63 protein-coding genes and 1 tRNA gene (2 of these 64 only partly in view) are annotated in these 56,899 nt (G+C 41.3%); 51 read left to right on the top strand and 13 right to left on the bottom strand.

The window, feature by feature from the left end:
- The 5 genes from STYK_RS01305 to pepC form a co-directional block, all read left to right on the top strand.
- On the top strand, window positions 1–176 hold the 3' portion of the coding sequence (locus STYK_RS01305) for an aminopeptidase (RefSeq protein ID WP_261805095.1). 1,066 nt of this gene lie to the left of the window's left edge; only the last 176 of its 1,242 coding nucleotides appear in the window; its start codon lies off the left edge, out of view; its stop codon occupies window positions 174–176.
- A gap of 9 nt (window positions 177–185) precedes the next feature.
- Window positions 186–416, top strand: coding sequence for a GlsB/YeaQ/YmgE family stress response membrane protein (locus STYK_RS01310; RefSeq protein ID WP_049521020.1), 231 nt, complete (start codon window positions 186–188; stop codon window positions 414–416).
- A gap of 20 nt (window positions 417–436) precedes the next feature.
- On the top strand, window positions 437–646 hold the full coding sequence (locus STYK_RS01315) for a hypothetical protein (RefSeq protein WP_261805096.1): 210 nt from the start codon (window positions 437–439) through the stop codon (window positions 644–646).
- A gap of 88 nt (window positions 647–734) precedes the next feature.
- Window positions 735–1,457 carry a pseudouridine synthase gene (locus tag STYK_RS01320; RefSeq protein WP_261805097.1) on the top strand — a complete coding sequence of 241 codons (723 nt, stop codon included), beginning with the start codon at window positions 735–737 and terminating at the stop codon, window positions 1,455–1,457.
- 111 nt (window positions 1,458–1,568) lie between these two features.
- Complete coding sequence (pepC, locus tag STYK_RS01325) at window positions 1,569–2,903, top strand: aminopeptidase C (protein ID WP_261805098.1); 1,335 nt, start codon at window positions 1,569–1,571, stop codon at window positions 2,901–2,903.
- A 54-nt stretch (window positions 2,904–2,957) separates the two neighbouring features.
- Here the strand turns inward: pepC and STYK_RS01330 are convergent, their stop codons facing one another.
- From STYK_RS01330 to STYK_RS01350, 5 genes are all read right to left on the bottom strand, one after another.
- Entirely contained in the window at window positions 2,958–3,869 is a 912-nt protein-coding gene (locus tag STYK_RS01330) for a PTS system mannose/fructose/sorbose family transporter subunit IID (protein ID WP_000136865.1), read from the bottom strand.
- A gap of 23 nt (window positions 3,870–3,892) precedes the next feature.
- Entirely contained in the window at window positions 3,893–4,696 is an 804-nt protein-coding gene (locus STYK_RS01335) for a PTS mannose/fructose/sorbose transporter subunit IIC (protein ID WP_000022716.1), read from the bottom strand.
- A 25-nt stretch (window positions 4,697–4,721) separates the two neighbouring features.
- Window positions 4,722–5,711, bottom strand: a complete 990-nt coding sequence (locus STYK_RS01340; protein ID WP_247953465.1) for a PTS sugar transporter subunit IIB — start codon at window positions 5,709–5,711, stop codon at window positions 4,722–4,724.
- A 234-nt stretch (window positions 5,712–5,945) separates the two neighbouring features.
- Window positions 5,946–6,965: an alcohol dehydrogenase AdhP gene (gene adhP, locus STYK_RS01345; RefSeq protein ID WP_000649186.1), complete on the bottom strand. Its 1,020-nt coding sequence runs from the start codon at window positions 6,963–6,965 to the stop codon at window positions 5,946–5,948.
- A 330-nt stretch (window positions 6,966–7,295) separates the two neighbouring features.
- Window positions 7,296–8,108: a Cof-type HAD-IIB family hydrolase gene (locus STYK_RS01350; RefSeq protein ID WP_261805099.1), complete on the bottom strand. Its 813-nt coding sequence runs from the start codon at window positions 8,106–8,108 to the stop codon at window positions 7,296–7,298.
- Window positions 8,109–8,297: 189 nt separating this feature from the next.
- Between STYK_RS01350 and STYK_RS01355 the strand changes: the two genes are divergently transcribed.
- The 6 genes from STYK_RS01355 to folK all read left to right on the top strand — a co-directional run bounded on the left by STYK_RS01355 (window position 8,298) and on the right by folK (window position 14,380).
- Window positions 8,298–9,716 (top strand): NCS2 family permease, encoded by a 1,419-nt coding sequence (locus STYK_RS01355; RefSeq protein ID WP_000359256.1) that lies wholly within the window; start codon window positions 8,298–8,300, stop codon window positions 9,714–9,716.
- Window positions 9,717–9,768: 52 nt separating this feature from the next.
- Window positions 9,769–10,476 carry a CPBP family intramembrane glutamic endopeptidase gene (locus STYK_RS01360; RefSeq protein WP_049499884.1) on the top strand — a complete coding sequence of 236 codons (708 nt, stop codon included), beginning with the start codon at window positions 9,769–9,771 and terminating at the stop codon, window positions 10,474–10,476.
- A 93-nt stretch (window positions 10,477–10,569) separates the two neighbouring features.
- Window positions 10,570–11,550 (top strand): dihydropteroate synthase, encoded by a 981-nt coding sequence (folP, locus tag STYK_RS01365; RefSeq protein WP_261805100.1) that lies wholly within the window; start codon window positions 10,570–10,572, stop codon window positions 11,548–11,550.
- A gap of 1 nt (window position 11,551) precedes the next feature.
- Entirely contained in the window at window positions 11,552–12,874 is a 1,323-nt protein-coding gene (locus tag STYK_RS01370) for a bifunctional folylpolyglutamate synthase/dihydrofolate synthase (RefSeq protein ID WP_084923163.1), read from the top strand.
- Entirely contained in the window at window positions 12,855–13,409 is a 555-nt protein-coding gene (gene folE, locus STYK_RS01375; protein ID WP_084923161.1) for a GTP cyclohydrolase I FolE, read from the top strand. The genes STYK_RS01370 and folE overlap by 20 nt, the downstream gene beginning before the upstream one ends.
- A 158-nt stretch (window positions 13,410–13,567) precedes the next feature.
- Complete coding sequence (gene folK / locus STYK_RS01380; RefSeq protein WP_261805101.1) at window positions 13,568–14,380, top strand: 2-amino-4-hydroxy-6-hydroxymethyldihydropteridine diphosphokinase; 813 nt, start codon at window positions 13,568–13,570, stop codon at window positions 14,378–14,380.
- A 44-nt stretch (window positions 14,381–14,424) separates the two neighbouring features.
- Here folK and STYK_RS01385 read toward each other — a convergent pair whose 3' ends face one another.
- Window positions 14,425–14,742, bottom strand: coding sequence for a DUF960 domain-containing protein (locus tag STYK_RS01385; protein WP_000886035.1), 318 nt, complete (start codon window positions 14,740–14,742; stop codon window positions 14,425–14,427).
- A gap of 235 nt (window positions 14,743–14,977) precedes the next feature.
- Between STYK_RS01385 and ccpA the strand changes: the two genes are divergently transcribed.
- Window positions 14,978–15,988, top strand: a complete 1,011-nt coding sequence (gene ccpA / locus STYK_RS01390; protein WP_261805102.1) for a catabolite control protein A — start codon at window positions 14,978–14,980, stop codon at window positions 15,986–15,988.
- 53 nt (window positions 15,989–16,041) lie between these two features.
- On the opposite strand, the gene STYK_RS01395 is transcribed toward ccpA, so the two are convergent.
- On the bottom strand, window positions 16,042–17,004 hold the full coding sequence (locus STYK_RS01395) for an asparaginase (protein WP_261805103.1): 963 nt from the start codon (window positions 17,002–17,004) through the stop codon (window positions 16,042–16,044).
- 65 nt (window positions 17,005–17,069) lie between these two features.
- Between STYK_RS01395 and STYK_RS01400 the strand changes: the two genes are divergently transcribed.
- Window positions 17,070–18,461 carry a Cof-type HAD-IIB family hydrolase gene (locus STYK_RS01400; protein WP_173226005.1) on the top strand — a complete coding sequence of 464 codons (1,392 nt, stop codon included), beginning with the start codon at window positions 17,070–17,072 and terminating at the stop codon, window positions 18,459–18,461.
- Entirely contained in the window at window positions 18,458–18,580 is a 123-nt protein-coding gene (locus tag STYK_RS01405) for a hypothetical protein (protein WP_031222600.1), read from the top strand. Before STYK_RS01400 ends, STYK_RS01405 begins: the two co-directional genes overlap by 4 nt.
- A gap of 72 nt (window positions 18,581–18,652) precedes the next feature.
- On the opposite strand, the gene STYK_RS01410 is transcribed toward STYK_RS01405, so the two are convergent.
- Window positions 18,653–19,105, bottom strand: a complete 453-nt coding sequence (locus STYK_RS01410) for a universal stress protein (RefSeq protein ID WP_173226007.1) — start codon at window positions 19,103–19,105, stop codon at window positions 18,653–18,655.
- Between the two features lie 160 nt (window positions 19,106–19,265).
- Here STYK_RS01410 and STYK_RS01415 point away from each other — a divergent pair, with 160 nt between their 5' ends.
- The 4 genes from STYK_RS01415 (at window position 19,266) to STYK_RS01430 (ending at window position 23,310) form a co-directional block, all read left to right on the top strand.
- A complete protein-coding gene (locus STYK_RS01415) occupies window positions 19,266–19,559 on the top strand; it encodes a hypothetical protein (protein WP_173226009.1) in 294 nt (97 codons plus the stop codon).
- 156 nt (window positions 19,560–19,715) lie between these two features.
- Window positions 19,716–20,930: a pyridoxal phosphate-dependent aminotransferase gene (locus STYK_RS01420; RefSeq protein WP_261805104.1), complete on the top strand. Its 1,215-nt coding sequence runs from the start codon at window positions 19,716–19,718 to the stop codon at window positions 20,928–20,930.
- A gap of 144 nt (window positions 20,931–21,074) precedes the next feature.
- Window positions 21,075–21,209, top strand: a complete 135-nt coding sequence (gene rpmH, locus STYK_RS01425; protein ID WP_000831905.1) for a 50S ribosomal protein L34 — start codon at window positions 21,075–21,077, stop codon at window positions 21,207–21,209.
- 136 nt (window positions 21,210–21,345) lie between these two features.
- The gene (locus STYK_RS01430; protein ID WP_261805105.1) at window positions 21,346–23,310 is read left to right on the top strand and encodes a peptide ABC transporter substrate-binding protein; all 1,965 of its coding nucleotides are present in this window, start codon (window positions 21,346–21,348) and stop codon (window positions 23,308–23,310) included.
- Between the two features lie 22 nt (window positions 23,311–23,332).
- Here the strand turns inward: STYK_RS01430 and STYK_RS01435 are convergent, their stop codons facing one another.
- Both STYK_RS01435 and STYK_RS01440 read right to left on the bottom strand, forming a co-directional pair.
- Entirely contained in the window at window positions 23,333–23,524 is a 192-nt protein-coding gene (locus tag STYK_RS01435) for a hypothetical protein (protein ID WP_020903077.1), read from the bottom strand.
- 74 nt (window positions 23,525–23,598) lie between these two features.
- Window positions 23,599–25,443, bottom strand: a complete 1,845-nt coding sequence (locus tag STYK_RS01440) for an APC family permease (RefSeq protein ID WP_261187521.1) — start codon at window positions 25,441–25,443, stop codon at window positions 23,599–23,601.
- 157 nt (window positions 25,444–25,600) lie between these two features.
- Here STYK_RS01440 and STYK_RS01445 point away from each other — a divergent pair, with 157 nt between their 5' ends.
- The 21 genes from STYK_RS01445 (at window position 25,601) to STYK_RS01545 (ending at window position 44,543) form a co-directional block, all read left to right on the top strand.
- Window positions 25,601–26,374 carry a TatD family hydrolase gene (locus STYK_RS01445; protein ID WP_049543701.1) on the top strand — a complete coding sequence of 258 codons (774 nt, stop codon included), beginning with the start codon at window positions 25,601–25,603 and terminating at the stop codon, window positions 26,372–26,374.
- Window positions 26,374–26,934, top strand: coding sequence for a ribonuclease M5 (rnmV, locus tag STYK_RS01450; protein WP_049543702.1), 561 nt, complete (start codon window positions 26,374–26,376; stop codon window positions 26,932–26,934). The genes STYK_RS01445 and rnmV overlap by 1 nt, the downstream gene beginning before the upstream one ends.
- Window positions 26,935–27,005: 71 nt before the next feature.
- Window positions 27,006–27,917, top strand: a complete 912-nt coding sequence (locus tag STYK_RS01455) for a helix-turn-helix domain-containing protein (protein WP_000904842.1) — start codon at window positions 27,006–27,008, stop codon at window positions 27,915–27,917.
- A gap of 446 nt (window positions 27,918–28,363) precedes the next feature.
- The gene (locus tag STYK_RS01460; RefSeq protein WP_000815396.1) at window positions 28,364–28,660 is read left to right on the top strand and encodes a lactococcin 972 family bacteriocin; all 297 of its coding nucleotides are present in this window, start codon (window positions 28,364–28,366) and stop codon (window positions 28,658–28,660) included.
- Between the two features lie 76 nt (window positions 28,661–28,736).
- Window positions 28,737–30,767, top strand: a complete 2,031-nt coding sequence (locus STYK_RS01465) for a bacteriocin-associated integral membrane family protein (RefSeq protein ID WP_000825283.1) — start codon at window positions 28,737–28,739, stop codon at window positions 30,765–30,767.
- Between the two features lies 1 nt (window position 30,768).
- Window positions 30,769–31,410 carry an ABC transporter ATP-binding protein gene (locus STYK_RS01470; RefSeq protein ID WP_084887451.1) on the top strand — a complete coding sequence of 214 codons (642 nt, stop codon included), beginning with the start codon at window positions 30,769–30,771 and terminating at the stop codon, window positions 31,408–31,410.
- On the top strand, window positions 31,403–31,711 hold the full coding sequence (locus STYK_RS01475) for a hypothetical protein (RefSeq protein ID WP_000333263.1): 309 nt from the start codon (window positions 31,403–31,405) through the stop codon (window positions 31,709–31,711). The genes STYK_RS01470 and STYK_RS01475 overlap by 8 nt, the downstream gene beginning before the upstream one ends.
- A gap of 130 nt (window positions 31,712–31,841) precedes the next feature.
- Window positions 31,842–32,714: a 16S rRNA (adenine(1518)-N(6)/adenine(1519)-N(6))-dimethyltransferase RsmA gene (gene rsmA / locus STYK_RS01480; protein ID WP_004255823.1), complete on the top strand. Its 873-nt coding sequence runs from the start codon at window positions 31,842–31,844 to the stop codon at window positions 32,712–32,714.
- Between the two features lies 1 nt (window position 32,715).
- The gene (gene rsgA, locus STYK_RS01485; protein ID WP_261082070.1) at window positions 32,716–33,594 is read left to right on the top strand and encodes a ribosome small subunit-dependent GTPase A; all 879 of its coding nucleotides are present in this window, start codon (window positions 32,716–32,718) and stop codon (window positions 33,592–33,594) included.
- Window positions 33,595–33,604: 10 nt separating this feature from the next.
- Window positions 33,605–34,261: a ribulose-phosphate 3-epimerase gene (gene rpe, locus STYK_RS01490; RefSeq protein WP_261082067.1), complete on the top strand. Its 657-nt coding sequence runs from the start codon at window positions 33,605–33,607 to the stop codon at window positions 34,259–34,261.
- On the top strand, window positions 34,224–34,886 hold the full coding sequence (locus tag STYK_RS01495) for a thiamine diphosphokinase (protein ID WP_261805106.1): 663 nt from the start codon (window positions 34,224–34,226) through the stop codon (window positions 34,884–34,886). The genes rpe and STYK_RS01495 overlap by 38 nt, the downstream gene beginning before the upstream one ends.
- Before the next feature lies 1 nt (window position 34,887).
- The gene (locus STYK_RS01500) at window positions 34,888–36,144 is read left to right on the top strand and encodes a DNA recombination protein RmuC (RefSeq protein ID WP_049516011.1); all 1,257 of its coding nucleotides are present in this window, start codon (window positions 34,888–34,890) and stop codon (window positions 36,142–36,144) included.
- On the top strand, window positions 36,134–37,075 hold the full coding sequence (locus STYK_RS01505; RefSeq protein WP_084928177.1) for a 3'-5' exoribonuclease YhaM family protein: 942 nt from the start codon (window positions 36,134–36,136) through the stop codon (window positions 37,073–37,075). Before STYK_RS01500 ends, STYK_RS01505 begins: the two co-directional genes overlap by 11 nt.
- 105 nt (window positions 37,076–37,180) lie before the next feature.
- Complete coding sequence (gene purR, locus STYK_RS01510; protein ID WP_025169881.1) at window positions 37,181–38,008, top strand: pur operon repressor; 828 nt, start codon at window positions 37,181–37,183, stop codon at window positions 38,006–38,008.
- A gap of 66 nt (window positions 38,009–38,074) precedes the next feature.
- Window positions 38,075–39,325 carry a diaminopimelate decarboxylase gene (locus STYK_RS01515; protein WP_261805107.1) on the top strand — a complete coding sequence of 417 codons (1,251 nt, stop codon included), beginning with the start codon at window positions 38,075–38,077 and terminating at the stop codon, window positions 39,323–39,325.
- 125 nt (window positions 39,326–39,450) lie between these two features.
- Entirely contained in the window at window positions 39,451–40,245 is a 795-nt protein-coding gene (gene pflA, locus STYK_RS01520) for a pyruvate formate-lyase-activating protein (protein ID WP_261805108.1), read from the top strand.
- A gap of 273 nt (window positions 40,246–40,518) precedes the next feature.
- Window positions 40,519–41,229, top strand: coding sequence for an ABC transporter ATP-binding protein (locus tag STYK_RS01525; protein ID WP_261805109.1), 711 nt, complete (start codon window positions 40,519–40,521; stop codon window positions 41,227–41,229).
- Window position 41,230: 1 nt separating this feature from the next.
- Window positions 41,231–42,016: an ABC transporter permease gene (locus STYK_RS01530; RefSeq protein WP_261805110.1), complete on the top strand. Its 786-nt coding sequence runs from the start codon at window positions 41,231–41,233 to the stop codon at window positions 42,014–42,016.
- A gap of 1 nt (window position 42,017) precedes the next feature.
- Entirely contained in the window at window positions 42,018–42,737 is a 720-nt protein-coding gene (locus STYK_RS01535; protein WP_049551414.1) for an ABC transporter permease, read from the top strand.
- Between the two features lie 61 nt (window positions 42,738–42,798).
- Window positions 42,799–43,485: a response regulator transcription factor gene (locus STYK_RS01540; RefSeq protein WP_049551415.1), complete on the top strand. Its 687-nt coding sequence runs from the start codon at window positions 42,799–42,801 to the stop codon at window positions 43,483–43,485.
- Window positions 43,455–44,543, top strand: a complete 1,089-nt coding sequence (locus tag STYK_RS01545; RefSeq protein WP_261805111.1) for a sensor histidine kinase — start codon at window positions 43,455–43,457, stop codon at window positions 44,541–44,543. The genes STYK_RS01540 and STYK_RS01545 overlap by 31 nt, the downstream gene beginning before the upstream one ends.
- A 176-nt stretch (window positions 44,544–44,719) precedes the next feature.
- Here STYK_RS01545 and yidC read toward each other — a convergent pair whose 3' ends face one another.
- Both yidC and STYK_RS01555 read right to left on the bottom strand, forming a co-directional pair.
- Entirely contained in the window at window positions 44,720–45,646 is a 927-nt protein-coding gene (gene yidC, locus STYK_RS01550; RefSeq protein WP_020903084.1) for a membrane protein insertase YidC, read from the bottom strand.
- Window positions 45,647–45,723: 77 nt separating this feature from the next.
- On the bottom strand, window positions 45,724–46,002 hold the full coding sequence (locus tag STYK_RS01555) for an acylphosphatase (RefSeq protein WP_020903085.1): 279 nt from the start codon (window positions 46,000–46,002) through the stop codon (window positions 45,724–45,726).
- A 33-nt stretch (window positions 46,003–46,035) separates the two neighbouring features.
- Here STYK_RS01555 and STYK_RS01560 point away from each other — a divergent pair, with 33 nt between their 5' ends.
- From STYK_RS01560 to STYK_RS01610, 11 genes are all read left to right on the top strand, one after another.
- On the top strand, window positions 46,036–46,776 hold the full coding sequence (locus tag STYK_RS01560) for a TrmH family RNA methyltransferase (protein WP_261805112.1): 741 nt from the start codon (window positions 46,036–46,038) through the stop codon (window positions 46,774–46,776).
- A gap of 54 nt (window positions 46,777–46,830) precedes the next feature.
- A complete protein-coding gene (locus STYK_RS01565) occupies window positions 46,831–47,514 on the top strand; it encodes a Bax inhibitor-1/YccA family protein (protein WP_261805113.1) in 684 nt (227 codons plus the stop codon).
- A gap of 111 nt (window positions 47,515–47,625) precedes the next feature.
- Window positions 47,626–48,618 (top strand): aspartate--ammonia ligase, encoded by a 993-nt coding sequence (gene asnA, locus STYK_RS01570; protein ID WP_173274827.1) that lies wholly within the window; start codon window positions 47,626–47,628, stop codon window positions 48,616–48,618.
- Between the two features lie 64 nt (window positions 48,619–48,682).
- Window positions 48,683–49,222, top strand: coding sequence for a 16S rRNA (guanine(966)-N(2))-methyltransferase RsmD (gene rsmD / locus STYK_RS01575; protein ID WP_000706959.1), 540 nt, complete (start codon window positions 48,683–48,685; stop codon window positions 49,220–49,222).
- Entirely contained in the window at window positions 49,212–49,700 is a 489-nt protein-coding gene (coaD, locus tag STYK_RS01580; protein ID WP_261805114.1) for a pantetheine-phosphate adenylyltransferase, read from the top strand. Before rsmD ends, coaD begins: the two co-directional genes overlap by 11 nt.
- Window positions 49,684–50,721, top strand: coding sequence for a SepM family pheromone-processing serine protease (locus STYK_RS01585; RefSeq protein ID WP_000727281.1), 1,038 nt, complete (start codon window positions 49,684–49,686; stop codon window positions 50,719–50,721). Before coaD ends, STYK_RS01585 begins: the two co-directional genes overlap by 17 nt.
- A 57-nt stretch (window positions 50,722–50,778) precedes the next feature.
- Window positions 50,779–51,009: a DUF1146 family protein gene (locus STYK_RS01590; protein ID WP_063612229.1), complete on the top strand. Its 231-nt coding sequence runs from the start codon at window positions 50,779–50,781 to the stop codon at window positions 51,007–51,009.
- 23 nt (window positions 51,010–51,032) lie between these two features.
- Window positions 51,033–52,316, top strand: a complete 1,284-nt coding sequence (gene murA, locus STYK_RS01595; RefSeq protein ID WP_261805115.1) for a UDP-N-acetylglucosamine 1-carboxyvinyltransferase — start codon at window positions 51,033–51,035, stop codon at window positions 52,314–52,316.
- A complete protein-coding gene (locus tag STYK_RS01600) occupies window positions 52,309–52,497 on the top strand; it encodes a DNA-directed RNA polymerase subunit beta (protein ID WP_033684807.1) in 189 nt (62 codons plus the stop codon). Before murA ends, STYK_RS01600 begins: the two co-directional genes overlap by 8 nt.
- A 38-nt stretch (window positions 52,498–52,535) precedes the next feature.
- Window positions 52,536–53,360, top strand: a complete 825-nt coding sequence (gene endA / locus STYK_RS01605) for a DNA-entry nuclease EndA (protein ID WP_261038737.1) — start codon at window positions 52,536–52,538, stop codon at window positions 53,358–53,360.
- Between the two features lie 154 nt (window positions 53,361–53,514).
- Window positions 53,515–54,846: a hemolysin family protein gene (locus STYK_RS01610; protein WP_261805116.1), complete on the top strand. Its 1,332-nt coding sequence runs from the start codon at window positions 53,515–53,517 to the stop codon at window positions 54,844–54,846.
- Window positions 54,847–55,044: 198 nt separating this feature from the next.
- On the opposite strand, the gene STYK_RS01615 is transcribed toward STYK_RS01610, so the two are convergent.
- Window positions 55,045–55,115, bottom strand: a tRNA-Cys gene (locus STYK_RS01615).
- A gap of 303 nt (window positions 55,116–55,418) precedes the next feature.
- On the opposite strand from STYK_RS01615, the gene STYK_RS01620 reads away from it, so the two are divergent.
- A protein-coding gene (locus STYK_RS01620) for a peptide ABC transporter substrate-binding protein (RefSeq protein ID WP_261805117.1) crosses the window boundary here: on the top strand, window positions 55,419–56,899 show its 5' portion. It continues 499 nt past the right edge of the window; the window shows 1,481 of its 1,980 coding nt (coding positions 1–1,481); its start codon is at window positions 55,419–55,421; its stop codon lies beyond the right edge, outside the window.

A 56,899-nucleotide genomic window follows, 5' to 3' on the forward strand; every position in this document is an offset into this window, starting at 1 on the left:
CGACTAGCGTAGTTGGTGGAGCGGAGATGAGCGAAGAGGAGCTTGAAGCTGCAGGGCTTAACCGTTCAGATGTTCACGTAGACTTTATGATTGGTTCTAACCAAATGAATATCGATGGTATCCGTGAGGATGGGACACGTGTACCACTCTTCCGTAACGGAGATTGGGCAAATTAAGGAGATAATATGTTAGGAAGTATGTTCGTTGGCCTCCTAGTGGGATTTTTAGCAGGCACTCTGACCAATCGTGGAGAGCGAATGGGATGTTTTGGAAAAATGTTTCTAGGCTGGATTGGTGCCTTTATAGGCCATTTGCTTTTTGGGACTTGGGGACCGATAATGGCAGGAACCGCCATTATTCCGGCAGTACTAGGTTCCATGATTGTTTTAGCGATTTTCTGGAGACGAGGAAGTTAATTTCTTAAATCTGATACTCAATGAAAATCAAAGAGCAAACTAGGAAACTAGCCGCAGGTTTCTCAAAGCACTGCTTTGAGGTTGTAGATGAAACTGACGAAGTCAGCTCAAAACACTGTTTTGAGGTTGTGGATAGAACTGACGAAGTCAGCTCAAAACACCGTTTTGAGGTAGTAGATAAGACTGACGAAGTCAGTTACATATATATATATACGGCAAGGCGACGTTGACGCGGTTTGAAGAGATTTTTGAAGAGTATGAAATGAAAAGGAGGTTGGTCATTGAGACAGCCTCCTTTTGATATGATATAATAGTTCTATGAGATTGGATAAATTTTTAGTTGCCTGCGCTGTGGGGAGCCGGACTGAGGTCAAAAACATGCTCAAGGCTGGGCGAGTGACGGTAAATGGTAAAAAAGAGAAATCAGCTAAATTGCAGATTGATGAAGAAAGAGATGAGATTATCTTTGATGGGCAAGTGTTGGAGTATGAAGAGTTTGTCTACTACATGATGAACAAGCCCAAAGGAGTCATCTCAGCGACTGAGGATCCTAAGCACAGAACCGTTCTGGACTTGTTGGATGACTTGGCTCGGAGCAAGGAAGTTTTCCCAGTAGGACGCTTGGATATTGACACGCATGGTCTTTTGCTCTTGACCAATGATGGTCAGCTGGCCCATGCTCTTCTTTCACCTAAGCGTCATGTTGACAAGACGTATCAGGCACAAGTCAAGGGAATCATGACCCAAGAAGATGTGGAGATATTTGCTAAGGGAATTCCTCTTAAAGACTTTACTTGTCGGCCTGCTAAACTGGAGATTGTGTCCATAGATACAGAAAAAATTCAAAGCCAAATCCGTGTGACCATTGCAGAAGGGAAGTTTCATCAGGTCAAACGAATGGTTGCCTATTGCGGCAAGGAAGTAGTAGACTTGCAACGTTTGACTATGGGAACTTTAGTTTTAGATGAGAACTTGCAGCGAGGAGAATGGCGTCGCTTGACCAAGGAAGAATTAGAGGTTCTCCTTGCAAGTATTGCTTAATTGGATTTATATTCGAAAAAGGCGAGGGAGAATGTCCTTGCCTTTTATGTTTTTCAGTTGCTTCCTTTGTGAAAAGAGTTATAATAGACTGTAGAATAAAAGGAGGAATCTATGAACGCGATTCAAGAATCATTTACTGATAAACTATTTGCCAATTATGAAGCAAATGTAAAATACCAAGCGATTGAAAATGCTGCCAGCCACAACGGAATTTTTGCAGCTCTAGAACGTCGCCAAAGCCATGTAGATAATACACCTGTTTTCTCATTGGATTTGACCAAGGACAAGGTAACCAACCAGAAAGCGTCTGGTCGTTGCTGGATGTTTGCAGCTCTCAACACCTTCCGCCACAAGCTCATCTCACAATACAAACTGGAAAATTTTGAGTTATCACAGGCCCACACCTTCTTCTGGGACAAGTATGAGAAATCCAACTGGTTCTTGGAGCAAGTCATTGCGACTGCAGACCAAGACTTGACGAGTCGTAAGGTTAAATTCCTACTTCAAACACCACAACAAGACGGTGGTCAGTGGGATATGGTCGTTTCTCTCTTTGAGAAATACGGTGTCGTGCCTAAGTCAGTTTACCCTGAGTCTGTTTCATCTAGCAGCAGCCGTGAACTAAATGCAATCCTTAATAAATTACTTCGTCAAGATGCTCAAATCTTGCGTGACTTGCTTGTTTCTGGTGCAGATCAAGCGACTGTTCAAGCTAAGAAAGAAGACCTCTTGCAAGAAATCTTTAACTTTCTTGCTATGTCATTGGGTCTTCCGCCACGTAAATTTGACTTTGCTTATCGCGATAAGGATAACAACTACCAAAGTGAAAAGGGCATTACACCACAAGAATTTTACAAGAAATATGTCAATCTTCCTCTAGAAGATTACGTTTCTGTTATCAATGCTCCAACTGCTGACAAGCCTTACGGCAAATCTTACACAGTTGAGATGTTGGGAAATGTGGTTGGTAGCCGTGCGGTTCGTTACATCAACGTTCCAATGGAGCGCTTGAAAGAATTGGCGATTGCTCAAATGCAAGCAGGTGAGACTGTTTGGTTTGGTTCTGATGTTGGTCAGCTCAGCAACCGTAAAGCTGGAATCCTTGCGACAGATGTTTATGACTTTGAATCAAGCATGGATATTCAACTCACTCAAGACAAGGCTGGACGTTTGGACTACAGTGAGAGCTTGATGACCCACGCTATGGTCTTGACAGGTGTTGATTTGGACGAAAATGGCAAATCAATCAAGTGGAAGGTTGAAAACTCATGGGGAGACAAGGTCGGTACAGATGGTTACTTTGTTGCCTCAGACGCTTGGATGGACGAATACACTTACCAAATCGTTGTCCGTAAAGAATTGTTAACAACCGAAGAACAAGCTGCTTACGAAGCAGAACCAATAGTTCTTGCACCGTGGGATCCAATGGGAGCCTTGGCTGAATAAAAGCATAGAAAAAAGGAATCAGGTTTAGAACCTGGTTCCTTTTAAGTTGCTTGATTACATGATGTGAAGAACATGTGCCACAATACCCACTGCGAAGAGTGCAAGGATAATAGTGATTGGAGATACTTTTTTCTTAAGCAAGTACATGCAAAGGAAAGTAAGGAGTAGTCCTGATAGTCCAGGAATCAACATATCCAAGTTTTGTTGGAAAGTAGTAACTTTTTCAGATGTTTGAGATAATCCTTGTCCTACTTGTGCGAATGCTTCTTGGATACCTTTAGATCCTTCTGGCAATTTATCCCAATGGATATAAGCCTTTTCATCTAGTTGAACTTTGGCAACATCGAAAGCAAATTTAATATTTACCCAACGTTGAACAAGGACAGCAAGAATGAACATACCAAGGATAGAAGCACCTTTAGTGATGTCTTGGAGGATACCGCCAGACATGTCTTTAGTGATTTCTGATCCAGCCTTGTATCCAATCTCTTGTGTATACCACAAGAATGACATACGAATCAAGTTCCAAAGAACGAAGAAGAGGATTGGACCTAAGATATTACCAGTAAGGGCAAGTGAAGCACCGAGTGATCCAAGGATTGGGCGTACTGTAAACCAGAATACTGGGTCACCGATACCAGCAAGAGGCCCCATCATACCGATTTTAACCCCTTGGATAGCAGCGTCATCGATTTCAACACCGTTAGCACGTTCTTCTTCAAGTGCAAGAGTAACCCCCATGATTGGAGCGGCTACGTATGGGTGAGTGTTGAAGAACTCAAGATGGCGTTCAAGAGCAGCGATTTGATCTTCTTTCTTAGTGTAGAGTTTTTTAAGAGCTGGAATTAATGAGTAAGCCCAACCCAAGTTTTGCATACGTTCATAGTTCCAAGAACCTTGTAAGAAAGTTGAACGCCACCAAACTTTTTTACGATCTGATTTAGTTAATTGAAGTTTTTCAGTCATGATGTTTTCAGTCCTTTCTTATCTTAGTAGTCTTCTAGGATATCGCCGATTGGGTCGTTAGAAGTTGCGGCTCCTCCGCCACCATTTCCACCAGTTTTAGAAAGGTGAAGGTAGATAAGAGCGATAGCAACACCGATAGCACCAAATCCGATTAGAGTAATATCTGACACGGCAGCAAGCACGAAACCGATAGCGAAGAATGGCCATACTTCACGAGTTGCCATCATGTTGATAACCATAGCGTAACCAACGGCAACGACCATACCACCACCGATAGCCATACCATCTTTGAGCCAATCAGGCATAGCATTTAGAATGCTTTGTACTGTTTCAGTTGGTACCATTAGAAGGAGTGCTGCTGGGACTGCAATACGAAGACCTTGAAGAAGAAGTGCGACAAAGTGAGCACGTTCAACTGCTTTGAAGTCACCTTTTTTAGCAGAAGCATCAGCAGTGTGAACCAATCCGACAGAGAGTGTACGGACAATCATAGTCAAGAATAGACCAGCAACTGCAAGAGGGATAGCAACCGCTTGGGCAACACCGATACCTGTCTTAGTAAAGTCGCCACCAAGAACCATGATAATGGCAGCAGCAACAGAAGCAAGAGCAGCGTCAGGAGCTACGGCAGCTCCGATGTTAGCCCAACCAAGGGCGATCATTTGAAGAGAACCACCAAGGATAATCCCTGCTTCAAGGTTACCAGTAACAAGACCGATAAGGGTACAAGCTACGATTGGTTGATGGAATTGGAACTGGTCGAGGATACCTTCAAGACCTGCTAGGAAGGCTACAACGACTACTAAAACCATAGAAATAATAGACATCTTTAAAATCCTTTCATAAAATCGATTATTGCACGTTTGCTTTGTTGATCAAGTCAAACAAATCTTTTTTCGTGTCGTTTGGTACTTTACGTACATCAAATTCAACACCAAGGTCACGCATTTTTTCAAATGTAGCAACGTCTTCTTTATCCATAGACAAAACGTTGTTAACCATTGTTTTACCAGTTGAGTGAGCCATTGATCCAACATTAAGAGTTTTGATTGGCACGCCACCTTCGATAGCACGAAGGGCATCTTGAGGTGTTTCAAACAAGATAAGGGCATGTGTTTCTCCGAAGCGAGGGTCTTTTGCAACGTCGATTAGTTTTTGGATAGGAACAACGTTTGCTTTCACTTTACCTGGAGCTGCTTGTTTAATCAATTCTTTACGTAATTCGTCTTTAGCTACGTTATCTGAAGCAACGATGATACGGTCTGCTTTTGAATCTGGAGTCCAAGCAGTTGCAACCTGACCGTGAAGTAAACGAGTGTCTAGACGGGCAAGGTTGATTTTGAGTTTACCGTCTCCGATGACAGTTCCTTCTGGAATAGCAGCTTGGGCAACTGGAGCAGCTGCAGCGCTTGCTACTTCCTCAACTGGGTTGAGCTCTTCTGGAAGAGCCTTGATGCCATCTCTGGCTTCTTTAATGATATTAGCAGCGACTTTTTCTACACCTGCAGTAGCGTCCATCAGGCGCTCTGTGTAGGCTTGGATTAACATCGGTAAGTTAAGTCCTGTGATGATGGCAAACTTACGCTCAGGATTTTCTCCCATCACGCGGCTAGCTTGGTTAAATGGAGATCCACTCCAAAGGTCAGCCAAAACTAGAACCTCATCTTCTGCGTCAAATGCAGCAACAGCGTTATTAAACTTAGCGTATAGATCATCAGGACCTTCATTTGGCATAAAGGTTACAACTTGAACCTTTTCTTGTTCACCAAAGATCATAGATCCTGACTGATGAATACCCGCAGCAAATTCGCCGTGGCTCGCAATAATGATTCCGATACTCATTATTGTCATTCCTCCTTTTTTGTTTTAGTTTTCGTTTAAGAAAACTTTAAGACTTTTTAAGTATAAACCGTTTTCATCTAAAAATCAACTATTTATCATAAAATAATTAAAAAGATTACATCTGAAAATATTGATATATTGAGTTTTAGAGAAGTTTTTTTGAATCCTTATTAAAAAATTTAATATAAAAAAGTTGGAAGCGCATTCCAACTTTTAAAATAGGTTTTTATTAGATTAGTGGGTGAAGTCGAGTACCATACGTCCTTGGATTTGACCTTTTTCCATTTCGTCGAAAATGGCTACGGCATCTTCGACTGGGCGTTTTTGAACAACTGGAACTACCAAACCTTCTGCACCGAATTGGAAGGCTTCTTCCAAGTCTTTACGAGTTCCAACAAGAGAACCGATGACTTGGATTCCATCTAGAACGGTTTTTACGATGCTGAGTTCCATCATTTCAGAAGGAAGACCAACAGCGACTACGCGACCACCGGCACGAACTGAGTCAACAGCCTGATTGAAGGCAACTTTAGATACAGCAGTTACGACAGCTGAATGAGCTCCACCATCAGTTTTTTCCTTGATGAGTCCAGGTACATCTTCAACTTCGAGGCCGTTAATCACAATGTCAGCACCTACTTCTTTTGCAAGGGCAAGTTTGTCGTTATTGATATCAACTGCGATGACATGAGCATTGAATACTTTTTTAGCATATTGAACAGCTAGGTTACCAAGTCCACCAGCACCGTAAAGAACAACCCATTGGCCTGGTTCAACTTTTGCTTCTTTAATAGCTTTATAGGTTGTTACACCAGCACATGTGATAGAAGAGGCTTGGGCTGGATCAAGTCCGTCAGGAACTTTGACAGCATAGTCTGCAGTTACGATACATTGTTCAGCCATACCACCATCTACTGAGTAGCCAGCATTTTTCACTGTACGGCAAAGGGTCTCGCGACCAGTTGTACAGTATTCGCAAGTGCCACATCCTTCAAAGAACCAAGCAACGCTGACGCGGTCGCCGACTTTAAGGCTTTTTACATCTGGGGCAATTTCCTTAACGATACCAACACCTTCATGTCCTAGAACACGGCCTGGTACTTGGCCAAAGTCACCATGGGCAACGTGGAGGTCAGTGTGGCAAACACCACAGTATTCAATTTCTACAAGTGCTTCCCCAGTTTCAAGTGGACGGAGTACTTTTTCTTCAACAGCAACACCAGTGCTTTCTGGATTTACAACAACAGCTTTCATAGCTATCCTCCTTGATATTAACTGAGAGCAGGAGAAACAGGACTGGATTGATTTTGTGTCAACAGAGTCGAGTGTGACGAGCTCTCTTGTATTTATATGTGAAGTATATCACAAAAGAAAGCCTTTTCCAAGGTTTTGGATGCAAAAAGTAGAACAATCGATTAACTGGTTAATGAGATTGTGAAAAGAACACAAAGACCAGCCCGCAAGCTGGTCATACTCTTCGAAAATCAAATTCAAACCACGTCAGCTTCGCCTTGCCGTACTCAAGTACTGCCTACGGCTAGCTTCCTAGTTTGCTCTTTGATTTTCATTGAGTATCAGTATGGACTATAAGAATAAGTCTTGCAGGGTTTTGGCAACCCCGTCTTGGTCATTTGTCAAGAAAATTTGCTCATCTGCATAGGGGAGTAGCTCTGGGTTGGCATTTTTCATTGCATAACCTTTCCCAGCAAAAGCGAGCATTTCGGTATCATTGTGTTCGTCTCCAAAGGCAATCAAATCCTTTTTATCGCGGTTCATTACCTTGAGCAAGTAGTCCAAAGCAAAGGCCTTATTGACACCTTTTGGGGTACATTCAAGGATATTGAGCGGACCTCCCCAGGTATTGATAGACAGTTGATGCTGGTAGAAGGCGTTCATTTCTTTTGCCAAGGCATATTTGTCACTGGCTCTGGTCTGTAAAAGAATACAGTTAGGATCCTTGGTTACTAACTCAGGCTGGAATTGATCTTCAGGCTGGAAAGCTTCTACACCAAATAGTTTAGGATTGGCAATTTTTTCATTAGGATTTGTAATGTAGAATTTTTTACGATATTCTCCAGCGATAAAATCGGCTTGAATGTCCTCTGAACGTTGAACCATGTCTAGCAGATATTTTTTGTCTACGGTTAAACACTTTTCAAAGTTCCAAACTTGGTCTGGTAAATGAGTGAGGGAGCCGTTGAAGTTAATCATAGGAGTGTCTAAGCCTAGTTCACGGTAAAAATCTTTTGACATGCGGTAAGGGCGACCTGTCGTGATAATAACCTGATGGCCTTTTTCAGCAACTTTTTTAATGGTTTTTTTGGTAAAGTCAGAAATCTGACTGTCTGAGTTGAGCAGGGTTCCATCCAGGTCAACTGCAATAATTTTCTTCGTCATAGGGACCTTTCTAGTGTCTTTTCAGATAAGATGTCTACTATTATAGCAGAAAGCAGGCAGAAAAGCAGATTCGAAACCAAAAAAGAAATTTCATCAAATTCTTAAATAAATCAAACAAAGATATTGAAAAAGTGAATGATAAATGATATAATTCTATTATTGTTCGTAAAAATTAAAAGGAGATTGATAATGGACAAATTATTTAAACTAAAAGAGAACGGTACAGACGTTCGTACAGAGGTTCTCGCTGGTTTAACAACTTTCTTTGCAATGAGCTATATTCTCTTTGTAAACCCACAAATTCTTTCGCAAACAGGAATGCCTGCTCAGGGTGTGTTCCTCGCAACGATTATCGGTGCAGTTGCTGGTACCTTGATGATGGCCTTCTATGCTAACTTGCCATATGCTCAAGCGCCAGGTATGGGACTCAATGCCTTCTTTACCTTTACAGTTGTATTCGGACTTGGTTATTCATGGCAAGAAGCCCTAGCTATGGTCTTCATCTGTGGAATTATCTCATTGATTATTACCTTGACAAATGTTCGTAAAATGATCATTGAATCGATTCCGAATGCCCTTCGTTCAGCTATTTCAGCTGGTATCGGTGTCTTCCTTGCCTACGTGGGAATTAAGAATGCTGGGCTTTTGAAATTCTCTATCGATCCAGGAAATTATACGGTTGCAGGAGAAGGGGCTGACAAGGCTCAAGCAGCGATTACAGCAAATGCGTCAGCGGTTCCAGGATTGGTCAGCTTTAATAATCCAGCTGTTTTGGTGGCTCTTGCAGGACTTGCCATTACGATCTTCTTTGTTATTAAAGGGATTAAAGGGGGAATTATCCTCTCTATCTTGACAACGACTGTTCTTGCTATCGCAGTTGGTTTGGTAGATTTGTCTAGTATCGATTTTGCTAATAACCATGTTGGTGCAGCCTTTGAAGATTTGAAGACAGTCTTTGGTGCAGCTCTTGGTTCAGAAGGTTTGGGAGCTTTGATTTCAGATACAGCTCGCTTGCCTGAAACTCTGATGGCTATTCTCGCCTTCTCATTGACAGATATTTTTGACACAATTGGTACCTTGATCGGTACAGGTGAAAAAGTTGGTATCGTAGCGACAAATGGTGAAAATCATCAATCAGCTAAGTTGGACAAGGCTCTTTACTCTGACTTAATTGGTACTTCAATTGGTGCCATCGCAGGTACTTCAAACGTAACGACTTATGTTGAGTCTGCTGCTGGTATCGGTGCAGGTGGACGTACTGGTTTGACAGCCTTGGTCGTGGCAATCTGTTTTGCGATCTCAAGCTTCTTTAGCCCACTTCTAGCGATTGTACCAACAGCCGCTACAGCTCCAATCTTGATTATCGTTGGGATTATGATGTTGGCTAGCTTGAAAAATATCCATTGGGATGATATGTCTGAAGCGGTTCCTGCTTTCTTCACATCTATCTTTATGGGATTCAGCTACTCTATCACTCAAGGGATTGCAGTTGGTTTCTTGACTTACACTTTGACTAAGCTTGTTAAAGGTCAAGCTAAAGATGTTCATGTCATGATTTGGATTTTGGATGCCTTGTTTATCCTTAACTACATCAGTATGGCCTTATAATAGGATAACCCAGGGGGATTTTCCCCCTTTTTTAATATAAAGGAGATGGGTGATGAAAGAGAAAAATATGTGGAAAGAATTATTGAATCGTGCAGGTTGGCTGTTAATCTTTTTGCTGGCGACAATTTTATATCAGATTCCTATAGGGGTTACTGCTATTTTAACTTTAAATGCAGTACCACTGTTGCAGTCAGGACTGATAGTTGCTGGTATTTCGATTGTAGTTTTGGCACTATTTATTTTTGGAGCTCGTAAAACGCAATTAGCAAGTTTTAATTTTTCTTTTTTTAGAGCGAAGGATTTGGCACGTTTGGGCTTGAGTTATTTAGTTATTATCGGGTCAAATATACTTGGTTCTATCTTGTTACAACTGTCAAATGAGACGACAACAAGTAACCAGTCTCAGATTAACGATATGGTTCAGAATAGTTCTCTGATTTCCAGTTTCTTCTTACTAGCCTTGCTTGCTCCGATTTGTGAGGAAATCTTGTGCCGTGGGATTATTCCTAAAAAGATTTTCCGAGGAAAAGAGAACTTGGGATTTGTAGTCGGTACGATTGTGTTTGCTTTATTGCATCAACCAAGTAATTTACCTTCTTTATTGATTTATGGAGGTATGTCGATTGTTCTATCTTGGACGGCTTACAAGACCCAACGTTTGGAAATGTCTATCTTACTTCACATGATTGTGAATGGGGTTGCTTTCTGTTTGTTGGCTCTCGTGGTGATTTTGAGTCGGACATTAGGGATATCTGTTTAAGATTTTTGACAATTGCTTACTTGTTTCTACTGGGAAAAAGATGAATGCAATCGTGTCCATCTTTTTCTTTTTATGGTAAAATAGAGAAATAATATGATGAAAAACCTTGAGGGAGTGACCGATATGTCAAGTAAAGCCAATCATGCAAAGACAGCTATTTGCGGAATTATCAATGTAACACCGGATTCCTTTTCGGATGGTGGTCAATTTTTTGCTCTTGAGCAGGCACTTCAGCAGGCTCGTAAATTGATAGCAGAAGGGGCTAGTATGCTAGATATCGGCGGAGAATCGACTCGCCCGGGCAGTAGCAGTAGCTATGTTGAGATAGAAGAGGAAATCCAGCGTGTTGTTCCAGTGATCAAAGCGATTCGCAAGGAAAGTGATGTCCTCATTTCTATTGATACTTGGAAGAGTCAAGTAGCAGAAGCTGCTTTGGCTGCTGGTGCCAATCTAGTCAATGATATCACTGGTCTCATGGGTGATGAAAAAATGGCCCATGTGGTAGCAAAGGTTGGAGCGAAAGTAGTCATTATGTTTAATCCAGTCATGGCGCGACCTCAGCATCCTAGCTCGCTCATATTTCCTCATTTTGGTTTTGGTCAAGCTTTTACAGAGGAAGAGTTAGCTGACTTCGAAAAATTGCCAATCGAAGACTTGATGGAGGCTTTCTTTGACAGAGCCTTAGCGAGAGCGAATCAAGCTGGAATCGCACAAGAAAATATCCTGTTGGATCCAGGAATTGGCTTTGGTCTGACCAAGAAAGAAAATCTGCTTCTTTTACGGGATCTGGATAAACTACATCAGAAAGGATATCCAATCTTTCTCGGAGTGTCGCGCAAGCGGTTTGTCATCAATATCCTAGAAGAGAATGGTTTTGAAGTCAATCCTGAGACAGAACATGGTTTCCGCAATCGGGACACGGCCTCTGCTCATGTAACCAGTATCGCTGCGAGACAGGGTGTGGAAGTGGTGCGCGTGCATGATGTAGCTAGTCACAGGATGGCAGTTGAAATTGCCTCCGCTATTCGTCTGGCTGATGAAGCGGAAAATCTAGATTTAAAACAATATAAATAAGATGAAAGAATTTGAAAATAATCAGTGGATTGCTAACTACCGGACGGATCAACCGCATTTTGGCTTGGAACGAATGGTGGAACTGTTAGCTTTGCGTGGCAATCCCCATCTCAAACTCAAGGTCATCCATATTGGAGGAACCAATGGCAAGGGTTCGACCATTGCTTTTTTGAAAAATATGCTAGAAAAGCTAGGGCTGAGAGTTGGTGTTTTCAGCTCGCCCTATCTCATTCATTACACAGATCAGATTAGCATCAATGGGGAATCTATCCCAGAAGCTAGACTAGAAGCCCTCATGGCAGACTATCAGTCTTTGTTGGAAGGGGAATCGGCTACCAATTTGCAGGGGACAACTGAGTTTGAAATAATTACAGCTATAGCCTATGATTACTTTGCCTCAGAGCAAGTAGATGTGGCTATCATAGAAGTGGGTATGGGTGGTCTTTTGGATAGTACCAATGTCTGTCAGCCCATTTTGACAGGAATTACGACTATTGGATTGGACCATGTAGCCCTACTTGGTGACACCTTGGAAGTCATAGCAGAGCATAAAGCTGGTATTATCAAACAAGGTATTCCTTCGGTAACAGGTTGCATTGCTCCAGAAGCGCTAGCTGTGATTGACTCTATTGCAGAAGCAAAAAATGCGCCGAGAATTGCCTATGGGGCAGATTATCAAGTTAGTCATCAAAAGAGTGTGGTTACGGGTGAAGTCTTTGACTATACAAGTGTTGTCAGACAAGGTCGCTTCCAGACTGGCCTGCTTGGTTTGCACCAGATAGAGAATGCTGGGATGGCCATAGCTTTACTTGATACTTTTTGTCAAGAAGATGGTCGAGAGCTAGCAAGCAATCACTTGCTTGCTCAAGCTTTGGAAGAAACAAGTTGGCCAGGGCGTTTGGAAATCGTGTCAAGAGATCCCTTGATGATTTTGGATGGAGCCCACAATCCCCATGCTATTAAGGCTTTATTAGCAACCTTGCAAGAACGTTTTGCAGATTATCATAAGGAAATCCTATTTACCTGTATCAAAACCAAGGCCTTGGAGGATATGTTGGACTTGCTGGGGACACTACCAGATACCGAGCTTACCTTGACCCATTTTGACGATAGTCGGGCGACTGATGAAAGCATGCTGAAAGAGGCAGTTAGGTCTAGAAATCTCAGCTACCAAGGTTGGCAGGATTTTCTAGAGCAGAAATTGACAGATAAAAAAGAAGAGAAAAAAACAGTTAGGATTGTCACGGGTTCCTTGTATTTCTTGAGCCAAGTGAGGTCCTATCTGATGGAGAGGAAGAACGAGAATGGATACACAAAAGATTGAAGCAGCTGTAAAAATGATTATCGAAGCTGTAGGAGAGGACGCTAACCGCGAGGGCTTGCAGGAAACACCTGCTCGTGTGGCTCGTATGTACCAAGAGATTTTTTCAGGTCTTGGTCAAACAGCGGAGGAACATTTGTCAAAATCCTTTGAGATTATTGACGATAATATGGTGGTAGAAAAGGATATCTTTTTCCATACTATGTGTGAACACCACTTTCTACCATTTTATGGGAAAGCACATATTGCCTACATTCCAGATGGCCGTGTAGCAGGTTTGTCTAAGCTAGCCCGTACGGTTGAAGTTTATTCGAAAAAACCACAAATTCAAGAACGTTTGAATATCGAAGTGGCCGACGCCTTGATGGACTATCTAGATGCTAAAGGAGCCTTTGTTGTCATTGAGGCGGAACATATGTGTATGAGCATGCGAGGTGTCAGAAAACCAGGCACTGCAACCTTGACGACAGTAGCTCGTGGTCTATTTGAAACAGATAAGGACCTCCGAAATCAGGCTTATCGTTTAATGGGACTATAATACTCTTCGAAAATCAAATTCAAACCACGTCAGCTTCCATCTGCAACCTCAAAACAGTGTTTTGAGCAGCCTGCGGCTAGCTTCCTAGTTTGCACTTTGATTTTCATTGAGTATAAAAAGAATCCGCTTTGGGCGGATTTTTCTAGAAAGGACAAGTTATGGATCAACTGCAGATTAAGGATTTGGAAATTTTTGCCTATCATGGTCTTTTTCCTAGTGAGAAGGAATTGGGGCAGAAGTTTGTCGTTTCAGCCATCCTTTCCTATGATATGACCAAGGCGGCTACAGACTTGGATTTAACGGCTTCTGTCCATTATGGAGAATTGTGTCAGCAGTGGACGACTTGGTTTCAGGAAACAACTGAGGACTTGATTGAAACGGTAGCCTATAAGCTGGTAGAACGTACCTTTGATGCTTATCCTCTTGTCCAAGAAATTAAGCTGGAACTCAAAAAACCTTGGGCGCCAGTGCATTTGCCACTAGATACTTGCTCAGTAATCATTCATCGCCGCAAACAGCGAGCCTTTATCGCCCTAGGAAGTAATATGGGGGATAAGCAAGCCAATTTGGAACAAGCTATTGAGAAAATGCGAGCTCGAGGTATCCATATTCTCAAAGAGTCCAGTGTCTTGACGACGGAGCCTTGGGGTGGTGTTGAGCAGGATAGCTTTGCTAATCAAGTGGTTGAGGTGGAAACCTGGCTACCAGCCCCAGTGCTATTAGAGACCTTGTTAGCCATTGAGTCAGAGATGGGACGGGTGAGAGAAGTGCATTGGGGACCTCGTTTGATTGATTTGGACTTGCTCTTTGTGGAGGATCAGATACTTTATACGGACAACCTCATCTTGCCTCATCCTTATATAGCAGAACGCCTTTTTGTTCTTGAATCACTTCAAGAAATAGCGCCTCATTTTATCCATCCTACATTAAATCAACCTATCCGCAACTTGTATGATGCTTTGAAAAAATAGAAAAACTCTAGTTTTCAGTCGTTTGTAACTGAAGGCTAGAGTTTTTAAAATAGGTCATTTTCTTCTGGGAGGAGGATAGTTTCTCTACCATCCATGTCTAAAACAAGTACTCTTGGCGGATAAAGAGGGTCAAAAGGATGGTTAAAATCAAAATCAATGGCTGTAGGGAGGTGTTGACTTGAGAAGTGGAAGGTAATTTTTCCTTGGTTATTGAGCAATTGAAACTCAAGTTCTTCTTCCAATTCAAAGACATTTTTTAAGAAGTGGTCGATGATATACCAAAAAGAGTCAATAACGTCATCAGGCAAGCTGGTAACAATGCCAAAACTAGCCGATCGCATGTGGGTATTGGTAAAAGCCATATTTCTACCCCCTTTCTTTCCCTTATCATACAGCAAATAGGATTAAAAATCAAGAAAAGGTGATTTTTTCTTCATAAACATAGCTTCCTATGAAATTTTTTCAAATAATCTTCAAAAAACGCTTGAAAGTGTTTACAAATAGTGATAAAATGGAATAAGTGGAATCATGAAAATGAAATTTTCATACCGTCTCTTTTTTGGAGTCTCGTGAGGTATGATATAGAAAGGAAATGGAATGAATACAGACGATACAGTAACGATTTATGATGTCGCCCGTGAAGCAGGAGTTTCAATGGCGACGGTTAGCCGTGTAGTCAACGGCAATAAGAATGTAAAAGAGAATACTCGTAAAAAAGTACTTGAGGTGATTGATCGTTTGGATTACCGTCCAAATGCTGTGGCGCGTGGTCTTGCAAGTAAAAAGACAACCACTGTCGGTGTGGTGATCCCAAATATTACCAATGGTTATTTCTCAACGCTTGCCAAAGGAATTGATGATATCGCTGAAATGTACAAGTACAATATTGTCCTTGCTAATAGTGATGAGGACGATGACAAGGAAGTTTCAGTTGTCAATACACTATTTTCTAAGCAAGTGGATGGTATCATCTTTATGGGCTACCACTTGACTGAAAAAATTCGTTCAGAGTTTTCTCGTTCTCGAACACCAGTTGTTCTTGCAGGAACAGTAGATGTGGAGTACCAACTTCCAAGTGTTAATATTGACTACAAACAAGCAACGATTGATGCAGTGACCTACCTTGCTAAAGAAAATGAGCGCATTGCTTTCGTTAGCGGTCCATTAGTGGATGACATCAATGGTAAGGTTCGTTTGGTTGGCTACAAGGAAGCCTTGAAAAAAGCAGGGATTTCTTATAGCGAAGGATTGGTATTTGAGTCTAAATACACTTATGAAGATGGCTATGCCTTGGCAGAACGCTTGATTTCATCAAACGCAACTGCAGCAGTTGTAACAGGTGATGAATTGGCAGCAGGTGTCTTGAACGGCCTTGCTGATAAGGGTGTGTCAGTACCAGAAGAATTTGAAATCATTACTAGTGATGATTCACAAGTCTCACGCTTTACCCGTCCAAACTTGACCACTATTGCCCAACCTCTTTATGACCTTGGCGCCATTAGTATGCGTATGTTGACTAAGATTATGCACAAGGAAGAGTTGGAAGAACGTGAAGTTCTCTTACCTCATGGTTTGACAGAACGTCGCTCAACACGAAAACGTAAATAGAAAAAATCAGGGAATCGTGCAGATTTCCTGATTTTGCTTTCTGGAGAAGAGACTTACCCTTCCATATAGTCTTTCAAAGCCTGTCCTGTTAGTCCGGCATTGAGGGCAATGAGGAGTTTCAAGCGGGCTTTTTGGGCATTGAGTTCTTTAACAAAGAAGACACCTGCCTTTTGCAACTGCACGCCCCCACCTTGGTAGGCATAAACAGGTTCTGCAATACCGTTAAAGCATCGTGAAACAAGGGCGACTGGGATTCCTTGTTGCAGAAGGCTTTCTAATTTTTGAGCCGTTTCTTTGGGAACATTACCAGCCCCGAAGGCTTGGATAATCAAACCGTCCAATTGTTCCAAATCCAGCATATCAATCAGCTCATCTGTCATACCAGCATAAGCCGAGATGATAGGGACCAATCCTTGTATGTGATCAAGGTCAAAGCGAACACGAGGTTCAGCTGTTTTGAAGTAGAGGATTTCCCGCTTCGTAATCAGACCAAGTGGCCCATGTGTTGGGGTCTGGAAGGTGCCGACGTTGGTCGTATGTGTTTTGGTGACATATTTGGCAGCATGGATTTCATCGTTCATAACGACCAAAACTCCTTTGTCAGCAGCCTTGTCATCGCTAGCCACCCGTAAAGCACTCAGATAGTTATAAACACCGTCACTGCCGAGTTCATTGGAGCTACGCATGGCTCCTGTTAGAACGATGGGGATATGGGGAACTTCCATGGTATCAAGGAAATAGGCTGTTTCTTCCAAAGTATCGGTTCCGTGTGTGATTACCACTCCATCGTAGTTATCTGCTTCCTCTTTGATTTTTTTGTAGAGGGCCAGCATATGCTTGGGCTTGATATGGGGGCTTGGCAGGTTAAAAAAGTCCAAGGCGTGGACTTGGATTCCTTCGAGGGGATTGGACACATGGTTCATGGGATTATCTGAACTCGTCACAACAGCGCCAGAAGCATCGGCCTGCATGGAAATAGTCCCACCTGTATGTAAAACAAGGATTTTCTTAGGCATGATTTACTCACTCTTTCTGAAATGTGGTATAATCATTGTATCACAAAAGGGGAGATTGGGATAGGATGGAAGTCAAAGCTGTTTTTTTTGATATCGATGGAACCTTGGTCAACGATCGCAAGAGTGTTTTGAAATCCACTAAGGACGCGATTAAGATTGTCAAAGAACAAGGGGTACTAGTCGGCGTAGCGACAGGGCGAGGACCTTTTTTTGTTAAGGAATTGATGGACGATTTGGATCTGGATTTTGCGGTAACCTACAATGGCCAGTATATCTTTACTAAAGACAGAGTCTTGTTCACGAGCCCAATTTCCAAGTTACATTTGCGCCATCTCATTACGTATGCTAAAAAAGAGGGCAAGGAGATTGCCCTAGGGACTAAGGATGCCATGTTAGGTTCCAAAATCATGTCTTTTGGTCTGGGAACTTTTTCCCAACGAATCAGTCGCTTCGTTCCCTCTGTTTTAACTCGGACAGTGAGTCAGTCTTTTAATCGAATGGTCAGCAAGGTTGTTCCCCAAAAGGAAGAAGACCTGCTTCATCTGATGAATCAGCCTATCTACCAAGTTTTGATGCTGATGACGCCAGAAGAGTCTGAGAAGGCGGCAGCTGATTTTGAAGACTTGAAATTGACACGTAGCAATCCTTTTGCAGCGGATGTTATCAATCAAGGAAACTCTAAATTGGAAGGCATTAGACGAGTTGGGAAAGAATATGGTTTTGATCTTAACCAAGTCATGGCCTTTGGTGACTCAGATAACGACCTAGAAATGCTGGCGGGTGTCGGTATGTCGGTCGCTATGGGAAATGGTAGTAGCAGTGTCAAGGAAGTTGCCAAGCACATTACCACTAGCAATCAACAAGACGGAATCCACAAGGCCTTGGAACATTTTGGTGTTCTGGCCTCAGAAAAAGTCTTTGTCAGCCGTGACTATCATTTCAATAAGGTCAAGACCTTCCATCACATGATGGATGAACGGACCCAAGAAGAACCTCGAGCTTGGGATTTAGAAGGTGCAACCCATAGGGCTGGCTTTAAAATAGAAGAATTGGTGGAGTTTGTTCGAGCTGCTAGTCCTTCTGAAGAGGATTTTGGTCAAGCTGTATCGCAACTTCATCAAGCTCTTGATAAGGCAGCAGATAAAGTAGCCAAGAAGACACCTGCTCAGCAAGATTTGATAGGGCAAGTGGATGCCTTGATTGACACACTTTACTTCACCTACGGTAGTTTTGTCTTGATGGGGGTGGACCCAGAACGTATTTTTGACATTGTCCATCAGGCTAATATGGGGAAAATTTTTCCAGATGGCAAGGCTCATTTTGATCCAGTGACCCACAAAATCTTAAAACCAGATGATTGGGAAGAAAAATATGCCCCAGAACCTGCTATTAAAAAGGAACTGCAGCGTCAGCTCAAGGCTTACGAACGCCATAAAGAGAGAAATAATACTCAATGAAAATCAAAGAGCAAACTAGGAAACTAGCCGCAGGCTGCTCAAAACACTGCTTTGAGGTTGTAGATAAGACTGACGAAGTCAGCTCAAAACATGTTTTTGAGGTTGCAGATGGAAGTTGACGTGGTTTGAAGAGATTTTCGAAGAGTATAAATAGTAAACAAAAAGGAGCTAGGGGCTCCTTTTCTTCGTGATTACAAAGTTTTTTCTTGTTCTCTCACAACCAGCAAATCGACCTTAGCATGGCGGAGAATGTATTCAGATGAAGAACCGACCAAGAGGCGTTCAAAGGCGTTGAGACCAGTTGCGCCAACGAGGATGAGGTCCACTTCTTCAGCATCGGGAATAGTACGTGCCAGTAGGGTCTTTGGATTTCCCATTTCAATGACGATATGAACATCTGCCACACCAGCATCTTTAGCACGCTTTTCGTACTCTTTCATCAGACTTTCAGCGTCGACTTGGAGTTGTTCGTAAACTTCAGCATCAAAGGTGGATACGCTTTGGAGAGCGCGTGTGTCAATGACATGGGCGATGGTGAGTTTAGCGTTGTTTCGTAGAGCAGAATGAACTCCCTTGATAAAAGCCAAGTCCGCTTCCTTAGAACCATCGATTGCGACCATAATATTTTGGTAACGTTGTGCCATAATGAAACCTCCTGAAATTTTCTTACTATTATTGTAAACCTTTTCACTATAGAAGTAAAGCAAAAAAAGTATTTTTCAAAAGAATGTTAGTGCTTAAAATCTATATAATATATGATAAAATAAAAGAAAGGATAGCAGGAAACAAGTGAAGGGAGGGAGAATGATGAAAAACTCTTTTCAAAAATCAAATTTCCTTTATTATGGAATTATCCTAGTTTCAGTCTTGGTAGAAGTGATTATGATCTGGCAATTAGAGAGTCTGGTACCGTTTCTTTATCCAGGGTTTATCGGATTTTTAGTCTTTCATGTACTCTACCATCTAATTTTATTCCTGGTTGCAAAACGAAGTGGGCGTTGGGATTACTTGACGATATGGGGGCTTTTCCTCATGTTCAATCTTCTTTATGACTCCTTTTTAGGCTTGCTTTTTCTAGGTTTATCTTTTGGTATGTGATCTGTCTTTGGCAAAATTCCTGCTATTTCCCCTGTCTTGACCTCGCTTTTAGTGAGGTTTTTCTTCTGTAGGATTTTAGTAACACATTTCAGTAAACTTGTCGCATTGTCTTTCTAGTGGTATAATGTTACTATCTCGATGAATTGAGGAAACAAGATGAAAGAATATAACAAGTCTAGTAAGTTAGAGCATGTTGCTTATGATATCCGTGGTCCTGTTTTGGAAGAAGCCATGCGGATGCGAGCAAACGGAGAAAAGATTTTACGTCTGAATACAGGAAATCCAGCAGAATTTGGCTTTACAGCGCCAGACGAGGTCATTCATGACTTGATTATGAATGCGCGTGATAGTGAAGGGTATTCTGACTCAAAAGGGATTTTCTCAGCCCGTAAGGCCATCATGCAGTATTGCCAATTGAAGAAATTCCCAAATGTAGATATTGATGATATTTACCTTGGAAATGGTGTCAGTGAGCTGATTGTCATGTCCATGCAGGGGCTTTTGGACAATGGGGATGAGGTCTTAGTGCCAATGCCAGACTATCCTCTATGGACGGCCGCTGTCAGTCTAGCTGGAGGAAATGCTGTTCACTATATCTGTGATGAAGCTGCAGAATGGTACCCAGATATTGACGATATCAAGTCAAAAATCACTTCCAACACCAAGGCAATCGTCCTTATCAATCCAAACAACCCAACTGGAGCCCTTTATCCTAAGGAACTCTTGTTGGAGATTATTGAGACTGCCCGTCAAAACGATTTGATTATCTTTGCGGATGAAATCTATGACCGTATGGTCATGGATGGACATGTGCATACGCCTGTGGCGAGCTTGGCACCAGATGTCTTCTGTGTTAGCATGAATGGTCTGTCAAAATCCCATCGTATCGCTGGTTTCCGTGTGGGTTGGATGGTCTTGTCTGGACCTAAGACACATGTTAAGGGCTATATCGAAGGACTCAATATGCTGTCCAATATGCGCCTTTGCTCTAACGTTTTGGCCCAACAGGTCGTACAAACTTCCTTGGGTGGTCACCAATCAGTTGATGAATTGCTCCTTCCTGGTGGACGAATTTACGAGCAAAGAAATTTCATTTACAATGCTATCCAAGAGATTCCAGGTTTATCTGCTGTTAAACCCAAGGCTGGACTCTATATCTTCCCTAAAATCGACCGCAATATGTACCGCATCGATGATGATGAGCAGTTTGTCCTTGATTTCTTGAAGCAGGAAAAGGTTCTCTTGGTTCATGGTCGAGGCTTTAACTGGCAGGAACCAGACCACTTCCGTATCGTTTACCTTCCTCGTGTTGATGAACTAGCCCAAATCCAAGAAAAAATGACTCGTTTCTTGAAACAGTATCGTAGATAGGGCTTACATTCGAAAAAGCTGGAAACATTTGCCTAGAGCTATTGACAAAAGTGAAAGAATCAGATAGAATAGTAAAGTATGTTTAGTAACTGATCACTTTATAGCCGGCTAAACGAATACAAAATCTATGAGGAGGTATTCATCGTGAAACGTACTTATCAACCAAGTAAACTTCGTCGTGCGCGCAAACACGGATTCCGTAACCGTATGTCAACTAAAAACGGTCGTCGCGTATTGGCAGCTCGTCGTCGTAAAGGACGCAAAGTTTTGGCTGCATAAACCAAACGAACTATAACAAAAATCAGTAGGAACTCGAGTCTACTGATTTTTATTTTTGTAAAAAAGTTAAAAAGGCTTTATATTTTTGCTCAAATAGTGTATAATATTTCACATACTGTAAAAATGGAGAATAATCATGAAGAAATCAAAAGTTATGCTTTTTGGAGCTATGGCTTTGACAGCAGGTCTAGCTCTAGCGGCATGTGGGTCTTCCCAATCAAGTAATGCAGACAAGACTTACTCTTATATCTTTGTTAGCAACCCAGATACCTTGGATTATATTACCTCTACACGAGACTCAACATCTAGTATCACAACCAACTTGATTGATGGGTTGTTGGAAAATGACCAGTATGGTAATCTCATCCCATCTATGGCTGAGTCATGGACAGTGTCAAAAGATGGTTTGACCTACACTTATAAAATCCGTCAGGGGGCTAAATGGTACACTTCTGAAGGAGAAGAGTATGCAGATGTAACGGCTCATGACTTTGTGACTGGTCTCAAGTATGCGGCTGATAAAAAGGCTGAAAACTTGTACTTGGTACAAGACTCTATCAAGGGTCTAGCAGACTATGTTGAAGGGAGAACATCTGATTTTGGAACTGTTGGTGTTAAGGCAGTGGATGATTACACACTACAATACACCCTCATCCAACCTGAAACTTATTGGAACTCTAAAACAACAGCAAGTATTCTTAGTCCTGTAAATGAAGCCTTCTTGAAGTCTAAGGGAGATGACTTTGGAAGTGTGACACCATCAAGTATCTTGTCAAATGGTCCTTACTTGTTTAAGTCCTTCACATCCAAATCTTTGATTGAATTTGATAAAAATCCTAATTACTGGGATAAGGACAATGTTAAAATCGAGAAAGTGAAGCTCTCTTTCTTTGACGGATCTGACCAAGATAGCATTGCTAGAGGTTTCTTGGATGGTAACTATACAGATGGTCGTATCTTCCCAACAAGTTCAGTCTTTGCTGAGCTTAAGAAGGGAAATGAGGACAAGATTACCTATACACCACAAAACTCAGTTACTTTCTATTATCTTTTCAACGTCAATCGTCAAAGCTACAAGCAGACTATGAAACAGTCTGATAAGGAAAAGACAGATTCACGCGCAGCCATGCAAAATAAAGATTTCCGTCAGGCTATCAACTTTGCCTTTGACCGTCATGCTTATGCAGCGCAGACAAATGGTGAAGATGGAGCAGACCGTATCTTGCGTAACACGGTTACACCAAGTAACTTTGTCCAAGTTGGTGATAAGAACTTTGGTGACATTGTCAATGAAAAAATTGTCAACTACGGTAAAGATTGGGCAAATATTAACCTAAACGATGGTAAGCAAGCCTTCTTGAACCCTGACAAGGCCAAAGAGAAATTTGCGAAGGCCAAAGAAAGCCTGCAAGCACAGGGAGTAACCTTCCCAATTCATTTGGATATGCCAGTTGACCAGACTGCTAAGTTGGATGTGCAACAGGCTGGATCTTTCAAACAAACAGTGGAAGAAACCCTTGGTAAGGAGAATGTGGTTATCGATGTTATCCAACTTTCTCCGGATGAAAAAGACCAGGCAACTTACTTTGCAGATACAGCAGAACAAAAAGACTACGATATCGACATCTCAGGATGGGGAGGAGACTACTCAGATCCTAAGACTTACCTAGCGATCCTTGATCCAGAGACAGGCTCTCAGTTGAAAAACATGGGCTTGTCTGAAGGAAAAGACAAGGAAGTCAAGGACAAGATTGGTCTTGCTGACTACAAGAAACTCTTGGATCAGGCTGATGCGGAAATCACAGATACTCAAGCTCGCTATGAAAAATATGCTGAAGCCCAAGCTTGGTTGACAGATAGTGCCCTCTTCCTACCAGTTCAAAGTGGTGGAGCTAACCCAATCTTCCGTAAGACTGTACCGTTTACAGGACCATTCTCATTCGTTGGTCATAAGGGAAATGCGGACAACTACAAATATGTTGAATTGCAAAAAGAGCCAGTCACTGCTAAACAGTACCAAGAACTCTATGAAAAATGGCTGAAAGAAAAAGCTGAGTCAAATAAAAAAGCTCAGGAAGATTTAGCTAACCACATTCAATGATATTCCTAGTCATGCTTTTCAGTTAATACTCTTCGAAAATCTCTTCAAACCACGTCAGCGTTGCCTTACCGTATATATGGTTACTGACTTCGTCAGTTCTATCTGCAACCTCAAAACAGTGTTTTGAGCTGACTTCGTCAGTTTCATCTACGACCTCAAAGCAGTGCTTTGAGCAGCCTGCGGCTAGCTTCCTAGTTTGCTCTTTGATTTTCATTGAGTATAAGCATAGTGACTGGATTCAGAAAAAGGCCTTACCAGACGCTTATTGGTTCTGGTAGGGCCTTTTCTTTATTCTTTTAAGTGATAAGAGTAGCTAGCGACAACGACGTCTTGGTGCCAACGAAGAGCATATTTGAGTTTGAGACTCATCTGATTGTGCAGGATATTTTGCCAAGGTTTATTAGGGATAAACTGGGGGACGAGGACAGTGACTGTATAGTTCTTTTTCTGAGCTTCCTCGGAAATCCGTTTGACATACTTGACAGTAGGGGTGATGATGTCGCGGTAGCTGGTCTTGATGTTTTTTAGAGTAATGGTTGGGAAGTAATCGGCAAATTCTTGGAGAATTTCTTGATCTTTTTCTGCGGTTTCCTTGGTAGAAATATGCATGGCTAGGACTTCGTCACCGATACTTTGAGCGTAGTTAATGGCTCCGACGCTGACTCGGGTGACATTTCCTACTAGGACCAGAACCAGATTGCCATCGTAAGTACGTTTTTCGATTCCTTCATAGAGTCGCAGTTGTTGGGCTACTTTTTGGTAATGACTGTGAATTGCCAAGAAGAGTAGGGTGAGTACGAGAATAATCGGGAAGAAAGGCCAGATATCACTGAGACGGAAAAAGAGCAGGATTAGCACAATGGCGTAGCAAATGATTGCCCCGATGATATTAGCAAGAGCAGGTTTTAAGAAATTTACCCCTTTTTCTTTTTTCCAATGGCGAATCATCCCAGTCTGAGAAAGGGCAAAGGGAACGAAGACCCCGATAGTATAAAGGGGAATCAAACGTTCGGTATTGCCATTAAAAATGAGAAGAAGAATCATAGCCCCAAATGCCAGAGTTAAAATTCCATTAGAGTAGCCTAGGCGATCTCCTTTTTCCATAAAGAGATGGGGCATGTATTTGTTTTTAGCCATATTGTAAGCCAGCATAGGGAAGGCCGAAAAGCCAGTATTTGCAGCTACGGCCAAAATCAAGGCTGTGGAGAATTGGAAGATATAATAGCCAAGGTGACCTAAGAAGGAATTACCAAGGATGCCTTGAGCCATCTGTGAAAGAATAGTTTCTCCGTGTTGAGGCATAATCCCCATCCAGTAGTTTAGGAAGGTAATGCCTGCAAAAAGAAAACCTAAAATCAAGGCCATGATGGTCAAGGTCTGAGCGGCATTCTTTTCTTTCGGAGCCTTGAAAAAGGGAACGGCATTTGAAATAGCTTCAACTCCTGTCAGAGAGGCAGAGCCGCTGGTAAAGGCTCTTAGAATGAGAACGATAGACAGGCTCGGAGCAGCATGCCCAATAGGTGAAGTTGCCTGATAGCTGAGAGACCCTGTCATTAGTTGAAAGATTCCGTAGAGCAAGAGAAAGACAGTACTGATGATAAAGAGATAGACAGGAATCATCAGTGAACTGGCAGATTCTTTTAAGCCCCGTAAATTCAAGAGCATAAGCAAGCAAACTAGAAAAATGGAAATGTGGAGGTTGTAAGGGTGTAGAGCAGGGAGAGCTGCTGTGATAGCATCGGCTCCAGATGCAACAGATACCGCTACGGTCAGCATGTAGTCAACTAGCAGACTACCTCCAGCGATTAAGCCAAGTTCGGGAGATAGATTTTCTCGAGTAACCATATAGGCCCCTCCCCCTTGAGGGTAGGCATGGATGATTTGACGGTAGGAGACGGTCAGGCTAGATAGGAGCAGGAGGACAAAGAGGCCGATAGGAAGGCTCCACCATATCGCAAGAGGAGAGAGACTAGCCAAGACGAGGACTACTTGCTCAGGCCCATAGGCAATGGAAGATAGAGCGTCGCTTGACAACATGGCCAAGGCCTGCATTTTTCCCAGCAGACCTCCCTCGCCTTCTGTTAAGGATTTAAGAGGACGACCGATAAAAGTCTGTTTTAATTTTGTAAACATGGTATTTTCCTTTTCTGAAAATTTCAATAAGTGCTATTATACTGCTTTGGGAAAATAGCGTCAAGAGAGGACGATGGATTTTAGAATATTTTGTACAGATGAGGAGAGAGGTCAGTTTTTTTGCTATAATAGTAGATAGAAAACGAGGTTAGAAGAGATGATTTTTGATACACATACACACTTGAATGTAGAAGAATTTGCAGGTCGTGAGGCAGAAGAAATTACCTTGGCTGCTGAGATGGGTGTGACACAGATGAATATTGTTGGTTTTGATAAACCGACGATTGAGCGTGCTTTGGAGTTGGTGGATGAGTACGACCAACTCTACGCGACTATTGGTTGGCATCCGACAGAAGCGGGGACTTACACGGAGGAGATTGAAGCCTACTTGCTTGATAAGCTCAAGCATCCAAAGGTAGTTGCCTTGGGTGAGATTGGTTTGGATTACCATTGGATGACAGCGCCAAAAGAGGTGCAGGAGCAGGTTTTTCGCCGTCAGATTCAGTTATCTAAGGACTTGGATTTGCCTTTTGTAGTTCATACCCGTGATGCGTTGGAAGATACCTATGAGATTATCAAGAGCGAGGGCGTTGGTCCTCGAGGTGGTATCATGCATTCATTTTCAGGGACGCTTGAGTGGGCAGAGAAGTTTGTCGAGCTTGGTATGACCATTTCCTTCTCAGGAGTGGTGACTTTCAAGAAGGCAACTGACATCCAAGAAGCAGCTAAAGAGTTACCTTTGGACAAGATTTTGGTGGAAACGGATGCTCCCTACTTGGCTCCTGTTCCTAAACGTGGTCGTGAAAATAAAACAGCCTACACTCGCTATGTAGTGGACTTTATCGCTGACTTGCGTGGCATGACGGCAGAAGAGCTAGCGGCGGTAACAACTGCAAATGCGGAGCGAATTTTTGGATTGGATAGCAAATAATGAAAGAAAAAATTTCTCAAGTTATCGTGGTCGAAGGGCGCGATGATACGGCCAATCTCAAACGTTACTTCGATGTAGAGACCTATGAGACCCGAGGTTCTGCCATCAATGATCAGGATATAGAGCGGATTCAGCGCTTGCACCAACGTCATGGAGTCATTGTCTTTACAGACCCAGATTTTAATGGGGAGCGGATTCGGCGCATGATCATGACGGCCATTCCAACGGTTCAGCATGCCTTCCTCAAACGAGATGAAGCTGTTCCCAAGTCCAAAACCAAGGGGCGTTCTCTGGGAATTGAGCATGCCAGCTATGAAGATTTGAAAACGGCTCTAGCTCAGGTGACAGAACAATTTGAACATGAGAGTCAGTTTGACATCAGTCGTAGCGACTTGATTCGCCTTGGTTTTCTAGCAGGGTCAGACAGCCGTAAGCGCAGAGAATATCTAGGAGAGGCTCTCCGAATCGGCTATTCCAACGGCAAGCAACTCCTCAAACGCCTAGAGTTGTTTGGGGTCACCTTGGCGGAAGTGGAAGAAGCTATGAAATCTTATGAGTAGGAAAGATGTAGCCGTTACAATTTTTTAAGTTTCACAGTATTTTTCGAAGCAGGTAGAAGAGGAGGCGTCTAATGTTAATTGGTCAAAAAATTAAAGAGATTCGGATAGAAAAAGGAATTAGTCGTCCAGATTTTTGTGGAGATGAGCAAGAACTGACAGTTCGTCAACTGTCGCGAATTGAAAGTGGAGCTTCGCAACCAAGTTTGCCCAAGTTAGACTATATTGCTCGCCGGCTAGGAGTTCCAGCTTATAGCCTTATGCCGGATTTTTCAGCTCTTCCTCCTGCTTATTTAGAATTGAAATACCAAATTTTACGTGAACCAATCTATGGTAAAGAAGAGGAGTATGATAAGAAGGAAGCGTGTTTGGAAGAGATAGAGGATTTATTTTATGAGCAACTTCCTAATGAGGAAAAAATATGGTTTGAAGCTACTAGAGCAACGATAGATGTTATTCGAAGCGGACGACCAGAATATGGGGAAACCGTACTGGACGATTATTTTAAAACAATTTATGATAAGGAATTGTTTTTGATAAATGAATTAGAAGTTATCAACTTATATTTTGCTATAGTGCTTACAAAGATAAAACAAGGTCAAAATCAGATTGAAGAAATTAACAGAATTCATTCGTTTTTAGTTCGTTTGACAAATCATGTAGAATTAATTGCACCAGAATATCTGTTTGCTTTAAGTAACACTTTGTTTTCGGGTCTAGCCTGTTTGGATAATTTGTCGTCTTATGATTCACTCGGAGCTTATATCTTTAGCCTTAATCATATAATGGAAAAAACACAAGATTTTCAGAAGAAACCAATTATATTAATGTTGGAGTGGAAATTATCTCTAATAATAAACAATGATTATGTTTCTGCCGAACAGTTCTATCAGAAATCGAAGCTATTTGCTGATATAATAGAAAATTCTTATTTAGTTACTATGTTGGAGAAACAATGGCAAGAAGATTTAAAAAAATATTTATAAACATAGTGAATCAGTGACAAAAATGTCCTTGTTCTAGTATTGAAATAGTTCTAAAGTTCGTCTTTAGGACTGTTTTTTATATATAAGCTAAAAATGACACGAAATGGTTCTATTTTAAGGACATTGATGTCCTTTGAGTTTATTTAAGAATAATTTATAATTAATAAAAATGTGAAAGGAGATTACAGTATGAACTTTTTTAGTTTATTTTATTTAGTTACTTGGTGGTTTAAATAAAATTTAGTTATGTCTACTTAGTCTCAAAAAATTTATTCATAACATATAATAAATACAACTTGATAGACTAAATTAGAAAAATAAGGAGAGGATACCATGAGGTGTTGCTTTGAAAAGGTCTATGATCCAGGACTTAGTTTTACTTGAATAGAAAATGGACAATATATAATAAATATTTATGATAAAATAAAAAATAGAGGAGTATCAATATGAAACAAACAGTTAAAAAATTAGCCCTTGTAGCGAGCATTGCAGCAACATTAGGTGGAAGTGTAGCAGTAGTATCGGCCGCGGTTAAGTATCCAGATGGTGGTGTCTGGACGTATGGTTCAGGTGACGGAGGTGCTTACTCAAACTACTATCACTCTTCAGAATATCATAGCTCAACAGTTGTTAGTAGAAAAACTGGTTCATCTGATAAGGGATATGCTGGTGCTGGAGGGACTTCTCGTGCATGGATTCGTACTTCTTGGGGAGAGAAAGTTGCATTCTACTATAATGTTTAGAATGGTATAGCCCTATTGTTTAGCTTTACTTGGTCACCTTCTCACTAAGTGACCAAGTAACTTTTTGGAGGAAATGATGAAACGTTTATTTATTTTGATTTCAATGGTATTGGTATCGCTTTATATGGTGATAACTTCCGTTGACCATCGAGAAGAGATTTTATTTGGTAACTATCCTTCTGTTGATGTGACAGGAATGGTGATAAATCAACCAGTAGCTAGTCGCGAAGAGGTGACAGAGGCTTTGAGTCACTTGGCGGTAGAGCATAATAGTCTCATCGCCCGTCGGATTGTTGAGCCAAATGAAGCTGGAGAAACACGCTTTATCTATGCCACTTATGGTGAGGGAGAGCTTCCAGAAGGTCTGACCATTTCCTCCAAGGAGAGTTCAGAAACGAGTGATTTATTAGGGTCTTACTTGATTGTGTCAGGAAGTTTGGATGGAGTGAGTTTACAGACCACCTTGAAAGAACTTGGTTATCAAGGCTTTGTTTCGAATGGAGAAGATCCATTTTCGATAGTCTTATTATTGGCGGCCACCCCTATGGGGCTACTGAGTCTAGCTATTTTTCTGCTGACCTTTATGAGTCTGACCCTGATTTATCGGATCAAGTCCCTTCGTCAAGCAGGGATTCGCTTAATAGCTGGTGAGAGCTTGTTTGGAGTGGCTCTCAGACCAGTGTTAGAAGATGTGAGACAGCTTATCTGCTCAGTGCTGGTATCCAGTCTTTTGGGATTGGGGATTCTCTGGTATCAAGGTGCCTTGTTTATGGCAACGGTACAACTGGTCATCATTGGTCTTTTGCTTTATGGATTGGCCTTGGTAGGGATTTCTACCTTATTAAGTATCGTGTATCTACTTGGTTTACAAGAAAATAGTCTGGTGGATCTATTGAAAGGGAAACTCCCTCTCAAACGTATGATGACATTGATGATGGTGGGGCAACTCTTGGCCGTGCTGGTGGTCGGCTCGAGTGCGACTGCTCTCCTACCCCACTACCGTGAAATGCAGGAAATGGAGAGAGCTAGCGATAAATGGAGCCAGTCCTCAGACCGTTACCGTCTATCCTTTGGTTGGTCTAGTGCATTTGCCGATGAAGAAGGAATGCGTAAGGATAATCGTGAGTGGCAGACATTTACTGAAGAACGGTTAGCCAATACAGACTCTTTTTATATTATGAGCAATGTTGACAATTTCTCAGATGGAGCAGAAGTGGACCTAGATGGCAATCGTCTCAATGACTACACACCGTCAGGGAATGTCATCTATGTCTCACCGCGCTATCTGATAGAAGAAAAGATTACCGTTTCTTCAGAGTTTATGGATAAGATGCAAAACTTGTCTGAGGGAGAGTTTGGGCTGATCTTGCCTGAGAGCTTGCGAGAGCAGTCTGCCTACTATCAAGGATTATTTACAGATTACCTGCAAAACTTTTCATCTGAAAGTGTAGAAGTGACGAGTCAGAAACACTACCTCCCACAGGTAACGCTAGCTTTTACAGAAACAGGACAGGAACGCTTCCTCTATAACGATGGGTACAAGACGACACGCCAGTACCTAAAAGATCCGATTATTGTAGTTTTAACGCCGCAAGCGACTGGAACAAGACCTGTTGCAGGGATGTTATGGGGAACTACGGCTAATAGTGCCTTGAAATTAGATCAATATCAAGACAGCATCACAGCTCTAAAAGAGCAAGGTCTGTATCACAAGGTCTCTTATTTGGTAAAAAGCCAGCTATTTTTTGCCAAGGTACTAAATGACAAACGGATGGAGTTCTACTCTCTCCTTATTGGGACTATTTTGACTCTATCTACGGCTATCTTGTTATTTGATTCCATGAATCTTCTCTATTTTGAGCAGTTTAGACGGGAGATCATGATTAAACGTCTTTCTGGTATGACAATCTATGAGCTTCATGGCAAGTACTTACTGGCGCAAGGAGGAGTTCTCTTACTTGGGCTAATCCTATCTAGTGTTTTGACAGGAGATAGCTTGATTAGCGCTCTAGTTGTAGCTTTATTTACTCTTAACGCCCTCTTGATTTTAGTAAGGCAGGATAAAAAGGAAGAAGCTGGTAGCATGGCAGTATTGAAAGGAAAATAAGATGATTGATATTCAAGAATTGGAAAAGAAGTTTAATGACCGCGCGATTTTCTCTGGTTTAAATCTCAAGTTGGAGAAGGGCAAGGTTTATGCCTTAATCGGAAAGAGTGGAAGCGGAAAGACGACTTTGCTTAATATCTTAGGAAAGCTAGAAAAGATAGATGGTGGAAGGGTTCTCTATCAGGGGAAAGATTTAAAAACCATTCCCACTCGTGAGTATTTTCGAGACCAGATGGGCTATCTCTTTCAAAATTTTGGACTCTTAGAAAACCAATCAATCAAAGAGAATTTGGATTTGGGCTTTGTTGGTCAAAAAATTTCAAAAGTAGAACGTTTGGAAAGGCAAGTGGAGGCTTTAGAAAAGGTTAATCTAGGGTATTTGGATCTAGAACAAAAAATTTATACTTTATCTGGGGGAGAGGCCCAACGAGTTGCCCTTGCGAAGACTATTTTGAAAAATCCACCCTTGATTTTGGCAGATGAACCAACAGCAGCTCTTGATCCTGAAAATTCAGAGGAGGTTATGAATCTCTTGGTGGGATTGAAAGATGAAAATCGAATGATCATCATTGCGACCCATAATCCCCTAGTCTGGAATAAGGCTGATGAAATCATTGATATGAGGGAGCTTGCTCATGTGTGAAAAAATCCGTATTCGCAGGGTATCTGATTATCCTAGTGCCAGAGGTGGTTTAGAAGATATTCTCATCATGGAAAATATGACCAATCATCTCCTTTTGGTTCAAATCCGAGTGAATGGCTATTTGCTTGATTTTGCTAGCATTGAAGGGCAAAGGCAAAAGCATTATCGTTTGAAAAATTTACCTCAAACGGTTGAACTGACAGTGGATGATGTGGAGGAGGATGTAGATTTGACCCTACCCGAAAATCGAAGTTATCAAGAAGCTGATTTTTTCGAACGTATGTTTCGCGAGAAGCGCTAAGTCCCCCTTTAAAGATTTCCAAGACTATCTTTCTTCACGAGGAAAGATAGTTTTTTGGTATGATTTTCACCCCCAAAATACAAGGGGAATGTGTTACAATAGTAGTAACAGATAATAGAAAAGAGAATAGATGAGAATTGCAGATTATAGCGTGACCAAGGCAGTGCTGGAGCGTCACGGTTTTACCTTTAAAAAGTCTTTCGGGCAAAATTTCTTGACGGATACTAATATCCTTCAAAAAATTGTGGATACGGCTGAAATTGATGACCAGGTCAATGTTATTGAAATCGGGCCAGGGATTGGTGCCTTGACAGAATTTTTGGCTGAGCGTGCAGCTCAAGTCATGGCCTTTGAGATTGACCACCGTTTGGTACCGATTTTGGCAGATACTCTTCGTGATTTTGACAATGTAACAGTGGTTAACGAGGACATTCTCAAAGTTGATTTGGCGCAACATATCCAGAATTTCAAAAATCCTGACCTGCCAATCAAGGTAGTAGCTAACTTGCCTTACTATATCACGACGCCTATTCTTATGCACTTGATCGAAAGTGGCATTCCTTTTAGTGAGTTTGTGGTCATGATGCAAAAAGAAGTGGCGGATCGCATTTCAGCCCAACCTAACACCAAGGCTTACGGTAGCTTGTCGATTGCGGTTCAGTACTACATGACAGCCAAGGTTGCCTTTATCGTGCCGCGTACAGTCTTTGTGCCAGCGCCAAATGTGGATTCAGCTATTTTGAAAATGGTGCGTCGTCCAGAGCCAGCCGTAGCAGTGGAAGACGAGAACTTCTTCTTTAAGGTTTCCAAGGCTAGTTTCACCCATCGCCGTAAGACCTTGTGGAACAACTTGACGGGCTACTTTGGCAAGACTGAAGAAGTCAAGGATAAATTGACCAAGGCCTTGGATCAAGCGGGCTTGTCACCAAGTGTGCGTGGGGAAGCTCTCAGCTTGGCAGAATTCGCCAGTCTAGCAGATGCACTTAAAGGGCAAGGACTCTAAGATGCAGGGACAAATCATTAAAGCCTTGGCAGGTTTCTACTATGTGGAGAGTGAGGGTCAGGTTTATCAGACACGCGCGCGTGGGAATTTCCGTAAAAAAGGCCATACACCTTACGTTGGGGATTGGGTAGATTTCTCTGCCGAGGAAAATTCAGAAGGTTATATCCTCAAAATTCACGAACGGAAAAACAGCTTGGTCCGTCCGCCCATTGTCAATATTGACCAAGCTGTAGTAATCATGTCAGTCAAGGAACCTGATTTTAACAGCAATTTGCTGGATCGTTTCTTGGTTCTTTTGGAGCACAAGGACATCCATCCCATCGTTTATATTTCCAAAATGGACCTACTGGAAGATAGAGGGGAACTGGATTTTTACCAACAGACCTATGGTGATATCGGCTATGACTTTGTGACCAGTAAAGAAGAACTTTTGCCCTTGTTAACAGGCAAGGTTACAGTCTTTATGGGGCAGACAGGTGTTGGGAAGTCAACTCTTCTCAATAAAATCGCACCAGACCTCAATCTTGAAACAGGAGAAATTTCAGACAGTCTGGGTCGCGGGCGCCACACTACTCGAGCAGTTAGTTTTTATAATCTCAATGGAGGTAAAATCGCCGACACACCAGGTTTTTCATCCTTGGACTATGAAGTGTCAACGGCGGAAGACCTCAATCAGGCCTTTCCAGAGATTGCTAGTGTCAGCCGAAACTGCAAATTCCGCACTTGTACCCATACCCATGAGCCGTCCTGTGCAGTGAAGCCGGCAGTAGAAGAGGGTATCATTGCGTCCTTCCGTTTTGACAACTACCTGCAATTCCTCAGTGAGATTGAAAATCGCAGAGAAACCTATAAAAAAGTCAGCAAAAAAATTCCAAAATAAGGAGAAACCTATGTCTCAATACAAGATTGCTCCGTCAATTCTGGCAGCAGATTATGCCAACTTTGAGCGTGAAATCAAACGTCTAGAAGCAACTGGTGCAGAATATGCCCATATCGATATCATGGATGGTCACTTTGTACCACAAATCAGTTTTGGTGCAGGTGTGGTCGAAGCTCTTCGACCTCATAGCAAGATGGTCTTTGACTGCCACTTGATGGTAGCTAATCCAGAGCATCATTTAGAAGACTTTGCGCGTGCGGGAGCGGATATCATCAGCATCCATGTGGAAGCAACGCCCCATATTCATGGTGCCCTCCAAAAAATTCGTTCACTCGGTGTTAAGCCTTCAGTCGTTATCAATCCTGGCACACCAGTTGAAGCCGTCAAGCACGTACTTTATCTAGTTGACCAAGTTTTAGTCATGACGGTTAATCCAGGTTTTGGTGGGCAAGCCTTTCTACCAGAGACCATGGATAAAGTCCGTGAGTTGGTTGCTTTTCGTGATGAAAAAGGCTTGAACTTTGAAATCGAAGTGGATGGCGGGATTGATGATCAAACTATTGCCCAAGCCAAAGAAGCTGGTGCGACCGTTTTTGTAGCAGGTTCCTATGTCTTTAAGGGAGATGTCAATGAGCGAGTACAAACTCTCAGAAAACAACTGGACTAAGGTTGCCGTTTTTGCAGGCGGAGACCGTGGTCATTATCGGACGGACTTTGATTGCTTTGTTGGTGTGGATCGGGGCTCGCTCTGGGTCTTGGAAGAAAACCTTCCTCTTGCTCTAGCGGTTGGAGATTTTGATTCTGTCACTGCAGAAGAGCGACAGGTGATTCAAAAAAGTGCCCAACATTTTGTCCAAGCCCGACCAGAAAAGGATGATACCGATTTGGAACTGGCTCTCTTGACCATCTTTAAGAACAATCCTCAGGCTCAGGTCACTATTTTCGGTGCCTTGGGTGGTCGTATTGACCATATGTTGGCCAATGTCTTTCTGCCTAGCAATCCCAAGTTGGCACCATATATGCGTCAAATAGAAATTGAGGATGGGCAAAATTTGATTGCCTATTGTCCAGAAGGGACCAGTCAGCTAGAACCCCGTTTAGACTACGACTATCTAGCCTTTATGCCAGTTCGGGATAGCCAGCTTACCATTCTCGGAGTCAAGTATGAGTTGACAGAGGAGAATTTTTTCTTTAAAAAAGTGTACGCTTCTAACGAATATATAGATAGGGAAGTGTTGGTGACTTGCCCAGATGGCTATGTGGTCGTGCTGCATAGTAAGGACAGGAGGTAGGATGGAAAGTTTACTTGTTCTATTATTGATTGCCAACCTAGCTGGCCTCTTTCTGATTTGGCAAAGGCAGGATAAACAGGAGAAACACTTAAGCAAGAACTTGGAGGATCAGGCAGATCATTTGTCAGACCAGTTGGATTACCGTTTTGAACAAGCCAGACAAGCCAGCCAGTTAGATCAAAAAGATTTGGAAGTGGCTGTCAGTGACCGTTTGCAAGAAGTGCGAATGGAATTGCACCAAGGCTTAACTCAGGTCCGTCAAGAAATGACTGAGAATCTCCTCCAAACCAGGGATAAGACTGACCAACGTCTCCAAGCCTTGCAGGAATCAAATGAGCAACGTTTGGAACAAATGCGCCAAACCGTCGAGGAAAAACTAGAAAAGACCTTGCAGACACGCTTGCAAGCCTCCTTTGAGACAGTTTCCAAACAACTGGAGTCAGTCAATCGTGGCCTTGGAGAAATGCAGACAGTTGCCCGTGATGTCGGCGCCCTCAACAAGGTTCTCTCAGGAACCAAGACGCGAGGAATTCTGGGCGAATTGCAACTGGGGCAGATTATTGAAGATATCATGACACCTGCCCAGTACGAACGAGAATACGCAACGGTTGAAAACTCTAGTGAACGAGTGGAGTATGCCATCAAGTTACCCGGACAAGGCGACCAGGAATACGTCTACTTACCGATTGACTCCAAGTTTCCACTGGCAGATTATTACCGCTTAGAAGAAGCCTATGAAGCAGGTGACAAGGACGAAATCGAACGCTGTCGTAAGTCGCTCCTAGCCAGCGTCAAGCGCTTTGCCAAGGATATCACGAGCAAGTACCTAGCACCGCCTCGGACGACCAATTTTGGAGTTTTGTTTGTTCCGACAGAAGGTCTCTACTCAGAAATTGTACGCAATCCGGTCTTCTTTGATGATTTGAGACGGGAGGAGCAGATTATTGTTGCAGGTCCAAGTACCCTGTCAGCTCTCCTCAATTCCCTATCAGTTGGCTTCAAAACTCTCAATATCCAAAAGAGTGCCGACCATATCAGTAAGATTCTTGCCAGCGTCAAGACTGAATTTGGCAAGTTTGGTGGTATTCTGGTCAAGGCACAAAAACATCTCCAACATGCCTCTGGCAATATTGATGAATTATTAAACCGTCGTACCACAGCTATCGAGCGGACGCTCCGTCACATTGAGTTGTCAGAAGGTGAGCCTGCGCTTGATTTACTCCATTTCCAAGAAAATGAGGAAGAATATGAAGATTAGTCACATGAAAAAAGATGAGCTGTTTGAAGGCTTTTACCTAATCAAGTCAGCTGACCTGAGGCAAACTCGAGCTGGGAAAAACTACCTAGCCTTTACCTTCCAAGATGATAGTGGCGAGATTGAAGGAAAACTCTGGGATGCTCAACCTCATAACGTTGAGGCCTATACTGCTGGTAAGGTTGTCCACATGAAAGGACGCCGAGAAGTTTATAACAACACCCCTCAAGTCAATCAAATTACCCTTCGCCTGCCTCAACCTGGCGAACCCAATGATCCAGCTGATTTCAAGGTCAAGTCACCAGTTGATGTCAAGGAAATCCGTGACTACATGTCGCAAATGATTTTTAAAATTGAAAATTCTGTCTGGCAACGAATTGTTCGAAAGCTCTACACCAAGTATGATAAGGAATTTTACTCCTATCCAGCTGCCAAGACCAACCATCATGCCTTTGAAACAGGTTTGGCCTATCATACTGCGACCATGGTGCGCTTGGCAGATGCTATTAGCGAAGTCTATCCTCAACTCAATAAGAGTCTGCTCTATGCTGGGATTATGTTGCATGACTTGGCTAAAGTCATTGAGTTGACGGGGCCTGACCAGACCGAGTACACGGTTAGAGGCAATCTTCTTGGGCATATTGCTTTGATAGATAGTGAAATTACTAAGACAGTGATGGAACTCGGTATCGATGATACCAAGGAAGAAGTCGTTCTGCTTCGTCACGTTATCCTCAGTCACCACGGCTTACTTGAGTATGGAAGCCCAGTCCGTCCACGCATTATGGAAGCAGAGATTATCCATATGATTGACAATCTGGATGCAAGCATGATGATGATGTCAACAGCTTTGGCTTTGGTGGATAAGGGAGAGATGACCAATAAAATTTTCGCTATGGACAATCGTTCCTTCTATAAACCAGATTTAGATTAATAATTTAAGAAAAATGAGCATTTTTTAGGATAAGAATGTTCGTTTTTTTATGTGAATATGGTATAATAGATAAAATATCAAAATTAAATGAAGTAGGAAATAGAAATGAAATTAAGAAGAAGTGATCGGATGGTTGTCATTTCCAACTATTTGATTAATAATCCTTATAAACTAACTAGTCTCAATACTTTTGCTGAAAAGTATGAATCTGCTAAATCATCCATCTCAGAAGATATCGTCATTATCAAACGTGCCTTTGAGGAGATCGAAATCGGTCATATCCAAACAGTAACTGGTGCTGGCGGAGGTGTCATTTTTACACCATCAATCTCAAGTCATGATGCCAAGGAAATGGTCGAGGACTTGTGTGCCAAGTTGTCAGAAAGTGATCGTATCTTGCCAGGTGGCTATATCTACCTGTCTGATTTGCTCAGCACACCAGCTATTTTGAAAAATATTGGTCGCATTATTGCCAAGAGCTTTATGGACCAAAAAATTGATGCGGTTATGACAGTAGCGACTAAGGGTGTTCCACTTGCAAATGCAGTTGCCAATGTCCTCAATGTTCCTTTTGTTATTGTGCGCCGTGACCTGAAAATTACCGAAGGTTCAACTGTCAGCGTCAACTATGTATCCGGTTCAAGTGGTGACCGCATTGAGAAAATGTTCCTTTCAAAACGTAGTCTCAAGGCAGGCAGCCGTGTCTTGATTGTGGATGACTTCTTGAAAGGCGGAGGAACTGTCAACGGGATGATCAGTCTCTTGCGTGAGTTTGATTCAGAATTGGCAGGTGTAGCGGTCTTTGCGGATAATGCTCAAGAAGAACGCGAAAAGCAGTTTGACTACAAGTCACTCTTGAAGGTAACCAATATTGATGTCAAGAATCAAACCATCGATGTTGAGGTTGGCAATATCTTTGACGAAGATAAATAAGAGATAGAACTAAAGGTTGGAACGATTGTCCCAGCCTTTCTTTGCAAATAGAATAGAAGGAAACTTATGAAAACACCATTTATCAATAAAGAAGACTTAGAAAAGATTGTTGCCGAGTTCCCGACTCCCTTTCACTTGTATGATGAGAAGGGAATTCGTGAAAAGGCAAGAGCCGTCAACCAAGCCTTTTCGTGGAACAAGGGCTTTAAGGAATATTTTGCAGTTAAGGCTACTCCAACTCCAGCTATTTTGAAAATTCTCCAAGAGGAAGGTTGCGGTGTGGACTGCTCTAGTTATGTGGAGCTTTTGATGAGCCATAAACTGGATTTTCCAGGTTCTGAGATCATGTTCTCTTCAAACAACACGCCAGATAAGGAATATGCCTATGCGCGTGAATTGGGTGCGACCATTAACTTGGATGCCTTTGAAGATATTGAACATCTAGAGCGTGCAGCAGGTATTCCAGAAATCATCTCATGTCGTTACAATCCTGGAGGAGTTTTTGAACTGGGAACAGATATTATGGACAATCCTGGAGAAGCCAAGTTTGGTATGACCAAGGACCAGCTCTTTGAAGCTTTTGCCATCTTGAAGGAAAAAGGAGCCAAGACTTTTGGGATTCACTCCTTCCTAGCGTCCAATACTGTGACCCATCTCTATTATCCAGAGTTGGCCCGTCAGCTTTTTGAATTGGCTGTTGAAATCAAGGAAAAGTTGGGCATTTCGCTAGACTTTATCAATCTTTCTGGTGGTATTGGTGTCAATTATCGTCCAGACCAGGAGCCAAATGATATTGCCTTGATCGGTGAGGGAGTTCGTAAGGTGTATGAAGAAGTCCTTATGCCAGCAGGTCTTGGTCAGGTTAAGATTTTCACCGAATTGGGTCGTTTTATGTTAGCTCCTCACGGTGCTTTGGTCACAAGAGTTACCCATAAGAAGAAAACCTACCGTACCTATCTAGGCGTGGATGCATCAGCAGTCAACCTCATGCGTCCAGCTATGTACGGAGCTTACCATCATATTACTAACGTGACCCATCCAGATGGACCAGCTGAAGTGGTAGATGTGGTTGGTTCACTCTGTGAAAACAATGATAAATTTGCAGTGAATCGCGAACTGCCTCATACAGAAATCGGTGATTTGCTGGTCATTCATGATACAGGTGCTCACGGTTTTTCAATGGGCTACCAGTACAACGCCAAACTTCGTTCTGCGGAAATCCTCTATACCGAAGAAGGTAAAGCCCGTCAAATCCGCCGTGCAGAGCGCCCTGAGGACTACTTTGCAACCTTGTATGGCTTTGATTTTGAAGAATAAAATGATAAGTAATTGAAAATGAAATTGAAAAACAGATTGCTTTCTAAAAAATAGGCAAAAATCTTGTTTTTCCTTCAAGTCGTGATATAATAAAACTATAAAACGTTTTCAAGGAAGGTAACGATATGTCTGAAGAAACAATTGATTATGGACAAGTGACAGGAATGGTGCATTCGACAGAAAGCTTTGGGTCAGTAGATGGCCCTGGTATTCGCTTTATTGTCTTTTTGCAGGGCTGTCACATGCGTTGCCAGTATTGCCACAACCCTGACACTTGGGCTATGGAGTCCAATAAATCACGTGAACGGACGGTAGATGATGTCTTAGCAGAGGCCTTGCGCTACCGCGGTTTCTGGGGGAATAAGGGTGGGATTACAGTCAGTGGGGGAGAAGCCCTCTTGCAGATTGATTTCTTGATTGCCCTCTTTACCAAGGCCAAAGAACACGGAATCCACTGTACCTTGGATACCTGTGCCCTTCCTTTCCGTAATAAACCACGTTACCTTGAGAAGTTTGACAAACTCATGGCTGTCACTGACTTGGTTCTTTTGGATATCAAGGAAATCAACGAAGCACAGCATAAGATTGTTACTAGTCAAACCAATAAAAATATCTTGGCTTGTGCTCAGTATCTATCAGATATTGGAAAACCTGTCTGGATTCGCCACGTGCTAGTTCCAGGTTTGACAGACAGAGATGATGACTTGATTGAACTTGGTAAGTTCGTTAAGACCCTCAAAAATGTGGATAAGTTTGAAATTCTACCTTATCACACCATGGGTGAGTTCAAGTGGCGTGAACTGGGAATTCCATATTCCCTCGAAGGGGTTAAACCACCAACAGCAGATCGCGTCAAGAACGCTAAAAAACTCATGGATACCGAAAGTTATCAAGACTATATGAAACGTGTACATGGATAAAAAAGAAGCCTGATGGAAACATCGGGCTTTTAATTTTACACAAATATATATAATTAAATAAAACAAAATTTTATACTCTTCGAAAATCTCTTCAAACTACGTCAGCGTCGCCTTACCGTACTCAAGTACAGCTTGCGGCTAGCTTCCTAGTTTGCTCTTTGATTTTCATTGAGTATTAAATCTTTTGACTCTTGAAATTCTGAAAAAAATCCGAAAATGAATATGTAAGATATAGTTACTTTTAGAAATATTAAATAGAATAGGAGAACATCTATGGAACAAAGTATTACCATTAAAAATTTATGTAAGTCATATGGCCAAACTCAAATTTTAAAAGATATTTCTTTTGAAGCAAAAGCAGGTAGAGTGACTGCTTTCCTAGGTCCAAATGGAGCTGGAAAAAGTTCAACCTTACGTATTTTATTAGGATTAGACAAAGCAACATCTGGTCTTACCAAAATTGGAGATCAAACTTATAAGGAATTAAAATTTCCTTTAAAGACTGTAGGAGCTTCATTTGACAGTGTAGGTGCTCCTGATGATCGGACTGTTTATCAACATTTGAAAATAGTTGCTGCTAGTAATGGGATATCCAGTCAGCGAATTGAACAAGTCTTGGATATGGTGGATATTAGCCATAAGAAAAAATCTAAAATTGGAAAATTATCATTAGGAGAAGGACAACGCTTGGGAATTGCAACAGCTCTATTAGGAAATCCTCAATATCTGATATTGGATGAACCGACTAATGGGTTGGATCCAAGAGGAATTCGGTGGTTTAGAGAGTTTATAAAAAAACAAGCTCAAGAAGGAAAGACAGTCTTGATATCATCTCATATATTATCGGAAGTGGAAGCAGTAACAGATGATGTAGTTATCATAAATAAAGGAAAAGTTCTTATAAAAGGCACTTTACAAGAAGTGATGAAAAATCTTTCCTCACTAGAAGAAGTCTTCTTTAATTTAACAGAGGGAGGAAAGTGACATGGCACTTATTTACTCTCTTCATTCTGAAATATTGAAATTATTTTATAAAAGAGCTACTCATATTGTACTATTCTTGATACTCGTATTTCAAACATTTTTAGCAAATATTGGTGCTTCTCAAATTGTTTCAGTTGGTATCCATGCTACACCAGAGACAAATCCAGAATTAGCAGAAGCTATACCTCCTATTGAATTTTTAGGTTTTGATGTCACTTTATTTGGTGTTTTTATTATGATTATCCTAGGCTCAATTTACGGAGCCGAGGAGTATAAATGCTCTGCTATTCGTACAAGCATCCTCTCTATTAAAAATCGAAGTACTTTCCTAGTTTCAAAAACATTAGTTTGGCTTGTATTTTCTTTTTTCATTTCCTTTCTATCAATATTCCTTACGATTAACATGACACATTATGTTTTAGGACAAGATGGCTTACTTCTTTTTTCACTAAATGGGAGAGTTTGGTTCTATATATTTTTAGCCAGTATAGCTTGGACTTTGTTGGGACTGCTGGCCTATATTATGGCTTTGACATTTAAAACAGCCATTGTTCCTCTATTATTTTTGCTTCCTCAAGTCTACAATTTAGGAACATTCTTAGCAAACTATATATCGGTTGCAAAATTTCTTCCAGTTGCATTGGGGCAAGGGTTGATTGCTACATCTCCTCAAATTTTAGAATATAATAGTTTACAAAATATTTTATTGTTACTTTGTTGGAACTTCTCATTCTTGTCTTTAGCAATTTACCGCTTACTTAAGTCAGATATTGGAGGAGGTGAATAAGTTGAAAGAGCAACTTAAAAGTGAGTATCTCAAGTTTATTATGAATCCTTGGCACTGGTTGATTATAGGTGCTCTATTACTGTGTATTCCGGCGATGGTTATTTTTTTAAATAATAAGCCAGACCAGTTGACCCTACAGTTTGTTTTGGAACAGCTACTGCAAAGTCTCTATTTAGGACAGGCAGGTTTCGTTAGTCTAGCGGTTCTATTTATAGGTCAAGAATTTACAGGTTCTAGCCTTCGTACCAGTTTTCTTACATGTCCAAACCGTTTGAAATTTATAATATCTAAACTAGCTATTCTATTATGTATGGAAATTGTATTATTGGTCGCTGTAATATCATTATGTATACTAATCGCCCAAGGATACTACAATATTAATCTTTTGAGTAATATTAAACATGTTCTAACAATCCTATTTCCAGCTTGTATTTCTATTCTAACCTTCGCTCTTTTAAGTGGTATTTTTGTATTTATTTCCCAGTCTTTTATCTTAATTTTGGGAATCAGTTTATCCCTTTTATTGGGGTTGGGACAAATGTTATTACAATTCAGTTCTTTTTTTAGAAATTTACCATTACTGGCTAGTATGAATTGTTTTTATACCTATCCATTGTCTCTTTATTATCCAGTGTGGCAAGGCTTAGGGATACAAATAGTTTGGTTATTAATTGTTTTTCTATTTGCTACATTGATACTTATAGGAAAAAATGTACGCTAAAGACAGGGGATATCCTGTCTTTTTCTCAGTTAGTGCTATAATATAGTTAGGAGGGTGAGTTATGGCTTATAAAATTTTGGTTGTAGATGATGATCTTGCTATTCTTCGCCTAATAAAAAAAGTACTAGAATATGAAAAATATGAAGTAGTCATACGAAATAAGATAGAAGAGATTGATCTTTGTGATTTTACAGGCTTTGACTTGATTCTATTAGATATTATGATGCCTGTTAGTGGTTTAGAGATCTGTCAGATGATTCGCGAACAGATAACTGTTCCTATCTGTTTTATAACTGCTAAGGATATGGATGAAGATTTAGTAGCTGGAATTAATGCAGGTGCTGATGATTATATTATGAAGCCCTTTAGTATGCAAGAATTGTTAGCACGTGTTAAAATGCACTTACGTCGTGAAGAACGGATTAAAGGAAATGTTCATCAAATAAAGATTGGGAAGTTTATACTATATACGGATAGTAAGGAACTGTTTGTAAACGATGATAAGATTGCTCTGACAAGGAGGGAATTTGACATAGTGAATCTTTTGGCAAGCAACGCAAGTAAAATATATTCTATTGAGGAAATTTATAATTATCTATATCCACAAAGTTCCGAAGCTCTTTTACGTTCGGTTTCAGAGTACATTTATCAAATTCGTCAAAAGCTGAAACCTTATCAATTAAATCCAATTAAAACCTTGTACGGTGGAGGATATCAATGGGTAGAATCAAAAGTTTTAGACAATTAATTCGAGAAACCTGTTGGAGAATTATTTGGCAATTTAGTCTTGGCTTACTAATGGCCTATCTTATTCCCTTAGCTTCAGTATCTATACAAATAAATGAAGATGGGAAACCTTTAAACAATAGTGGTGTTCTATCAATCTTTTTTAATGTGTCATCATGGATATATATTTGTGTTTTATTGATTATTCTAATAAGTTATCACATTGGAAAATTGTTGAAAAAACTGAGTTATGAAATGACTTTGATTTATGAAAATAGTATATGGTTAGAGCGGGAATGTACAGAAAGATTAACGGTTAAAGAATTTCGTGAGACAGGAAATCGGATTATTGTGATGCAAGATAGAATTCGACAATTAATAGTTGATGAGAAACAGCAAAAAGAAGATTTGATGTTTCAGGTTTCAGCAGCTTCTCATGATTTAAAAACTCCCTTAACCATTATTAGGGGAAATGTAGAATTTTTGCAGGCGATAACTGAAAACGACCAATCTCAAGAATGCTTAGCAGATATAGAAAGAGCTAGTCAACAGTTACTAGATTATTTCAATCAATTGATTCACTATTCTAAAACCTATTATGATGATGAGACAGGTTGGACGGAATATTCCTCTTCAGATTTTATCAATGAATTAGAGAAAGAAGTCTCTTTTTTGATAAAAGGTCAGATGAAGTTTTCTTTTGAACAAAATGTGAAAGGAACTGAAAACTATTATATAAATCCATCTCTTCTGATTCGTGCAATACAAAATATTTTAACAAATGCTTTGGAGTATGCAGATAAACAGAATCCTAAAATTAACATTAGGGTAGAGCAAGAGGGGAAAGAATTGAAAATAAGTATATGGAATAATGGCTCTGAATTTCCAGAAGAAGTTTTAAATAATTTTGGGAAGCTCTTTTATCGTATGGATAAAGCTAGATCGGTTAAAGAGCAACATTATGGTATTGGACTTAGTTTTGTATGTAGAGTTGCAAAACTACACAAAGGCCGAGTTGAGCTTAGAAATAGAGACGAGGGAGCAGAAGTTTTAATAACTGTGAATTGTATTAAATCATAGTGATTTACTTGTTAATTTATGATTGAATCGTTTTTATATGTGAGCTTTTAAACTATTTAACATTTTCGACTAGTATAAGATGTAACAGTAGATAATAAAAACGAATGATGATATCTAGTTGATGAAAACTATTTATCATTCATTCGTTTTTTAATTATTGGATAATATACGCAGCTTTATCTCGAACGTTGTTTTCCAGCGTTGCGATTTTTGTGTTTTTTCTTGCTTGTGATAGCAGTTGGTTGTTCAGGAGTAACGTCTTTTCGTCCACTTGGTGTAGAGAAAGCACGTGCTTTTGGTGGGTTCTTGGCTAGTTCTTCACGGACTTTTTTGCGAAGTTTTGGACGAACGATATAGTTGACGATAAACTGTTGGAGAATCATCATGAAACCACCGACAACCCAGTAAAGTGTAACACTAGCTGGTGAGAAGAGGGAGAAGACGACAATCATGAGTGGGCTCATGTAAATCATTTTCTTGATTTGTTCTCTTTGCATTTCATCTTCTACTCCGTGAAGTGAAAGGAGCGATTGAAGATAGTAAAGGACACCAGCACAGGCAACCAAAATCATACTTGGAGAACCTAGAGGAATGCCTAAGTAGCTTGCTTGAGCAACCCCTTCAGTATGCTGGGCAGCAAAGTAGATAGCAGAGAAGAAAGGCATTTGAAGGAGGATAGGGAAACATCCTACGCCACCAAACATGCTGATGCCGTGCTCTTTTTGAGCGGCAAAGAGAGCTTGTTGGGCTTCTAGTTTTTCTTCTTGAGTGGTTGCTTCTTTGAGACGTGTTTGGTGTGGCTCAAGGACGTGCTTGAGGGCGTTCATCTTTTCAGAGTGAAGCGTTGCTTTCCATGATTGGTAGATACCAAGTGGCAAGATAATCAAGCGCACGATAATGGTTACGATAATGATAGCGACACCGAAGCCTAGACCTTTATCAGTAGCGAAGTACTTGATAGCTTCTCCCATCGGAGCACCCAAGAAATCCCAAACGGGACCAATTGGCTTACCTGTTGCTTTATCAATCTGAACGCAACCAGTCAAGACTAGCAACATAGCCACTCCCATAGCTGAGAGTGCAAAACGTTTAATAGATTTCACTGTTTTTATTCCTTCTTTAAAAATTATACCTTTCTATTCTACTGTTTTTTTACAAAATATACAATAGTTCTAGAGACCTAATTTGCGATTTTAAAGTCAGGGTAAGGAGGAAAGTTGCTCAGTTGGACATCTAAGTAGCTGACTTTTGAAAAAGGTGTCGGTCCTTTTCGGATTTCTTGGATAAATTTCGCCATGATAGCAGATGAGTCTGCTTGGGCTAAGATCTCCACTGTGCCATCGTCATTATTCCAGACACGACCTGTGATGCCACCAATTTCAAGTGCCAGGCTGTAAACACCCCAACGAAAGCCGACTCCCTGTACCCTGCCTTGGGCAATCATTCTAACCTTTTGCATACCAAACCCCTTTGATTGTGTTATAATATTTCTATGACTATTATAACCTCAAAAGCCAATTCTGTGGTAAAAAATGCCAAGAAATTACACCAAAAAAAATACCGCAAGTCTGCCTATTTGATTGAAGGATGGCACTTGTTTGAAGAAGCTGTTCAAGCTGGAGTGACGATTGAGAAGATTTTTGCCCTAGAAACTTACCGAGATCAGTTAGCTGCTTTTCTGCAAACTGTCTGGGTGTCAGAGGATATTTTGCTAGATTTGGCAGATTCTCAGACTCCACAGGGAATTGTTGCCGTGGTTCAAAAAGAAGAAGTAGGGCAGTCTGATTTGAGTCAAGGCAAGTTCTTGTTTTTGGAAGATGTGCAAGATCCTGGTAATGTGGGAACTATCATTCGGACTGCGGATGCAGCAGGCTTTACAGGAGTGATTGTTTCAGATAAGTCGGCAGACATCTACAGTCTCAAGACCCTACGTTCTATGCAAGGCAGTCATTTTCATCTGCCTATTTATCGGATGTCGAGCCAAGCGCTTCTCGAGGAAGCTAAAAAGGCAGGTATCCCTGTGCTGGCAACCACTATTTCCAAGAATTCTAAAGATTATCGTGACTTGCCTCATTTAGATCAGTTTATCTTGGTTATGGGAAATGAGGGGCAAGGAATTAGTCCCCTCATGGCTGAAAATGCGGATCAGTTGGTCCACATTAGCATGAAGGGTCAGGCAGAGAGTCTCAATGTTGCCGTTGCAGCCGGTATTTTAATTTTCCATTTAAGCTAATTTTAACTTTCTTTGTTATAATCAAGGAAAGATGTTCATAGAAAAGGAGAAAAGATGAATCACACTATTATTCACGACCGCGCAGGTCTCAATCAATTTTATGCTAAGGTTTATGCCTTTGTTGGTCTGGGGATTGGACTATCTGCTTTGGTATCAGGCCTTATGTTGACGGTCTTTCAGTCTCAGTTAGTTTACTTTTTGATGCAGGGACGCCTCTGGTTGACCATTGCTACTTTTGCGGAATTGGCCTTGGTTTTCGTTGCCAGCAGTATGGCCTTAAAGAATAGTCCAGCTGCTCTTCCAGTATTTTTACTTTACTCCGTTTTAAACGGCTTTACCCTCAGTTTTGTGGTGGCCTTCTATACTCCGGGTACAGTTTTATCCGCCTTTGTGTCGAGCGCCCTTCTCTTCTTTGTCATGGCGGCAGTTGGTATCTTCACCAAGAAAGATTTGAGTGGCCTTGGTCGGGCTATGATGGCGGCGCTTATCGGTTTGCTGATTGCTATGGTAGTCAATATTTTCTTGGCTAGCGGTTTCTTTGATTATATGATTAGTGTAGCCATGGTCTTGGTCTTCTCTGGTCTGATTGCTTGGGACAACCAAAGAATTCGTCTCACTTATGAACAATCACAAGGCCGTGTAGCGACAGGTTGGGTTGTGTCAATGGCTCTCAGTATCTATCTTGATTTTATCAATCTCTTCCTAAGTATTTTACGTATCTTCGGTCGTAATGACTAGAAGGTACCTAACATCAGTGTTCGAAGGAGCACTGATTTTTTTAAAATTTCTCTTTCCTTTTCTTGAAAATAGGTGTATAATGCTTTTAATTAATTTTTTGAGGAGTAGCCTATGAAGAAAAGTTTTATTCATCAACAAGAAGAAATTTCCTTTGTTAAAAACACTTTTACCCAGTATTTGAAAGATAAGTTAGAAGTTATCGAAGTTCAAGGTCCTATCTTGAGCAGGGTCGGTGACGGGATGCAGGACAACTTATCAGGTGTGGAGAATGCCGTATCGGTCAAGGTTCTCCAAATCCCTGATGCTACTTATGAAGTGGTGCACTCCCTTGCTAAATGGAAACGCCATACTTTGGCTCGTTTTGGTTTCGGTGAGGGAGAAGGTCTCTTCGTCCACATGAAGGCCCTTCGTCCAGACGAAGATTCGCTGGATGCGACTCACTCTGTTTATGTTGACCAGTGGGACTGGGAGAAGGTTATCCCAAATGGTAAACGTAATATCGCTTATCTAAAAGAAACAGTTGAGAAGATTTACAAGGCTATTCGCCTTACTGAGCTAGCTGTTGAAGCCCGCTATGACATCGAATCAATCTTGCCAAAACAAATCACTTTTATCCACACAGAAGAGTTGGTAGAACGCTACCCAGACTTGACACCAAAAGAGCGTGAAAATGCTATCTGTAAAGAATTTGGTGCTGTTTTCTTGATTGGTATCGGTGGTGAATTACCAGACGGTAAACCGCACGATGGACGTGCACCAGACTACGATGACTGGACGAGCGAATCTGAAAATGGTTACAAGGGTCTGAATGGCGATATTCTTGTTTGGAATGAGTCTCTGGGGGGAGCCTTTGAGTTGTCTTCTATGGGGATCCGTGTAGATGAAGAAACGCTTCGTCGTCAGGTTGCCATTACAGGTGATGAAGACCGCTTGGAATTGGAATGGCACAAGGCTTTGTTGAATGGTCTATTCCCATTGACAATCGGTGGAGGAATTGGACAATCTCGGATGGCCATGTTCCTTCTTCGCAAGAAACATATTGGGGAAGTGCAAACAAGTGTTTGGCCTCAAGAAGTCCGCGATACTTACGAAAATATTTTGTAGAGAATCGAACCGCAAGGTTCGGTTTTCTTTCTCTTTTCGCCCATAATTTGGTATAATAAACGGTATGAAAATCGTATCAGGAATCTATGGGGGACGTCCCCTCAAGACATTAGAAGGCAAGACGACAAGACCTACTTCGGATAAGGTTAGGGGAGCCATTTTTAACATGATTGGTCCCTACTTTGAAGGTGGACGAGTCTTGGACCTTTATGCAGGTAGTGGTGGTTTATCTATTGAGGCAGTCTCGCGTGGCATGTCCAGCGCTGTTTTGGTGGAGCGAGACCGTAAGGCTCAGACCATCGTGGCTGAAAATATTCAGATGACCAAGGAAGTTGGAAAATTTCAACTCCTCAAGATGGATGCAGAAAGGGCATTGGAACAGGTATCTGGGGAATTTGACCTCATTTTCTTAGACCCTCCTTATGCCAAGGAACAAATCGTAGCAGATATTGAAAAAATGGCTGAGAGAGAGCTTTTTTCTGAAGATGTCATGGTCGTGTGTGAGACGGATAAGGCCGTTGAACTTCCAGAAGAAATTGCCTGCCTGGGTATCTGGAAGGAAAAGATTTATGGAATTAGTAAGGTGACAGTCTATGTCAGATAAGATTGGCTTATTCACAGGCTCATTTGATCCGATGACAAATGGGCATCTGGATATCGTTGAACGGGCGAGCAGACTTTTTGATAAGCTCTATGTCGGAATTTTTTTCAATCCCCACAAACAGGGATTTCTCCCTCTTGAAAATCGTAAACGGGGGTTAGAAAAGGCTGTGAAACATTTGGGAAATGTTAAAGTCGTGTCTTCTCATGATGAATTGGTGGTTGACGTTGCAAAAAGACTGGGGGCTACTTCCCTAGTGCGAGGCTTGAGAAATGCTTCGGATTTGCAATATGAAGCCAGTTTTGATTACTACAACCATCAGTTGTCTCCTGATATAGAGACCATTTATTTACATAGTCGACCTGAACATCTCTATTTCAGTTCATCCGGTGTTAGAGAGCTTTTGAAGTTTGGTCAGGATATTGCCTGCTATGTTCCTGATAGTATTTTGGAGGAAATAAGAAATGAAAAAAAAGATTAGATGGCCCTTATATGTCATTGCGGCCTTAATTGTGACTTTCTTGGCATTTGTAGTGCCCTTGCCCTATTATATAGAGGTTCCAGGTGGTTCGGAAGATATTCGCCAAGTCCTTAAAGTCAATGACACAGAAGATAAGGAAGCTGGTGCCTATCAATTCGTTACGGTTGGTGTCCAGCACGCTACTTTAGCCCATATGATTTATGCTTGGTTGACGCCTTTTACAGATATTCGTAGTGCCCAAGAGACTACAGGTGGCTCTTCTGATGTTGAATTTATGCGGATCAATCAATTCTACATGCAAACATCGCAAAATATGGCTAAGTATCAAGGGCTAAAAACAGCTGGTAAGGATATTGAACTAAAATATCTTGGGGTTTATGTTTTGACTGTGACGGATAATTCGACCTTTAAAGGGATTCTCAACATCTCTGATACGGTCACAGCAGTCAATGATCAAACCTTTGACAGTTCCAAAGACTTGATTGATTACGTCAATTCTCAAAAACTAGGGGACTCCGTCAAGGTGACCTATGAAGAGGATGGGCAAACCAAGTCTGCAGAAGGTAAGATTATCACCTTGGAAAATGGCAAAAATGGGATTGGAATCGGTTTGATTGACCGTACGGAAGTGACCAGTGATGTCCCAATTCGCTTTTCAACAGCTGGTATTGGTGGCCCAAGTGCTGGTCTCATGTTTAGTCTAGCTATCTATACTCAAATAGCGGACCCTGGCCTTCGTAATGGCCGCATTGTTGCCGGTACCGGAACTATTGACCGTGATGGTAATGTGGGGGATATTGGAGGTATTGATAAGAAAGTTGTAGCTTCGGCTAGAGAAGGTGCTGCTATTTTCTTTGCCCCTGATAACCCTGTTAGTGAAGAAGAACAAAAAGCGCATCCGGATGCGAAAAACAACTACCAAACAGCCCTAGAAGCAGCCAAAACAATCAAGACTGATATGAAAATCGTGCCAGTTAAAACCCTACAAGATGCAATTGATTACTTGAAAAACAATCCCTAGATTTTAAGTGAAGTTTCCAAACTAGCGCACAAACAGAGAAGATGGTATAATAGTCAAATGGTTCAATTATTATTCACTCTAAGTAGTCACATGCTCTTTATTTATGTGAGTTTTTACCTTTTAAAGGATCTTGTTAGATGGGAAAAGGTTTTAAAAGTGACAGCTGAGAATACAAGAAAAGTCCGTTTGTTGATAGCTCTTTTCAGCATTGTAATGGGCTACATCATGAGTTCTTTCTTTATCAGCCTGTATCAGTTGTGGCAAGAAGCGCTTAGAGGATTATTATAAAATCAAGAGTAAAGGAAATAAGCATGGAAAAAATTGTGGTTCAAGGTGGCGATAATCGTCTGGTAGGAAGTGTTACGATCGAAGGAGCAAAGAATGCAGTCTTACCATTGTTGGCAGCGACTATTCTAGCAAGTGAAGGAAAGACCGTCTTGCAGAATGTTCCTATTTTGTCAGATGTTTTCACTATGAATCAGGTGGTTCGTGGTTTGAATGCCAAGGTAGATTTTGATGAGGAGACTCATCTTGTCGAGGTGGACGCGACTGGCGATATCACTGAGGAAGCTCCTTACAAGTATGTCAGCAAGATGCGTGCATCTATCGTTGTCTTGGGACCAATCCTTGCCCGTGTAGGTCATGCCAAGGTATCCATGCCAGGTGGTTGTACGATTGGTAGCCGCCCTATTGATCTGCATTTGAAAGGTCTAGAAGCTATGGGGGCTAAGATTAGTCAGACAGCTGGTTATATCGAAGCCAAGGCAGAACGATTGCATGGCGCTCATATCTATATGGACTTTCCAAGTGTTGATGCAACGCAGAACTTGATGATGGCAGCGACTCTAGCTGATGGGGTAACAGTGATTGAAAATGCTGCGCGTGAGCCTGAGATTGTGGACCTAGCTATTCTCCTCAATGAAATGGGAGCCAAGGTCAAAGGGGCTGGTACAGAGACCATTACCATTACCGGTGTTGAGAAACTTCATGGTACGACTCATAATGTAGTCCAAGACCGTATCGAAGCAGGAACCTTTATGGTAGCTGCTGCCATGACTGGTGGTGATGTCTTGATTCGAGACGCTGTCTGGGAGCACAACCGTCCCTTGATTGCCAAGTTGCTTGAAATGGGAGTGGAAGTGACAGAGGAGACTGAAGGAATTCGAGTTCGCTCTCAACTAGAAAATCTAAAAGCTGTTCATGTGAAAACCTTGCCCCACCCAGGATTTCCAACAGATATGCAGGCCCAATTTACAGCCTTGATGACCGTCGCAAAAGGGGAATCAACTATGGTGGAGACAGTTTTCGAAAATCGTTTCCAACATCTAGAAGAAATGCGTCGCATGGGCTTGCACTCTGAGATTATCCGTGATACAGCTCGTATTGTTGGTGGACAGCCTTTGCAGGGAGCAGAAGTTCTTTCAACTGACCTTCGTGCCAGTGCTGCCTTGATTTTGACAGGTTTGGTAGCACAAGGAGAAACTGTAGTTGGTAAATTGGTTCACTTGGATAGAGGTTACTACCGTTTCCATGAGAAGTTGGCGCAGCTAGGCGCTAAGATTCAGCGGATTGAGGCAAGTGATGAAGATGAATAAGAAATCAAGCTACGTAATCAAGCGTTTACTTCTAGTCATTTTGGTACTGTTTTTAGGTGCTCTAGCCCTAGGTGTCGGCTTAATGGTAGGTTATGGAATCTTGGGCAAGGGCCAAGATCCATGGGCTATCCTGTCTCCAGCAAAATGGCAGGAATTAATTCATAAATTTACAGGAAATTAGGCTGGAGAACCAGTCTTTTTCTAGAGATAAGGAGAAAAATGGATAAAAAAACAAGACAGACACTAATCGGACTGCTAGTGTTATTGCTTTTGTCTGCAGGGAGCTATTATATCAAGCAGATGCAGTCGACAGCTAATAGTCCCAAAACCAAGCTTAGTCAGAAAAACCAAGCGTCTGAAGCTCCTAGTCAAGCATTGGCAGAGAGTGTCTTAACAGACGCAGTCAAGAGTCAAGTAAAAGGGAGTCTGGAGTGGAATGGCTCAGGTGCTTTTATCGTCAATGGTAATAAAACAAATCTAGATGCTAAGGTTTCAAGTAAGCCCTACGCTGATAATAAAACAAAGACAGTGGGCAAGGAAACGGTACCAACCGTAGCTAATGCGCTCTTGTCTAAGGCTACTCGCCAATACAAGAATCGTGAAGAAACTGGGAATGGTTCGACTTCTTGGACTCCTCCAGGCTGGCATCAGGTTAAGAATCTAAAGGGTACTTATACCCATGCGGTCGATAGAGGTCACTTGTTAGGCTATGCCTTAATCGGTGGCTTGGATGGTTTTGATGCCTCGACAAGCAATCCTAAAAACATTGCTGTTCAAACAGCCTGGGCAAATCAGGCGCAAGCCGAGGATTCGACTGGTCAAAACTACTATGAAAGCATGGTACGTAAGGCCTTGGATAAAAACAAGCGTGTCCGTTACCGTGTAACCCTTTACTACGCTTCGAATGAGGATTTAGTTCCTTCAGCTTCACAGATTGAAGCCAAGTCTTCAGACGGAGAATTGGAATTTAATGTTCTAGTTCCCAATGTTCAAAAAGGACTTCAACTGGATTACCGAACTGGAGAAGTTACTGTTACTCAGTAAAATACAAAATAAACTCCTATGTCACTTGTGGATGTAGGGGTTCTTTTTTGGACAATTTAAGTAGAACTAGAATAGACACTGAGAAAAAATAATATGTACTGGACTATATTTTGTGATATAATAGACGGTAAGATACTATTTTAGGAGAAGAACTATGGAAGACCCAAGTAGTCAGAATTTGTTGCTACAATTTGTTTTATTGTTTATCTTGACGGTGTTAAATGCCTTTTTCTCAGCCACAGAAATGGCCATGGTGTCACTAAATCGTGCGCGGGTTGAACAAAAGGCAGAAGAAGGAGATAGACGCTATATCCGTCTGCTGAAGGTACTAGAAAATCCTAACCACTTTTTATCAACCATTCAAGTAGGGATTACCCTGATTACAATCTTATCAGGGGCGAGTTTGGCAGAAACTCTGGGACGAGAAATTGCATCTTGGCTTGGAAATGGCGAAACAGCTTATGCCGTAGCAAGTTTTCTATCTTTAGCATTTTTGACTTATATTTCCATCGTTTTTGGGGAATTGTACCCTAAGAGAATCGCTCTTAATCTAAAGGATGCCTTGGCGATTCGTACAGCGCCAGTTATCATTGGGCTGGGGAAACTAGTTAGTCCCTTTGTTTGGCTCTTATCTGCATCTACCAATCTCTTGAGTCGCTTGACTCCGATGACCTTTGACGATGCTGACGAAAAAATGACCCGTGATGAAATTGAGTACATGCTGACCAATAGTGAAGAAACACTAGATGCTGACGAAATTGAGATGTTACAAGGGATTTTTTCACTGGACGAATTAATGGCCAGAGAAGTCATGGTTCCTCGAACGGATGCCTTCATGGTCGATATTCAGGATGATAGTCAAACCATCATCCAAAGTATTTTAAAACAAAATTATTCTCGTATCCCTGTCTATGATGGGGATAAGGACAATGTGATTGGGATCATTCACACCAAGAGTCTCCTTAAGGCGGGCTTTGTGGACGGTTTTGACAATATTGTTTGGAAGAAAATCTTACAAGATCCACTTTTTGTTCCTGAAACTATTTTTGTGGATGACTTGTTAAAAGAATTGCGCAATACCCAAAGACAAATGGCAATCTTGCTAGATGAATACGGTGGGATGGCTGGTTTGGTGACCCTGGAAGACCTCTTAGAGGAAATCGTTGGGGAAATCGATGACGAAACAGATAAGGCTGAAATCGAAGTTCATAAAATTGGAGAAGATACTTATATCGTTCAAGGTACCATGAATCTCAATGATTTCAATGACTACTTTGATGTTGAACTGGAAAGTGATGACGTTGATACCATCGCTGGTTATTATTTGACAGGAGTTGGGACCATTCCAACGACTGAGAAACTCAGCTATGAATTGGTCAGCCAAAACAAACAGCTTATCCTAACCAATGATAAAGTGAAAAATGGACGTGTTACCAAAGTAAAAGTCCAGATCACAGAATTTGAAATAGAAGAAGAAACAGAGTAAACTAGAGGCTTTTGTCACCAGGTGTGACGAAGCTTTTTTCAGTTGATTTCGAAAGGGAATTGTGTCCTCGAAAAAACTCAGCTCCAAACTTGCTCCAAAAGTTCTTTAAATCTATCCTTTAATTATTTGAAGAAAAAGAAAAAAGCCCTTTAAATTGGGCTTTCTATTCATTTGCAACTTGATAAATCAAGTTATAGAAGGCGGTAGACGGATTTGAACCGACGATCAAGCTTTTGCAGAGCCGTGCCTTACCACTTGGCTATACCGCCATAACTCTTACTATTATACCTTGAAAATTTCTCTACGTCAATAGTTTCTTAATCAAAAAAATAGTTTACAAAAATGAGTTTTATGTCTATAAATAAAAATGTAAGGAAAGTATGAATTTAAAGGTTTTTAGGTAGCTATTTAGAGTAACTTTTTCATGAAATGAGATGAAAAAGTGAAAAAACTTGACAAATAAAATTTTTTTGGTAGAAATACGCCTAAATATTCTGAAAATTCGTTTACTTTTTAGAAGATATATGTTATAATTTCCAATATGCTAAAATTTTTCAATAGGAGTTACAAACATGAAAAAAAGTAGAGTATTTGTTGCAGCAGGAATTGCTTTATTAGCAACAGGTGTGTTAGTTGCTTGTGGAAATTCGAAATCATCTGATTCGACAGCTCCAAAAGCCTACGGCTATGTTTATTCAGCTGATCCAGAAACATTGGACTATCTTATCTCTGGAAAACAGAGTACGAAAGTGGCTACTTCAAACGGAATCGATGGCCTCTTTACAAATGACAAATATGGGAACTTGACTCCTGCGGTTGCAGAAGACTGGTCTGTATCAAAAGATGGATTGACTTATACCTACAAAATTCGTAAAGGTGTAAAATGGATGACATCTGATGGCGAAGAATATGCTGAAGTGACTGCTAAAGATTTCGTGAATGGATTGAAACATGCGGCAGATAAAAAATCAGAAGCGCTTTACCTAGCTGAAACTTCTGTTAAGGGTCTATCTGACTATTTGACAGGTAATTCAAAAGATTTCTCTACAGTAGGTATTAAAGCGGTTGATGATTATACTCTTGAGTATACTTTGAATCAACCAGAACCATACTGGAATTCTAAGATGGCTTACTCAATTTTCTGGCCGTTAAACGAAGAATTTGAAAAATCAAAAGGTTCTGATTTTGCTAAAGCAACAGATCCTACATCCTTACTTTATAACGGACCTTTCTTGCTTAAAGGTTTGACTGCTAAATCTTCTATCGAATTTGCTAAGAATGAGCAGTACTGGGATAAAGAGAATGTTCATTTAGATACAGTCACACTTGCATACTTTGATGGTTCAGACCAAGAATCACTTGAACGTAATTTTACAAGTGGAGCTTATAGTTTTGCTCGTCTTTACCCAACAAGTTCAAACTTCTCAAAAGTAGAGGAGTCATACAAGGATAATATTTTCTACACTCCATCAGGAGCTGGTGTCGGAGGTTTAGGTGTAAATATCGATCGTCAAAATTACAAATATACCTCTAAAACAACAGATGATGAGAAAACATCTACTAAGAAAGCTCTTCTTAACAAAGACTTCCGCCAAGCCTTGAACTTTGCCTTTGATCGTACAGCTTATTCTGCTCAAGTTAACGGTAAAGAAGGTGCTCCTCTAGCAGTTCGTAACCTATTTGTGAAACCGGACTTTGTTTCTGCAGGTGAAAAAACTTTCGGTGACTTGGTTGCTGAAAAAGTTACGACTTATGGAGACGAGTGGAAAAATGTAAACTTTGCTGATGGTCAAGACGGTCTCTTTAATGCTGACAAAGCTAAAGCAGAATTTGCTAAAGCTAAAACTGCTCTGGAAGCAGAAGGTGTGAAATTCCCTATCCATTTGGATGTTCCAGTAGACCAAACGTCTAAAAACTATATTGCACGTATTCAGTCGTTCAAACAATCAGTTGAAAAAGTTTTAGGCGAAGCAAATGTTGTCGTCGATATTCAACAAATTTCTAAAGATGAATTCTTTAATGTGACTTATTATGCTGCTAATGCGGCGGCTGA

The organism is Streptococcus toyakuensis (genome assembly GCF_024346585.1).
Lineage (GTDB): Bacteria > Bacillota > Bacilli > Lactobacillales > Streptococcaceae > Streptococcus > Streptococcus toyakuensis.

Coding starts and splice junctions, on each gene's coding strand:
- STYK_RS01310 (WP_049521020.1), top strand. CDS start 186: ATGTTAGGAAGTATGTTCGTTGGCCTCCTAGTGGGATTTTTAGCAGGC.
- STYK_RS01315 (WP_261805096.1), top strand. CDS start 437: ATGAAAATCAAAGAGCAAACTAGGAAACTAGCCGCAGGTTTCTCAAAG.
- STYK_RS01320 (WP_261805097.1), top strand. CDS start 735: ATGAGATTGGATAAATTTTTAGTTGCCTGCGCTGTGGGGAGCCGGACT.
- pepC (WP_261805098.1), top strand. CDS start 1,569: ATGAACGCGATTCAAGAATCATTTACTGATAAACTATTTGCCAATTAT.
- STYK_RS01330 (WP_000136865.1), bottom strand. CDS start 3,869: ATGACTGAAAAACTTCAATTAACTAAATCAGATCGTAAAAAAGTTTGG.
- STYK_RS01335 (WP_000022716.1), bottom strand. CDS start 4,696: ATGTCTATTATTTCTATGGTTTTAGTAGTCGTTGTAGCCTTCCTAGCA.
- STYK_RS01340 (WP_247953465.1), bottom strand. CDS start 5,711: ATGAGTATCGGAATCATTATTGCGAGCCACGGCGAATTTGCTGCGGGT.
- adhP (WP_000649186.1), bottom strand. CDS start 6,965: ATGAAAGCTGTTGTTGTAAATCCAGAAAGCACTGGTGTTGCTGTTGAA.
- STYK_RS01350 (WP_261805099.1), bottom strand. CDS start 8,108: ATGACGAAGAAAATTATTGCAGTTGACCTGGATGGAACCCTGCTCAAC.
- STYK_RS01355 (WP_000359256.1), top strand. CDS start 8,298: ATGGACAAATTATTTAAACTAAAAGAGAACGGTACAGACGTTCGTACA.
- STYK_RS01360 (WP_049499884.1), top strand. CDS start 9,769: ATGAAAGAGAAAAATATGTGGAAAGAATTATTGAATCGTGCAGGTTGG.
- folP (WP_261805100.1), top strand. CDS start 10,570: ATGATGAAAAACCTTGAGGGAGTGACCGATATGTCAAGTAAAGCCAAT.
- STYK_RS01370 (WP_084923163.1), top strand. CDS start 11,552: ATGAAAGAATTTGAAAATAATCAGTGGATTGCTAACTACCGGACGGAT.
- folE (WP_084923161.1), top strand. CDS start 12,855: ATGGATACACAAAAGATTGAAGCAGCTGTAAAAATGATTATCGAAGCT.
- folK (WP_261805101.1), top strand. CDS start 13,568: ATGGATCAACTGCAGATTAAGGATTTGGAAATTTTTGCCTATCATGGT.
- STYK_RS01385 (WP_000886035.1), bottom strand. CDS start 14,742: ATGGCTTTTACCAATACCCACATGCGATCGGCTAGTTTTGGCATTGTT.
- ccpA (WP_261805102.1), top strand. CDS start 14,978: ATGAATACAGACGATACAGTAACGATTTATGATGTCGCCCGTGAAGCA.
- STYK_RS01395 (WP_261805103.1), bottom strand. CDS start 17,004: ATGCCTAAGAAAATCCTTGTTTTACATACAGGTGGGACTATTTCCATG.
- STYK_RS01400 (WP_173226005.1), top strand. CDS start 17,070: ATGGAAGTCAAAGCTGTTTTTTTTGATATCGATGGAACCTTGGTCAAC.
- STYK_RS01405 (WP_031222600.1), top strand. CDS start 18,458: ATGAAAATCAAAGAGCAAACTAGGAAACTAGCCGCAGGCTGCTCAAAA.
- STYK_RS01410 (WP_173226007.1), bottom strand. CDS start 19,105: ATGGCACAACGTTACCAAAATATTATGGTCGCAATCGATGGTTCTAAG.
- STYK_RS01415 (WP_173226009.1), top strand. CDS start 19,266: ATGATGAAAAACTCTTTTCAAAAATCAAATTTCCTTTATTATGGAATT.
- STYK_RS01420 (WP_261805104.1), top strand. CDS start 19,716: ATGAAAGAATATAACAAGTCTAGTAAGTTAGAGCATGTTGCTTATGAT.
- STYK_RS01430 (WP_261805105.1), top strand. CDS start 21,346: ATGAAGAAATCAAAAGTTATGCTTTTTGGAGCTATGGCTTTGACAGCA.
- STYK_RS01435 (WP_020903077.1), bottom strand. CDS start 23,524: ATGAAAATCAAAGAGCAAACTAGGAAGCTAGCCGCAGGCTGCTCAAAG.
- STYK_RS01440 (WP_261187521.1), bottom strand. CDS start 25,443: ATGTTTACAAAATTAAAACAGACTTTTATCGGTCGTCCTCTTAAATCC.
- STYK_RS01445 (WP_049543701.1), top strand. CDS start 25,601: ATGATTTTTGATACACATACACACTTGAATGTAGAAGAATTTGCAGGT.
- rnmV (WP_049543702.1), top strand. CDS start 26,374: ATGAAAGAAAAAATTTCTCAAGTTATCGTGGTCGAAGGGCGCGATGAT.
- STYK_RS01455 (WP_000904842.1), top strand. CDS start 27,006: ATGTTAATTGGTCAAAAAATTAAAGAGATTCGGATAGAAAAAGGAATT.
- STYK_RS01460 (WP_000815396.1), top strand. CDS start 28,364: ATGAAACAAACAGTTAAAAAATTAGCCCTTGTAGCGAGCATTGCAGCA.
- STYK_RS01465 (WP_000825283.1), top strand. CDS start 28,737: ATGAAACGTTTATTTATTTTGATTTCAATGGTATTGGTATCGCTTTAT.
- STYK_RS01470 (WP_084887451.1), top strand. CDS start 30,769: ATGATTGATATTCAAGAATTGGAAAAGAAGTTTAATGACCGCGCGATT.
- STYK_RS01475 (WP_000333263.1), top strand. CDS start 31,403: ATGTGTGAAAAAATCCGTATTCGCAGGGTATCTGATTATCCTAGTGCC.
- rsmA (WP_004255823.1), top strand. CDS start 31,842: ATGAGAATTGCAGATTATAGCGTGACCAAGGCAGTGCTGGAGCGTCAC.
- rsgA (WP_261082070.1), top strand. CDS start 32,716: ATGCAGGGACAAATCATTAAAGCCTTGGCAGGTTTCTACTATGTGGAG.
- rpe (WP_261082067.1), top strand. CDS start 33,605: ATGTCTCAATACAAGATTGCTCCGTCAATTCTGGCAGCAGATTATGCC.
- STYK_RS01495 (WP_261805106.1), top strand. CDS start 34,224: ATGAGCGAGTACAAACTCTCAGAAAACAACTGGACTAAGGTTGCCGTT.
- STYK_RS01500 (WP_049516011.1), top strand. CDS start 34,888: ATGGAAAGTTTACTTGTTCTATTATTGATTGCCAACCTAGCTGGCCTC.
- STYK_RS01505 (WP_084928177.1), top strand. CDS start 36,134: ATGAAGATTAGTCACATGAAAAAAGATGAGCTGTTTGAAGGCTTTTAC.
- purR (WP_025169881.1), top strand. CDS start 37,181: ATGAAATTAAGAAGAAGTGATCGGATGGTTGTCATTTCCAACTATTTG.
- STYK_RS01515 (WP_261805107.1), top strand. CDS start 38,075: ATGAAAACACCATTTATCAATAAAGAAGACTTAGAAAAGATTGTTGCC.
- pflA (WP_261805108.1), top strand. CDS start 39,451: ATGTCTGAAGAAACAATTGATTATGGACAAGTGACAGGAATGGTGCAT.
- STYK_RS01525 (WP_261805109.1), top strand. CDS start 40,519: ATGGAACAAAGTATTACCATTAAAAATTTATGTAAGTCATATGGCCAA.
- STYK_RS01530 (WP_261805110.1), top strand. CDS start 41,231: ATGGCACTTATTTACTCTCTTCATTCTGAAATATTGAAATTATTTTAT.
- STYK_RS01540 (WP_049551415.1), top strand. CDS start 42,799: ATGGCTTATAAAATTTTGGTTGTAGATGATGATCTTGCTATTCTTCGC.
- STYK_RS01545 (WP_261805111.1), top strand. CDS start 43,455: ATGGGTAGAATCAAAAGTTTTAGACAATTAATTCGAGAAACCTGTTGG.
- STYK_RS01555 (WP_020903085.1), bottom strand. CDS start 46,002: ATGCAAAAGGTTAGAATGATTGCCCAAGGCAGGGTACAGGGAGTCGGC.
- STYK_RS01560 (WP_261805112.1), top strand. CDS start 46,036: ATGACTATTATAACCTCAAAAGCCAATTCTGTGGTAAAAAATGCCAAG.
- STYK_RS01565 (WP_261805113.1), top strand. CDS start 46,831: ATGAATCACACTATTATTCACGACCGCGCAGGTCTCAATCAATTTTAT.
- asnA (WP_173274827.1), top strand. CDS start 47,626: ATGAAGAAAAGTTTTATTCATCAACAAGAAGAAATTTCCTTTGTTAAA.
- rsmD (WP_000706959.1), top strand. CDS start 48,683: ATGAAAATCGTATCAGGAATCTATGGGGGACGTCCCCTCAAGACATTA.
- coaD (WP_261805114.1), top strand. CDS start 49,212: ATGTCAGATAAGATTGGCTTATTCACAGGCTCATTTGATCCGATGACA.
- STYK_RS01585 (WP_000727281.1), top strand. CDS start 49,684: ATGAAAAAAAAGATTAGATGGCCCTTATATGTCATTGCGGCCTTAATT.
- STYK_RS01590 (WP_063612229.1), top strand. CDS start 50,779: ATGGTTCAATTATTATTCACTCTAAGTAGTCACATGCTCTTTATTTAT.
- murA (WP_261805115.1), top strand. CDS start 51,033: ATGGAAAAAATTGTGGTTCAAGGTGGCGATAATCGTCTGGTAGGAAGT.
- STYK_RS01600 (WP_033684807.1), top strand. CDS start 52,309: ATGAATAAGAAATCAAGCTACGTAATCAAGCGTTTACTTCTAGTCATT.
- endA (WP_261038737.1), top strand. CDS start 52,536: ATGGATAAAAAAACAAGACAGACACTAATCGGACTGCTAGTGTTATTG.
- STYK_RS01610 (WP_261805116.1), top strand. CDS start 53,515: ATGGAAGACCCAAGTAGTCAGAATTTGTTGCTACAATTTGTTTTATTG.